The organism is Mesorhizobium sp. WSM4808 (assembly GCF_055811675.1).
In genome coordinates this window covers 1-45815 of sequence record NZ_JBVVQX010000029.1, presented here as the reverse complement: position 1 = coordinate 45815, position 45815 = coordinate 1, and the positions used below count along the sequence as shown (strand labels likewise).

Annotated in this window: 40 protein-coding genes and 2 pseudogenes; 30 read left to right on the top strand and 12 right to left on the bottom strand. The window is 61.8% G+C overall.

Annotated elements, in window-relative coordinates; genetic code table 11:
- Window positions 1–232 precede the first annotated feature (232 nt).
- From secY to rplQ, 6 genes are all read left to right on the top strand, one after another.
- Window positions 233–1573 carry a preprotein translocase subunit SecY gene (gene secY, locus AC0L2U_RS31615; protein ID WP_027038734.1) on the top strand — a complete coding sequence of 447 codons (1341 nt, stop codon included), beginning with the start codon at window positions 233–235 and terminating at the stop codon, window positions 1571–1573.
- Window positions 1570–2166, top strand: a complete 597-nt coding sequence (locus AC0L2U_RS31610; protein ID WP_013531436.1) for an adenylate kinase — start codon at window positions 1570–1572, stop codon at window positions 2164–2166. Before secY ends, AC0L2U_RS31610 begins: the two co-directional genes overlap by 4 nt.
- Before the next feature lie 210 nt (window positions 2167–2376).
- Window positions 2377–2745, top strand: a complete 369-nt coding sequence (rpsM, locus tag AC0L2U_RS31605; protein WP_013531437.1) for a 30S ribosomal protein S13 — start codon at window positions 2377–2379, stop codon at window positions 2743–2745.
- A 161-nt stretch (window positions 2746–2906) separates the two neighbouring features.
- Window positions 2907–3296, top strand: coding sequence for a 30S ribosomal protein S11 (gene rpsK, locus AC0L2U_RS31600; RefSeq protein WP_006205444.1), 390 nt, complete (start codon window positions 2907–2909; stop codon window positions 3294–3296).
- Between the two features lie 102 nt (window positions 3297–3398).
- Window positions 3399–4409, top strand: coding sequence for a DNA-directed RNA polymerase subunit alpha (locus AC0L2U_RS31595; protein ID WP_023812081.1), 1011 nt, complete (start codon window positions 3399–3401; stop codon window positions 4407–4409).
- A gap of 104 nt (window positions 4410–4513) precedes the next feature.
- Window positions 4514–4945 carry a 50S ribosomal protein L17 gene (gene rplQ / locus AC0L2U_RS31590; RefSeq protein ID WP_013531439.1) on the top strand — a complete coding sequence of 144 codons (432 nt, stop codon included), beginning with the start codon at window positions 4514–4516 and terminating at the stop codon, window positions 4943–4945.
- A gap of 22 nt (window positions 4946–4967) precedes the next feature.
- On the opposite strand, the gene AC0L2U_RS31585 is transcribed toward rplQ, so the two are convergent.
- Entirely contained in the window at window positions 4968–5672 is a 705-nt protein-coding gene (locus tag AC0L2U_RS31585; RefSeq protein ID WP_473603269.1) for a hypothetical protein, read from the bottom strand.
- An 84-nt stretch (window positions 5673–5756) separates the two neighbouring features.
- Here AC0L2U_RS31585 and AC0L2U_RS31580 point away from each other — a divergent pair, with 84 nt between their 5' ends.
- From AC0L2U_RS31580 to AC0L2U_RS31545, 8 genes are all read left to right on the top strand, one after another.
- The gene (locus tag AC0L2U_RS31580) at window positions 5757–7244 is read left to right on the top strand and encodes a DegQ family serine endoprotease (protein WP_127396166.1); all 1488 of its coding nucleotides are present in this window, start codon (window positions 5757–5759) and stop codon (window positions 7242–7244) included.
- A gap of 48 nt (window positions 7245–7292) precedes the next feature.
- Entirely contained in the window at window positions 7293–8600 is a 1308-nt protein-coding gene (locus AC0L2U_RS31575) for a replication-associated recombination protein A (protein ID WP_127810389.1), read from the top strand.
- Between the two features lie 171 nt (window positions 8601–8771).
- The gene (locus tag AC0L2U_RS31570; protein WP_473603268.1) at window positions 8772–9602 is read left to right on the top strand and encodes an aspartyl/asparaginyl beta-hydroxylase domain-containing protein; all 831 of its coding nucleotides are present in this window, start codon (window positions 8772–8774) and stop codon (window positions 9600–9602) included.
- A 66-nt stretch (window positions 9603–9668) separates the two neighbouring features.
- Window positions 9669–10043: a fluoride efflux transporter CrcB gene (gene crcB / locus AC0L2U_RS31565; RefSeq protein ID WP_127810390.1), complete on the top strand. Its 375-nt coding sequence runs from the start codon at window positions 9669–9671 to the stop codon at window positions 10041–10043.
- A gap of 62 nt (window positions 10044–10105) precedes the next feature.
- Window positions 10106–11086 (top strand): RluA family pseudouridine synthase, encoded by a 981-nt coding sequence (locus AC0L2U_RS31560; protein WP_127271590.1) that lies wholly within the window; start codon window positions 10106–10108, stop codon window positions 11084–11086.
- A gap of 47 nt (window positions 11087–11133) precedes the next feature.
- Window positions 11134–12006, top strand: coding sequence for a DMT family transporter (locus tag AC0L2U_RS31555; protein WP_164873986.1), 873 nt, complete (start codon window positions 11134–11136; stop codon window positions 12004–12006).
- Between the two features lie 12 nt (window positions 12007–12018).
- The gene (locus tag AC0L2U_RS31550) at window positions 12019–12807 is read left to right on the top strand and encodes an ATP12 family chaperone protein (RefSeq protein WP_292135537.1); all 789 of its coding nucleotides are present in this window, start codon (window positions 12019–12021) and stop codon (window positions 12805–12807) included.
- Between the two features lie 192 nt (window positions 12808–12999).
- Complete coding sequence (locus AC0L2U_RS31545) at window positions 13000–14889, top strand: MFS transporter (protein WP_127396443.1); 1890 nt, start codon at window positions 13000–13002, stop codon at window positions 14887–14889.
- A gap of 96 nt (window positions 14890–14985) precedes the next feature.
- Here AC0L2U_RS31545 and AC0L2U_RS31540 read toward each other — a convergent pair whose 3' ends face one another.
- Window positions 14986–15183 carry a DUF2735 domain-containing protein gene (locus tag AC0L2U_RS31540; protein WP_473603266.1) on the bottom strand — a complete coding sequence of 66 codons (198 nt, stop codon included), beginning with the start codon at window positions 15181–15183 and terminating at the stop codon, window positions 14986–14988.
- A 316-nt stretch (window positions 15184–15499) separates the two neighbouring features.
- Between AC0L2U_RS31540 and AC0L2U_RS31535 the strand changes: the two genes are divergently transcribed.
- Window positions 15500–16540: a glutamine synthetase beta-grasp domain-containing protein gene (locus tag AC0L2U_RS31535; protein WP_127260164.1), complete on the top strand. Its 1041-nt coding sequence runs from the start codon at window positions 15500–15502 to the stop codon at window positions 16538–16540.
- Window positions 16541–17282: 742 nt separating this feature from the next.
- On the opposite strand, the gene glnA is transcribed toward AC0L2U_RS31535, so the two are convergent.
- Window positions 17283–18692 carry a type I glutamate--ammonia ligase gene (gene glnA, locus AC0L2U_RS31530; RefSeq protein ID WP_027038720.1) on the bottom strand — a complete coding sequence of 470 codons (1410 nt, stop codon included), beginning with the start codon at window positions 18690–18692 and terminating at the stop codon, window positions 17283–17285.
- Window positions 18693–18757: 65 nt separating this feature from the next.
- The gene (locus AC0L2U_RS31525) at window positions 18758–19096 is read right to left on the bottom strand and encodes a P-II family nitrogen regulator (RefSeq protein ID WP_006205430.1); all 339 of its coding nucleotides are present in this window, start codon (window positions 19094–19096) and stop codon (window positions 18758–18760) included.
- Between the two features lie 358 nt (window positions 19097–19454).
- On the opposite strand from AC0L2U_RS31525, the gene AC0L2U_RS31520 reads away from it, so the two are divergent.
- Window positions 19455–20999 carry an NAD(P)H-hydrate dehydratase gene (locus AC0L2U_RS31520; protein WP_473603265.1) on the top strand — a complete coding sequence of 515 codons (1545 nt, stop codon included), beginning with the start codon at window positions 19455–19457 and terminating at the stop codon, window positions 20997–20999.
- Window positions 20996–22996, top strand: a complete 2001-nt coding sequence (locus AC0L2U_RS31515; protein ID WP_473603264.1) for a hypothetical protein — start codon at window positions 20996–20998, stop codon at window positions 22994–22996. Before AC0L2U_RS31520 ends, AC0L2U_RS31515 begins: the two co-directional genes overlap by 4 nt.
- A gap of 12 nt (window positions 22997–23008) precedes the next feature.
- Here AC0L2U_RS31515 and AC0L2U_RS31510 read toward each other — a convergent pair whose 3' ends face one another.
- Window positions 23009–24541 carry an acyl-CoA carboxylase subunit beta gene (locus AC0L2U_RS31510; RefSeq protein ID WP_473603263.1) on the bottom strand — a complete coding sequence of 511 codons (1533 nt, stop codon included), beginning with the start codon at window positions 24539–24541 and terminating at the stop codon, window positions 23009–23011.
- Window positions 24542–24949: 408 nt separating this feature from the next.
- Here AC0L2U_RS31510 and AC0L2U_RS31505 point away from each other — a divergent pair, with 408 nt between their 5' ends.
- Window positions 24950–26371 carry a DEAD/DEAH box helicase gene (locus AC0L2U_RS31505; RefSeq protein WP_023812066.1) on the top strand — a complete coding sequence of 474 codons (1422 nt, stop codon included), beginning with the start codon at window positions 24950–24952 and terminating at the stop codon, window positions 26369–26371.
- A gap of 103 nt (window positions 26372–26474) precedes the next feature.
- Here the strand turns inward: AC0L2U_RS31505 and AC0L2U_RS31500 are convergent.
- Both AC0L2U_RS31500 and AC0L2U_RS31495 read right to left on the bottom strand, forming a co-directional pair.
- Window positions 26475–27447, bottom strand: a pseudogene (locus AC0L2U_RS31500) (alpha/beta hydrolase).
- 78 nt (window positions 27448–27525) lie between these two features.
- Window positions 27526–28347 (bottom strand): SDR family oxidoreductase, encoded by an 822-nt coding sequence (locus AC0L2U_RS31495; protein ID WP_023812065.1) that lies wholly within the window; start codon window positions 28345–28347, stop codon window positions 27526–27528.
- Between the two features lie 328 nt (window positions 28348–28675).
- Between AC0L2U_RS31495 and AC0L2U_RS31490 the strand changes: the two genes are divergently transcribed.
- The 6 genes and pseudogenes from AC0L2U_RS31490 to AC0L2U_RS31465 all read left to right on the top strand — a co-directional run bounded on the left by AC0L2U_RS31490 (window position 28676) and on the right by AC0L2U_RS31465 (window position 33217).
- A complete protein-coding gene (locus AC0L2U_RS31490) occupies window positions 28676–29710 on the top strand; it encodes a cysteine synthase A (protein WP_473603262.1) in 1035 nt (344 codons plus the stop codon).
- Window positions 29710–30453, top strand: coding sequence for an alanyl-tRNA editing protein (locus AC0L2U_RS31485; protein WP_127330924.1), 744 nt, complete (start codon window positions 29710–29712; stop codon window positions 30451–30453). Before AC0L2U_RS31490 ends, AC0L2U_RS31485 begins: the two co-directional genes overlap by 1 nt.
- A gap of 39 nt (window positions 30454–30492) precedes the next feature.
- Complete coding sequence (sseA, locus tag AC0L2U_RS31480) at window positions 30493–31359, top strand: 3-mercaptopyruvate sulfurtransferase (RefSeq protein ID WP_473603261.1); 867 nt, start codon at window positions 30493–30495, stop codon at window positions 31357–31359.
- A 5-nt stretch (window positions 31360–31364) separates the two neighbouring features.
- Entirely contained in the window at window positions 31365–31928 is a 564-nt protein-coding gene (locus AC0L2U_RS31475) for a GNAT family N-acetyltransferase (protein WP_127330928.1), read from the top strand.
- Window positions 31929–32039: 111 nt separating this feature from the next.
- Window positions 32040–32594, top strand: a pseudogene (locus AC0L2U_RS31470) (OmpA family protein).
- Between the two features lie 155 nt (window positions 32595–32749).
- Window positions 32750–33217 carry a DUF1203 domain-containing protein gene (locus AC0L2U_RS31465; RefSeq protein WP_127273685.1) on the top strand — a complete coding sequence of 156 codons (468 nt, stop codon included), beginning with the start codon at window positions 32750–32752 and terminating at the stop codon, window positions 33215–33217.
- A 234-nt stretch (window positions 33218–33451) separates the two neighbouring features.
- Here AC0L2U_RS31465 and AC0L2U_RS31460 read toward each other — a convergent pair whose 3' ends face one another.
- Window positions 33452–34759: an outer membrane protein gene (locus AC0L2U_RS31460; RefSeq protein WP_473603260.1), complete on the bottom strand. Its 1308-nt coding sequence runs from the start codon at window positions 34757–34759 to the stop codon at window positions 33452–33454.
- Between the two features lie 204 nt (window positions 34760–34963).
- Window positions 34964–36079: an alanine dehydrogenase gene (ald, locus tag AC0L2U_RS31455; RefSeq protein WP_023812057.1), complete on the bottom strand. Its 1116-nt coding sequence runs from the start codon at window positions 36077–36079 to the stop codon at window positions 34964–34966.
- A gap of 155 nt (window positions 36080–36234) precedes the next feature.
- Between ald and AC0L2U_RS31450 the strand changes: the two genes are divergently transcribed.
- Complete coding sequence (locus AC0L2U_RS31450) at window positions 36235–36708, top strand: Lrp/AsnC family transcriptional regulator (protein ID WP_127269076.1); 474 nt, start codon at window positions 36235–36237, stop codon at window positions 36706–36708.
- On the opposite strand, the gene AC0L2U_RS31445 is transcribed toward AC0L2U_RS31450, so the two are convergent.
- Window positions 36705–37355, bottom strand: a complete 651-nt coding sequence (locus AC0L2U_RS31445; RefSeq protein ID WP_128290022.1) for a 5-formyltetrahydrofolate cyclo-ligase — start codon at window positions 37353–37355, stop codon at window positions 36705–36707. The two genes, AC0L2U_RS31450 and AC0L2U_RS31445, sit on opposite strands and share 4 nt — an antisense overlap.
- Before the next feature lie 163 nt (window positions 37356–37518).
- On the opposite strand from AC0L2U_RS31445, the gene AC0L2U_RS31440 reads away from it, so the two are divergent.
- Window positions 37519–38784: an NAD(P)/FAD-dependent oxidoreductase gene (locus AC0L2U_RS31440; RefSeq protein ID WP_292696543.1), complete on the top strand. Its 1266-nt coding sequence runs from the start codon at window positions 37519–37521 to the stop codon at window positions 38782–38784.
- A 146-nt stretch (window positions 38785–38930) separates the two neighbouring features.
- A complete protein-coding gene (locus tag AC0L2U_RS31435) occupies window positions 38931–40907 on the top strand; it encodes a bifunctional 2',3'-cyclic-nucleotide 2'-phosphodiesterase/3'-nucleotidase (RefSeq protein WP_473603259.1) in 1977 nt (658 codons plus the stop codon).
- Window positions 40908–40939: 32 nt separating this feature from the next.
- Here the strand turns inward: AC0L2U_RS31435 and AC0L2U_RS31430 are convergent, their stop codons facing one another.
- Both AC0L2U_RS31430 and AC0L2U_RS31425 read right to left on the bottom strand, forming a co-directional pair.
- On the bottom strand, window positions 40940–41938 hold the full coding sequence (locus tag AC0L2U_RS31430) for a glycerophosphodiester phosphodiesterase family protein (protein WP_292661838.1): 999 nt from the start codon (window positions 41936–41938) through the stop codon (window positions 40940–40942).
- 121 nt (window positions 41939–42059) lie between these two features.
- Window positions 42060–43316: a class I SAM-dependent methyltransferase gene (locus AC0L2U_RS31425; protein ID WP_473603271.1), complete on the bottom strand. Its 1257-nt coding sequence runs from the start codon at window positions 43314–43316 to the stop codon at window positions 42060–42062.
- A gap of 558 nt (window positions 43317–43874) precedes the next feature.
- Between AC0L2U_RS31425 and AC0L2U_RS31420 the strand changes: the two genes are divergently transcribed.
- From AC0L2U_RS31420 to kdsA, 3 genes are all read left to right on the top strand, one after another.
- Window positions 43875–44165 (top strand): Dabb family protein, encoded by a 291-nt coding sequence (locus tag AC0L2U_RS31420; RefSeq protein WP_127323248.1) that lies wholly within the window; start codon window positions 43875–43877, stop codon window positions 44163–44165.
- Between the two features lie 112 nt (window positions 44166–44277).
- Window positions 44278–45168, top strand: a complete 891-nt coding sequence (locus AC0L2U_RS31415) for a VOC family protein (RefSeq protein WP_127810408.1) — start codon at window positions 44278–44280, stop codon at window positions 45166–45168.
- Window positions 45165–45815 (top strand): 3-deoxy-8-phosphooctulonate synthase (gene kdsA, locus AC0L2U_RS31410; protein WP_473603258.1); only part of this gene is annotated, 651 nt, incomplete at its 3' end. The genes AC0L2U_RS31415 and kdsA, both read left to right, overlap by 4 nt.

The following is a 45815-nucleotide window of genomic DNA, read 5'->3' as shown; positions in this document are numbered from 1 at the left end:
TTGGTACACGCGGCCGATTAAAACGGCTGCTGCGTTTAAACGTAATTTTCACGCGCTTGCGCCTGTTGGGGTATCCTTTTTTCCACCCTTTTGCTTTTTTTTCTCCACACCGGGGGGGCCGCTACACCGCGCCCGCTTGCATGTTTAGAGCCCGGAGCTTATCTCGTGAGCTTCGGTGAAACGCGCCGCCTGACCTCAGGGCCATCAAGCGTTACCAAGCGGAGAATCAGGCATGGCTTCGGCTGCTGAACAATTAGCCTCGAATCTGAATTTCTCGGCGTTCGCCAAGGCGGAGGATTTGAAGAAGCGCATCTGGTTCACGATCGGCGCGCTGCTCGTCTATCGCCTCGGCACCTACATCCCGCTTCCCGGTATCAATCCCGACGCCTTCGCCCAGGCCTTCTCTTCGCAGAGCAAGGGCGTGCTTGGCATGTTCAACATGTTCGCCGGCGGCGCCGTGCAGCGCATGGCGATCTTTGCGCTCGGCATCATGCCTTACATCTCCGCCTCCATCATCATGCAGCTGATGACTTCGGTCATCCCGTCGCTGGAAGCGCTGAAGAAGGAAGGCGAACAGGGCCGCAAGGTCATCAACCAATACACGCGCTACGGCACGGTGCTGCTTGCGCTGGTTCAGGCCTATGGCATTTCTGTCGGTCTGGAAGGCGGCAACGGCATCGTCAGCGATCCCGGCATGTTCTTCCGCATCTCGACCGTCGTCACGCTGGTCGGCGGCACCATGTTCCTGATGTGGCTGGGCGAGCAGATCACCGCGCGCGGCATCGGCAACGGCATTTCGCTGATCATCTTCTCCGGCATCGTCGCCGGCCTGCCGCACGCCATCTCCGGCACGCTGGAGCTTGGCCGCACCGGCGCGCTGTCGACCGGCCTGATCCTGGCGATCATCGTGCTGGCCGTCGTCGTCATCGCGCTCATCGTGTTCTTCGAGCGCGCCCAGCGCCGCTTGCTGATCCAGTACCCGAAGCGCCAGGTCGGCAACCGCATGTTCCAGGGCGATACCTCGCATCTGCCGCTGAAGCTCAACACGTCGGGTGTCATTCCGCCGATCTTCGCGTCGTCGCTGCTGTTGCTGCCGGCCACCGTCGCGGGCTTCTCGCAGACGGCCAACATGCCGGCCTGGGCCAGCACCATCCTGGCCGCGCTCGGCCATGGCCAGCCGCTCTACATGGCATTCTATGCGGCGATGATCGCGTTCTTCGCCTTCTTCTACACTGCGATTGTCTTCAACCCGAAGGACACCGCCGACCAGCTCAAGAAGCATTCAGGCTTCATCCCGGGTTATCGACCGGGCGAGCGCACCGCCGATTACATCGATTACGTTCTCACCCGCATCACCGTCGTCGGCGCCATCTATCTGGTGCTGGTGTGCCTGTTGCCGGAGTTCCTGATCTCGGCGACTGGCGTACCATTCTACCTTGGTGGCACATCGCTTCTGATCGTGGTCAGTGTCACGCTCGATACGGTTGCGCAGATTCAGGGGCACCTGATTGCGCACCAGTATGAAGGCCTGATCAAGAAGTCGAAGCTGCGCGGGGGGAAGAAAGCCAGATGAGGTTGATATTGCTTGGGCCGCCAGGAGCGGGCAAGGGGACGCAAGCACAAAGACTGGTAGAAAAACACGGCATACCCCAGCTCTCGACGGGCGACATGCTGCGTGCTGCCGTCCAGGCAGGCACCGAAGTCGGCAAGCGCGCCAAGGCGGTGATGGATGCCGGTGAACTGGTGTCCGACGCGATCGTCAACGCGATCGTCGCCGAGCGTATCGATCAGCCCGACTGCGCCAAGGGGTTCATCCTCGACGGCTATCCGCGGACCCTGGTGCAGGCGGATGCGGTCGAGCAGATGCTGTCGGATCGCTCCCAGGGCCTCGACGCCGTCATTGAGCTCGTGGTCGACGACAAGGCCCTGGTTGGCCGGATCGTCAAGCGCGCCGACGAGGCGCAGGCCGCCGGCCTTCCCGTTCGCAAGGACGACAACCCGACCGTGTTCGAAGAGCGCCTGAGGGAATACTACAAGAAGACGTCGCCGCTGATTGGCTACTACTATGCCAAGGGCAAGCTCCGCAGTGTCGACGGCATGGCCGATATCGACGCCGTGACGGAACAGATCGAAGCGGTGCTCAAGGACGCAGTGCGGGGAAATTAACGATTGCACTTGACGGAGGCGGTTCGCTGCGGTATGGCGGCCCGTCTTCCTATCAGGCATGAGCTTTGCTTGTCCGCAAGGGCAAGGCAGCCGCATTGAACTGGAAACTCCCGCATGGGCCGGCCTCCACCGGACGCGGGGCAACTTAAGACAGCGCCGTGCCCGCCTCGTTTTTGAGGATTGGCCGGCCCACATGGAGAAGGGAAGAACATGGCTCGTATAGCCGGCGTCAACATTCCGACCAACAAGCGCGTTGTCATTGCGCTTCAATACATTCACGGCATTGGCAAGCGGTTCGCCCAGGAGATCGTCGACAAGGTCGGCATCCCGGCCGAGCGCCGCGTCAACCAGCTGACCGACGCGGAAGTGCTGCAGATCCGCGAAACCATCGACCGCGATTACCAGGTTGAAGGCGACCTGCGCCGCGAAGTCTCGATGAACATCAAGCGGCTCATGGACCTCGGCTGCTACCGCGGCCTGCGTCACCGCCGCTCGCTGCCGGTCCGCGGCCAGCGCACGCATACCAATGCGCGCACCCGCAAGGGCCCGGCCAAGTCGATCGCCGGCAAGAAGAAGTAATTTTTTAGGGGAATAAGGGAGTAGGGGAGTAAGGCAGTAGGGAATGCCCGCCAGTCGGGTCGCACTTTTCCCTACTCCCTTACTGCCCTATTCCCCTACTCCCTTACGAAGGTGGAGCCGCTGGCATTACGGCGGTGTAGAGATCAACTGAAAGGACTATCATGGCCAAGGAAGCCGCTCGTGTTCGCCGTCGCGAACGCAAGAACATCTCGTCGGGCGTTGCCCACGTCAATTCGACCTTCAACAACACGATGATCACCATCACCGACGCGCAGGGCAATTCGATTGCCTGGTCGTCGGCCGGTGCCCAGGGCTTCAAGGGTTCGCGCAAGTCGACCCCGTTCGCTGCCCAGATGGCTGCCGAGGATGTTGCCAAGAAGGCCCAGGAACACGGCATGCGCATGCTCGAAGTCGAGGTCTGCGGACCCGGCTCCGGTCGTGAATCGGCACTGCGCGCCCTGCAGGCGGCCGGCTTCACCATCACCTCGATCCGTGATGTGACGCCGATCCCGCACAATGGCTGCCGCCCGCGCAAGAAGCGTCGCGTCTAAGCATTTACCGAACGCCGCGCGAGCGCCTTTGGGCGCTCCTCCGCGGCATTCCAGGTCGCCCGCCACGATTGGATGGTGGCGGGTCAACGGAAGGAAAGCATCATGATCCAGAAAAATTGGCAGGAACTGATCAAGCCGAACAAGATCGAGTTCTCGTCGAAGAAGAAGACGCTGACCACGCTGGTCGCCGAGCCTCTCGAGCGTGGCTTTGGCCTGACGCTGGGCAACGCGCTGCGCCGCGTGCTTCTGTCTTCGCTGCGCGGTGCGGCTGTTACCGCCGTGCAGATCGACGGCGTTCTGCATGAATTCTCGTCCATCGCCGGCGTGCGCGAGGACGTGACCGACATCGTCTTGAATATCAAGGAAATCGCCATCCGCATGGAAGGCGATGGTCCCAAGCGCATGGTCGTTCGCAAGCAGGGACCGGGTGCTGTTCTTGCCGGCGACATCCAGACGGTTGGCGACGTCGAGATCCTCAACCCCGACCACGTCATCTGCACGCTGGACGAAGGCGCTGAAATCCGCATGGAATTCACCGTCGACACCGGCAAGGGTTACGTGCCGGCCGACCGCAACCGCGCCGAAGACGCGCCGATCGGCTTGATCCCGGTCGACAGCCTTTATTCGCCGGTCAAGAAGGTCTCCTACAAGGTCGAGAACACCCGCGAGGGCCAGGTTCTCGACTATGACAAGCTGACCATGACGATCGACACCGACGGTTCGATCACCGGCGAGGACGCGGTGGCTTTCGCCGCCCGCATCCTGCAGGACCAGCTCGGCCTGTTCGTCAACTTCGACGAGCCGCAGAAGGAAGTCGCCGCCGAGGCCGTCACCGAGCTCGCCTTCAACCCGGCGCTGCTCAAGAAGGTCGACGAACTCGAGCTTTCGGTGCGTTCGGCCAACTGCCTGAAGAACGACAACATCGTCTATATCGGCGACCTGATCCAGAAGACCGAAGCCGAGATGCTGCGCACCCCGAACTTCGGCCGCAAGTCGCTGAACGAGATCAAGGAAGTCCTGGCGGCGATGGGCCTGCACCTCGGCATGGAAGTGCCGGACTGGCCGCCGGAAAACATCGAAGACCTCGCTAAGCGTTACGAAGACCAATATTGAGCATGAATTCCAAGGATGGGCGGCGTGGGCCGCTCGATCCGACGGTCATGCGGAAAACCATCAGAGGCCACGGCCTCTTGAACAACTGAAGAAGGAAAAGAGCCATGCGCCACGGTTTCAAAGGCCGTCGCTTCGCACGAAGCATTAGCCATCGCAAGTCGATGTTCGCCAACCTCGCCGTGTCGCTGCTCGAGCACGAGCAGATCGTCACGACCTTGCCGAAGGCGAAGGACCTGCGTCCGATCGTCGAGAAGCTGGTGACGCTCGGCAAGCGCGGCGACCTGCATGCCCGCCGCCAGGTCATTGCCCAGATCGGCAATGAAGGCGTCGTCAAGCGTCTGTTCGACACCATCGCGCCGCGCTACGCCAACCGCAATGGCGGCTATCTGCGCATCATGAAGGCGGGCTTCCGTCACGGTGACAACGCCGCCATGGCCGTCATCGAGTTCGTCGATCGCGACGTTTCGGCCAAAGGCGCCGGCGACCGCGCTCGCATCGAAGCCGAAAGCGCTGACGCGGACGCCGCAGCCGCATAAGGCTCGGTTTTCCCAAATGAGTTCAAAGGGGCCTGCGGGCCCCTTTTTTGTTTGCCGATGTTTGCTGTCCATCGGCCAGCGCCAGGTACTGGCTTCCGCTCAACAGCTTCCAATCGAATGCACCCGGTACCTCTTCAGTCTTCGGGTAAGGATATGAATAGATACTGTCGAGGACGGCTCGAGAATCGATTTTCGCCAGCGCTTGCGACGGGGAGGAGGCCTTCAAATAGGTTTCGGCATCTTGGTTGCCGATGAAGTCGGCAGCCACATGAAAATTTATCTGAATCGGTCCGGCGCAGATGTTCATCCCGATGTCATGGCCGGATGCCGCGTAGAAAACCTTGGCCTGATCTGGAGTCCAAAGGCCGGCACCCAGGAACTCTGATGGCTTTGTCTTTCCGCTGAACCCGTCCAGGGAGAGTGCAAAGCGAGTGGTGAGAGCCTCCAAATCGCCTTTGAGGTAACTGGCCTGCTCAATTTGAAACCAGTTCATCTGGCGAGGCGGCGTGATATCAAAGGAAATTTCGAGCTTTCCGAACGTCCAGTAGTCTGGATCGACATGCTCAGGCATGCCGAGCACTTCGACAATCTCGGCCATTGTCATGTCGGGGGAGATCGGCCCCAAGCTACCGGTCTTCAAAAAGTCACGGAAAGACAGGAGTTGTTTTTTCATCAGGGCCACGAGGTTTTCGGTTTCAAGGTCAGCTGTAGCTGTTTTGCTGCCCAAAATAGTCGGATTTCAGCGGCTTAGCCTTTCATTTTGCACAATCGTCGGGACAATGCCCCCGAACTTGCCTTGGAGGATTCGCGAATGCGCGCCAGAAGACTGCCCCTTGTTCTGCTTTTCGCCATCATGGCGTTTGCGGCCGCACCGGTGGTCAGGCAGGCATTGGCCGAGGAGACGAAGACCGATCCCGGCCTGTCCGATGTGCTGACCGACCTGCTGCATGGCGTGGAAGGCGAAAACGCCACGGCTGGTCCCGACAAGCGCGTACCCTTCGGCCGCGAGGAGGTGCAATTGTCGTTTGCGCCGCTGGTCAAGCAGACAGCCCCGGCCGTGGTCAACGTCTATGCCTCGCAGACGGCCAAGGTCACGTCGCCTTTCGACGGCGATCCGTTCTTCGAGGAATTCTTCGGTCGCTCGCAGCCGCGTGCACAGTCTTCGCTCGGCTCCGGCGTGCTGGTCGATCCGACCGGCGTCGTGGTCACCAATTACCACGTCATCAAGGATGCCGACCGGGTCAAGGTGGCGACCGCTGATGGGCGTGAGTTCGACAGCAAGGTGCTGCTCAAGGACGAGACACTCGACCTCGCCGTGCTCAAGATCACCTCGGACAAGCCGTTTCCGGTTATCGCCATCGGCGATTCCGACGCGCTTGAGGTCGGCGACCTGTTGCTGGCCATCGGCAACCCCTTCGGCGTCGGCCAGACCACCACCAGCGGCATCGTCTCGGCACTGGCCCGCAGCCATATCGGCGTCTCCGATTCCAGCTTCTTCATCCAGACCGACGCCGCCATCAATCCTGGCAATTCCGGCGGCGCGCTGATCAACATGGGCGGCCAGCTGGTCGGCATCAACACCGCCATCTACAGCCGCAGCGGCGGTTCGATCGGCATCGGCTTCGCCATTCCCTCGAATATGGTCCGCGCTTTTGCCGACGCGGCCAAGGCCGGGCTCGACTTCTTCGAGCGGCCCTATATCGGCGCCGAGTTCGAAGCGGTGACGCCGCAGATCGCCGAATCGCTCGGCATGGAAAAGCCGACCGGTGCGCTGGTCTCGTCGGTCGAGGCGACAGGACCCGCCGGCAAGGCAGGACTCAAGCCCGGCGACGTGGTGCTGCAGCTCAACGGCAAGCCGGTCGAGAGCATCGAAGCGTTGGACTACCGGATGGCGACGCTGTCGATCGGCACCACCGCGAATTTCGCGGTTTTGACCAAGGGCCAGCAGGCGGCGATGGATATCGCGCTGGAACGCGCTCCGGAAGGCATGAAGGCTGCCGAGGTGACGCTGCATGGCCGCAGCCCGTTCTCGGGCGCCAAGGTCGCGGAGCTGTCGCCCCGGCTCGCGCAGCGGCTTGGCCTGCGCACGGACATCAAGGGCGTCACCGTGGTCGACATCAACCGCGATTCACCGGCCGCCGATTTCGGCTTCCAGCCGGGCGACATCGTGCGCGAGGTGAACGGCACCACCATCGATACCGCGGCGACCCTGGAGTTGGCGTCCAGGACGGATACGCGCTGGTGGCGCTTTACCGTCGAGCGTGGCGGGCAGATAATGCGTCAGGTGTTGCGTTATTAGGGCTGGGTTCCGTGCATTCGGGCTCATGCTCCAACGAAAAAGAAGTGCATGGCCGATCTGTTCAGCGTCGATGAACCGGAAAAGACCCCGCCTGGGCGGCCGCTGGCCGACAGGCTGCGGCCGAGAAACCTTGGCGAGGTCGTCGGCCAGGAGCATCTGACCGGCCCTGACGGCGCGCTGACCCGGTTGATCGGTTCCGGCTCGCTCGGCTCGATGATCTTCTGGGGGCCGCCCGGCACCGGCAAGACCACCGTGGCGCGCCTGCTTGCCGGCGAAACCAGCCTGGCCTTCGAGCAGATATCGGCTGTCTTTTCCGGCGTCGCCGACCTGAAAAAGGTGTTCGAAGCGGCCAAATTGCGCCGCACCAATGGCCGCCAGACCTTGCTGTTCGTCGACGAGATCCATCGCTTCAACCGTGCCCAGCAAGACAGCTTTCTCCCGGTCATGGAGGACGGGACAGTCGTGCTGGTTGGCGCCACGACCGAAAACCCGTCCTTCGAACTGAATGCCGCTTTGTTGTCACGCGCGCGCGTTCTGGTCTTCCATTCGCTTGGCGAGGAGAGCATCTCCAAGCTGATGGTGCGGGCGGAGGAGACCGAGGGCAGGGCGCTGCCGCTCGACGACGAGGCGCGGACCATGCTCATCCGCATGAGCGATGGCGACGGCCGGGCCTCGCTGACGCTCGCGGAAGAAGTCTGGCGGGCAGCCAAACCCGGCGAGGTCTTCGATCCCCAGGGACTGCAGCGCATCGTCCAGCGCCGCGCGCCGATCTACGACAAGGGCCAGGACGGCCATTACAATCTGATCTCGGCGCTGCACAAATCGGTACGCGGTTCAGACCCTGACGCGGCTCTCTACTATCTCGCACGCATGTTCGATGCCGGCGAGGATCCGCTCTATCTAGGCCGCCGGCTGGTGCGCATGGCGATGGAAGACATCGGCCTTGCCGACCCGCAGGCGCTTGTCGTCGCCAATGCCGCCAAGGATGCCTATGATTATCTTGGCTCGCCCGAGGGCGAGTTGGCGTTTGCCGAGGCCACCGTCTATCTCGCCACCGCGCCCAAATCCAACGCCGTCTACAATGCTTTCAAGGCTGCCACGCGGGCCGCGAAGGAACACGGCTCGCTGCTGCCGCCCAAGCACATCCTCAACGCACCGACAAAGCTGATGAAAGAGGAGGATTACGGCGCCGGCTATCGTTACGACCATGACGAGCCGGATGCCTTTTCGGGGCAGGATTATTTTCCCGAGAAGATGGGCCGCCAGACCTTCTATGATCCGCCCGAGCGCGGCTTCGAGCGCGACATCAGGAAGCGGCTCGACTATTGGGCGAAGCTGCGCAAGGAGCGGGAGTAGCAGGCTTGCGTGAGGCCGTTGACCAGATCCACCAGGCAGCCAGCCGGCCACGATAGCAGGGCCGTTGTGTGGTAACCCAAAAAACCTTATCAAGGCGCACGACCGGGCGGTGGTCGTTGCCGTGATTTGGGCACTTCATTCGCAACAGGATCGCGCTCCGCGCGTGGAAAAATGACAAAAACCCTTCGCAAGTCCCTTCGCAAATTCGCCATTGCCATCCCGCTTCTCGCCCTTGGCTTCTATTTCATTCCCATCCTGACGACGATCTTCATCATCTGCGGCCTGATCGACGTGCTGCGCAACGACCGCAAGGATCTGTCGCTGCTCTCAGGCTATTTTCTCGGCAACGGCCTGTTCACCTGGCTGCTTTCGCCGTTCAATCTGCTGGTCGACCTCTTGTGCTACAGAAATCCAGGTGTCTGGAAGCTGGAGCAGTTTCCCGCCGACTATCAGCGCGAGGTCAACGAGGTCCTGGACATCTTCAAGGCGCGCAAGGATGAGATCATTGCCGATATCGACGCCAATTTCGGCGCCGGCCGGCGCGGCATGTATGTCTACCAGTGGTACGGCAAGCACAGGATCGACAACGTCGCCGAGTTCAACAAGGATTTCAAATACATCAAGACCATAGCCGTTTCCGTCTTCAGCAAGCGCGAATCGACCTCCTGGCATTTCGGCCCGCTGCGGCTCAGCCTGCGCATTCTCTACAATCTGATCCCGGTTAAGTCGGAGATTTTCGTCGAGTGCGGCAACGTCAAGAATTATTGGTACGACAATCCGCTGTTCATCTTCGACGACACGCTGCTGCATCGCTCGGTCAACGAGTATGACGGACGCCGCTACTGCGTGTTCATGGACATCATCCGGCCGTCTCCGGTTCCCAGACTGATCGCGGGCATGCTCTCAATCGTCTCGGTCAGCGTCGAGCGCATCAATTCCATGTTCTACAAGAACTGGAAGATGATCGGTTCGACCAAGCCGAAGAATGCCGAGACGACCTGAGCAGGCAATCGCTCAATGCAGCTGGCGGCATCGGCTGAATTTGAATAGCCCGGGGAAGTACCGAAGATGTTCAATCTGCTTCTCGTCGTCGTCGGTGGCGGCATCGGCGCCGGAATTCGTCACCTTGCCAACATCGGCGCGCTGCGTTTTGTCGGCCCCAGCTATCCCTGGGGCACGATGGCCATCAACATCATTGGCTCCTTCGCCATGGGGCTGTTCATCGCCTCCATGATGCGCCGTGGCGGATCGAACGAGGTCAGGCTGTTCGTTGCTACCGGCATTCTCGGCGGCTTCACCACCTTCTCCGCCTTTTCGCTCGATTTCGCGACGCTGTGGGAGCGGGGAGCCACGCTGCCTGCGCTGGGTTATGCCCTTGCCAGCGTCATTGGCGCCATTATCGCCCTGTTTCTGGGACTTTGGCTCGCAAGAAGCCTGCCTTAGTGCTATTGCCGCGCCAAGAACAGGCCGAGCTTCGCTCGGGAAACGGATAAGCGACAAAAAACATGGCAGGCGTTGAACAGATCACGGTGGAGGCCGGCGAGGCGGGCATGCGGCTCGACCGCTGGTTCAAGACCCATTTCCCGGGCCTTGGTTTCGGCCATTTGCAGAAGCTTCTGCGCTCCGGCCAGATCCGTGTCGATGGCGGTCGGGTCAAGGCCGACACCCGTGTCGAGCCCGGCCAGATGGTTCGCGTCCCACCGCTCGAGGTCGACAAGAAGGGCGAGAGTGCGCTGACCGGCCACTCGATCCGCAACCAGGGTGATGCCGATGTCCTGTCGAAAATGCTGATCCATGAAGATCCCAAGGTTTTCGTCTTCAACAAGCCGGCGGGCCTTGCGGTGCAGGGCGGCTCGGGCGTCACCCGCAATGTCGACGACATGCTGGAGGCCTGGCGCAGCCAGAAGGGCGAGAAGCCCAGACTGGTTCACAGGCTCGACCGCGACACTTCGGGTGTTCTGGTCGTCGCCCGCACCCGGCTGGCCGCCATGAAGCTCTCGGAAGCGTTTCGCGCCCGCGAGACCAAGAAGACCTATTGGGCGCTGGTCAAGGGCGTGCCGCCCAAGCGCGAGGACAAGATCTCAACCTGGCTGATCAAGGAGCCGACGCCGGACGGTGACCGCGTGCGGGTCGCTGCGCATGGCGAAAAGGGCGCCGATCACGCCGTCTCCTACTACCGCATCATCGAGCAGGCTGCGCAGACGATGACCTGGCTTGAAATGGAGCCCTATACGGGCCGCACCCACCAGCTTCGTGTCCACGCCGCCTACATCGGCTGCCCGATCCTGGGCGATCCGAAATATTTCGAGGCCGACACCAACTGGGACTTTCCAGGGGGCATTCAAAACCGCCTGCATCTGCACGCCCGCCGCATCATCATTCCGCATCCCGACAAGGGCGTCATCGATGTCACCGCGCCAATGCCGCCGCACATGCGCCAGAGCTGGAACCTGATCGGCTTCGACGACGCCAGCGCGGAGGACTGATCGTGAGCGGCGCCAGTGACGCGCTCGACCGGCGCGACACGGTCGACATGGCCGCCGCCGCCATCATGGTCGGGCTGACCTTTTCCTGGGGGTTGAATTACGTCGCCGCCAAGATCTCCTACGCTGGCTATGACCCGGTCTTCCTGTCGATCGCGCGCTCGATCATCGGCGGCCTATGTGTCTTTGCCTGGTGCCGGTGGCGCGGCATCGCGCTTTTCACGCGCGACGGGACCTTGCTCGCCGGCATCGTGGTTGGCGCGCTTTTCGGCATCGAGTTCCTTTGCCTTTATGTCGGCCTGGAGCATACGACCGTTGCCCGCAACACGCTGCTGGTCAACACGATGCCGTTCTGGATGCTGCTCGGCGGCCATTTCCTGCTCGGTGAGCAGATCACATTGAGGAAATTCCTTGGCCTGCTGCTGGCCTTTGCCGGCCTTGTCGCGGTGTTTTCCGACAAGCTTGGCGGCGGCGGAGACATGCTGTTCGGCGATCTGCTGAGCCTTGGCTCCGGATTCTTTTGGGCTTTGACCAACATCCTCATCAAGCGCTCGAAGCTGGTCGAGGCGAGCGCCGAGAAGCTTCTGCTTTACCAGCTCGCCGGGGCAGCGATCGTCGGGGTCTTGGTGCTGCCTCTCGCCGGCCCGCCCGTTCGCGACCCAACCGTGCTGCCGACCTTGGCGCTGCTCTTCCAGGCTGTCTACATCGTCGCCTTCACCTATGTGCTGTGGTTCTGGCTGTTGCGGCGCTATCCGGCGTCAGGCCTGTCCAGTTTCACTTTCCTGTCGCCGGTTTTCGGCGTGCTGTGCGGCGCCATGTTCTTGAATGAGCCGCTGACCATGCGCATTTTCCTGGCACTTGGCCTGATTGCCGCCGGCCTGATCATCGTCAACCGGCCGGTGCGCAAGCTGACGCCGGTGTAAGAGAGACCTTCTATGCGTGATATCCTGAACGACCTTGAAGCCGGCAAATATCTTTCCGACCCGGATCCTGTGCGCCGCGCCCAGATCCAGATGAAGACGCCTCTGCCGAAACGCTTCTACAAGACCGTCTCGGTCGCGCCGGTGGAGGAGGGGTTTGCCGTGTATCTCGACGGCAAGCCGGTGCGCACGCCCGGCAAGGCGCTGCTGGCGGTGCCTACCGAAGCGGCAGCCGCGCTCGTCGCCGACGAGTTCGCCGCCCAAAGCGAGACCATCAATCCGGTGACGATGCCGGTGATGCGCCTCGTCAACACCGCCATCGACGGCGTCGCCAGCGACCCGCAGGCGGTGCTGGAGGACATTCTGCGCTTTGCCTCGTCCGATCTGCTCTGTTACCGCGCCGACGCGCCGCAAGGGCTGGTGGAGCGGCAAAACCAGCATTGGGATCCGGTGATCGACTGGGCGAGGGCACTCGGAGCCCGCTTCAATCTGGCCGAGGGCATCATCCATGTCGAGCAGCCGCGTGAGACCATCGCGGTGCTGGGCAGCCATCTTGCCCAGCGAACGGAGCCGCTGCGGCTCGCCGCCATCCATGTGATGACGTCGCTCACAGGTTCGGCGCTGCTGGCGCTGGCTGTCGATTTCGGTGAACTCGATGCCGATTCTGCCTGGGCCGCTGCCCATGTCGACGAGGACTGGCAGATCGAGCATTGGGGGCAGGATGCGGAGGCCGTAGCCCGCCGCGCGGCTCGCAAGCACGACATGATGGCTGCTGTCGGCCTGCTGCAAGCGCTCAAGGGCTAAGGGGTTTTCCCAGCTCGCCCGGTTTCATCCCGCAGTGCACCTAATACCAAAGTCATAATCCCAAAGACGCGCTGCCTTTGGCGGGCGCTTTCTGTCATTTTTCTCGAATGGCTGTCGTTGAGTCCGTGCTCGGAGGAGAGCGCGGACGGTGTCGCGCAGCATCGAGAACGGGTCTCACGGGAGGATAACGAAATGGCAATAACATCGACCGCCGGCGGAGCAAGCCGCGGCATGACGCGGGAGGAGAAGAAAGTCATCTTCGCTTCCTCGCTCGGCACCGTTTTCGAATGGTATGATTTCTATCTCTACGGCTCGCTGGCAGTGTTCATTGGTTCGACCTTTTTCAGTCCAGCCATCCCGGAAGCGACCCGCAATATCTTCGCGCTGCTGGCTTTCGCCGCAGGCTTCCTGGTGCGCCCGTTCGGCGCATTGCTGTTCGGCCGCATCGGCGATCTTGTCGGCCGTAAATATACCTTCCTCGTCACCATGACGATCATGGGCCTGTCGACCTTCCTGGTCGGCTTGCTGCCTGGCTATGCGACCTTGGGCATCGCAGCTCCGGTGATCCTGATCATCCTGCGCATGCTGCAGGGCCTGGCACTGGGTGGCGAATATGGCGGCGCGGCCACTTACGTCGCCGAACATGCGCCGGACAACCGGCGCGGCTACTACACCTCGTGGATCCAGACCACGGCGACGCTCGGCCTGTTCCTGTCGCTGGTTGTGATCCTGATCGTACAGGCTTCATTGAGTAAGGAAAACTATGCTGCCTGGGGTTGGCGTATTCCGTTCATCGTGTCTTTCCTGCTGCTCGGCATCTCGATCTGGATTCGGCTTTCGCTTTCCGAATCTCCGACCTTCCAGCGCATGAAGGATGAGGGCAAGGGCTCCAAGGCGCCGCTGACGGAAGCCTTCGGCCAATGGAAGAACGCCAAGATCGCACTGCTGGCGCTGCTCGGCCTCACCGCCGGTCAGGCCGTGGTCTGGTACAATGGCCAGTTTTACGCGCTGTTCTTCCTGACCAACGTGCTCAAGGTCGACGCGCAGTCGGTCAACATCATGATCGCGATCGCCCTGGCGGTCGGCTCGATCTTCTTCGTCGTCTTCGGCTGGCTCTCCGACAAGATCGGCCGCAAGCCGATCATCATGGCGGGCCTTGCCTTAGCGATTGTATGCACCTTCCCGCTGTTCAAGGCACTGACCTGGGCTGCCAATCCGGCGCTTGCCACAGCCCAGCAGAACACGCGGGCGACGGTGACGGCGGCACCTGGAGATTGCAAGTTCCAGTTCAATCCGGTGGGTACCGCGAAGTTCACGACATCCTGCGATATCGCGACCTCGTTCCTGACCAAGAACTCGGTTCCCTATGACGTCGTGTCGACGGCCGCCGCCGGCACACCCGCATCTGTCAAGATCGGCAACGAGACGGTCGAGTCCTATGACGCCATCGCCGCCGGCGATCAGGCCAAGACCAAGGAAGCCGCCTTCATCAAGGCCGTCAACATGTCGCTGCAGGACGGCGGCTATCCACTGAAGCGCGCGGCAGCCAAGGTTGCGGACCAGAAGCTCGATGCGTTTGTTGCCGCCAACCCGGAACTGAAGCTGGACGCCGCTGCCATCCGTGCCGGTGAGAAGGCGACGGTGCCGATCGACCAGGCAGTCAAGGACAAGCTGCTGACCACCGACGAGGCGGCGGGCGCACCCGAAGTCACCGTCTACAACATTCCGGGTGGTGGCGCGTTCGCGATGTTCGCCGATCCTGCAGCAGTGAACTGGCCAATGACGATCGGCATCCTGTTCATCCTGGTGCTGTTCGTGACCATGGTCTATGGGCCGATCGCGGCGATCCTGGTCGAGATGTTCCCGACCCGCATTCGCTACACCGGCATGTCGTTGCCCTATCACATCGGCAATGGCTGGTTCGGCGGCCTGCTGCCGGCAACCGTGTTCGCGCTCAGCGCCTACAAGGGCGACATCTACTATGGCCTTTGGTATCCGGTGGTGATCGCGGCGATAACGCTGGTCATCGGCATGATCTTCGTCAAGGATACGCTCGGCACCGATCTGCACGCCAAGGAGTAGGCAGGCCCGGTGTTCAAAAGAAAGCCCGGCGCGAGCAATCGCGCCGGGCTTTCTCTTTTCAGGTCAATTCGTTGGCGAGGGCTGCTGCCCTTTGTGTCAGCTCTTGCGGCCCCGGGTCTCATCCTCGATGGCTGCCTCATGGTACCAGCCGTCGCCGAAGTCTGCGCGGGCACCACGCAGCGAGGCAAGCTCTGCCGCAAACTTAGCCTTGCCGCTCAAATTTGAGGCAGTGGCGCGCGCTGCCGCCGGGAACATCAAAATCTCGGCCGACGGTCGTGTGGAAATGATTTCCATTGCCGGGTTCCTTTCTTCTGCCGAACCTTTTCGATTCAACTTGATCCGAAGATAAGGTCTGCAATCAAGTTAGGCAATATGCCTATGAAAAGATCAGCAATTGCATACTATTTGTGCAAAGAACGACTGTGATTGATCGGAACGCATCGCTTAGGCGGATCACCGATTTCGAGTGGGTACCGGGTCAATTTTGCCGCACCCTTCACACCAAGAATGGCACACGAATTGCATTTTAAGAATGCGGCAGGCCGGCTGCTGACGGCAGACGCATGTCGACGCCGTTCAGTGTTCGGTGATCAAGCAACGAGAGGCTAGAATGACGAAATACAAGCTCGAGTATATCTGGCTCGATGGATATACCCCGGTCCCCAACCTTCGCGGCAAGACGCAGATCAAGGAATTCGCCGAATTCCCTGATCTCGAGCAGTTGCCGCTGTGGGGCTTCGATGGTTCCTCGACCCAGCAGGCCGAAGGGCACAGCTCTGATTGCGTGCTGAAGCCGGTTGCGGTCTATCCGGATCCCGCCCGCACCAACGGCGTGCTGGTCATGTGCGAAGTCATGATGCCCGATGGCGTCACGCCGCATGCCTCCAACAAGCGCGCCACCATCCTCGATGACGAGGGCGCCTGGTTCGGCTTCGAGCAGGAATATTTCTTCTACAAGGACGGCCGGCCGCTCGGCTTCCCCGAGAGCGGCTATCCCGCACCCCAGGGTCCGTACTACACCGGCGTCGGCTATTCCAATGTCGGCTCCGTCGCGCGCCAGATCGTCGAGGAGCATCTCGACCTCTGCCTCGCCGCCGGCATCAACCACGAAGGCATCAACGCCGAAGTGGCCAAGGGCCAGTGGGAATTCCAGATTTTCGGCAAGGGCTCCAAGAAAGCCGCCGACCAGATGTGGATGGCCCGCTATTTGATGCAGCGCCTGACCGAGAAGTACGGCATCGACATTGAATACCATTGCAAGCCGCTCGGCGACACCGACTGGAACGGCTCGGGCATGCACGCCAATTTCTCGACCGCCTATATGCGCGAAGTCGGCGGCAAGGCCTATTTCGAAGCGCTGATGGCTGCCTTCGACAAGAACCTGATGGATCACATCGCCGTCTACGGCCCGGACAACGACAAGCGTTTGACCGGCAAGCACGAGACCGCGCCGTGGAACCGGTTCAGCTATGGCATTGCCGACCGTGGCGCCTCGATCCGCGTGCCGCATTCCTTCATCAAGAGCGACTACAAGGGTTATCTGGAAGACCGCCGTCCGAACTCGCAGGGCGACCCCTACCAGATCGCCTCGCAGATCCTGAAGACGATCGCCTCGGTTCCGGCAAGCGCTCAGGTTTCGGCCGCCGCGTAAGCGTTTCGGGCTGCATGACAAGATGACCCCGGCGTTTCGCGCCGGGGTTCTTTTTTGGCCGTTACCCGGCTGACGGCATTCCTGGTAAAACATACCCAGAAAAAGTCAGGGAATTCACGCGGTCGCAAATCGCCCGGAAGTTCTGGCCGCAGCCATGTGAGCCTCCGGCGATCACTCCCTATAAAGCCCGGAAAAGCGCCTTTTCCAGCCCTTATCTGGGGCAATGGACCTTCCATAAGCATCTGTTCATACAGCAGAATCGGTCATTCGCGGCCCGGCTTGCAGCGTTGACAGATCACGCTACGGCATGCGTATTCGCAGGCCTTGGGGTTACGTCACGCAATGCTGTTCGGACGGGCGGGGTTTTCTGAACGGCGGCATTGGCGTGGGCGCCGGACGAGCGGTCACTGTAGCCTGAGACAGTGCTCCGCTCGCTCCTGGCTCCAACGTTGGCGACCGACCGGCCGCCTTGATCTTCACTGGACATCGCCGAGTAGTGATTGAAGTCACCGGACCGACGCTCAAGCCGGCCGCTCCTATGGACCAGTAGGTCCAAGAATCCGGCCATCGTATGATCGTCGAAGACGAAAGGCGGATCCGGCTGTCCATGCGCGGCTGCCGCGCAGGCGAGACATGCCGATCGGCTGGCAATTCCTATTGGAGCGCAGCAAAAAGCCCTTGAAAGAGGGAAGTCTTTCAAGGGCTTGGTTATTATGGAGTATCTTAGTCTGAGATTGAAGCCTCAGACGGAGTAGTACATGTCGTATTCGACCGGATGCGGGGTCATTTCGAAGCGCATCACTTCGGCCATTTTCAACTCGATGTAGCTGTCGATCTGGTCGTCGTCGAAGACGCCGCCAGCCTTCAGGAAGCCGCGGTCCTTGTCGAGGCTTTGCAGGGCTTCGCGCAGCGAGCCGCAGACGGTCGGGATCTTCTTCAGTTCCTTCGGCGGCAGGTCGTAGAGATCCTTGTCCATCGGCTGGCCGGGATGGATCTTGTTCTTGATACCGTCGAGGCCGGCCATCAGCAGCGCGGAGAAGGCGAGGTAGGGGTTCGCGCCCGGATCGGGGAAGCGGACCTCGACGCGCTTGGCCTTCGGCGACGAGCCGAACGGGATACGGCAGGACGCCGAGCGGTTGCGCGCCGAATAGGCGAGCAGAACCGGCGCTTCGTAACCCGGCACCAGGCGCTTGTAGGAATTGGTCAGCGGGTTGGTGAAGGCGTTGATCGCCTTGGCATGCTTGATGACGCCGCCGATGAAGAACAGGCAGCTTTCCGACAGACCGGCATATTCATTGCCGGCGAAGGTCGGCTTGCCGTTCTTCCAGATCGACATGTGGACGTGCATGCCCGAGCCGTTGTCGCCGAAGATCGGCTTCGGCATGAAGGTCGCCGTCTTGCCGTAGGCATTGGCGACCTGGTGCACGACATATTTGTAGATCAGCATCTTGTCGGCGTTACGTACCAGTGCGTCGAACTTGATGCCGAGTTCGTGCTGGGCCGCCGCCACCTCATGGTGGTGCTTTTCGACCCGCACGCCCATCTCGGCGAGCACGGTCAGCATTTCCGAGCGCATGTCCTGCGCGCTGTCGATCGGCGGCACCGGGAAGTAGCCGCCCTTGACGCGCGGACGGTGGCCGAGATTGCCGGTCTCGTAGTCGGTGTCGTCGTTCGACGGCAGTTCCGTGGAGTCGAGCTTGAAACCGGTGTTGTAGGGATCGGCCTTGTACTTCACGTCGTCGAAGACGAAAAATTCGGCTTCCGGGCCGACATAGATGGTGTCGCCGATGCCTTCGGCCTTCATGTAAGCCTCGGCCTTCTTGGCCGTGCCACGCGGATCGCGGTTGTAGGATTCACCCGAAACCGGATCGAGGATGTCGCACAGGATGACCATGGTCGACTGGGCGAAGAACGGATCCATGTGGACCGTTTCCGGGTCGGGCATCAGCACCATATCGGACTCGTTGATGGCCTTCCAGCCGGCAATCGACGAGCCGTCGAACATCACGCCATCGGCGAACATGTCTTCCTCGACCTCGATGACATCCATCGTCACGTGTTGCAGCTTGCCCTTCGGGTCTGTGAAGCGCAGGTCGACGAATTTCACGTCGTTGTCCTTGATCTGCTTCATGATGTCTTTGGCTGTCGTCATGTCGTGTATCCCTGTGTGATGACTTTTTTTGTTGATGACGTTTTCAGGAGGATGGGGCGGTCAGGTCAGACCGCGTCCATGCCCGTTTCGCCGGTGCGTATCCGCACGACTTCCTCGATGTTGGAGACGAAGATCTTGCCGTCACCGATGCGGCCCGTCTGGGCCGCCTTGCGGATGGCCTCGATCGCGCCTTCGACCGCGTCGTCGCCGAGCACGACCTCGATCTTCACCTTGGGCAGGAAATCGACGACATATTCGGCGCCGCGATAGAGTTCCGTATGGCCCTTCTGACGACCGAAGCCTTTTGCTTCGGTGACAGTGATGCCTTGCAGTCCGGCTTCCTGAAGCGCTTCCTTCACTTCGTCCAGCTTGAATGGCTTGATGATCGCTTCGATCTTTTTCATGTAAAAAGTGGCCTCCACTGCCAAAAAAACGGGTTGTGACCCCCCGCTTGCGCCTCCATCAAGCACGAACTGTGCCAATTCAGCGGATTCTAAGCGGTCTCATAAGATTTCAAAGCCGCGCCGCACCGGGATGCAAATTCGCGTCATTCGCTGCACCGGAAGCGGCATGGGCTGCCAAAGCCTACACAGCGCCAGCACCCGCGTCCGCACAAAAATCAGGCATATCGCCTATCCCGCAGGCAATTTTCTGCCCGCGATGCCTTGGTGCCGACGTTATGGCTGCAGATCTCGGCAACTCCCCCTTGTTTGCTTAGGATCGAAATTGGACAATGCTTGATAGCATGCGGATCGGCAATCCATGAGCAACGAACTTCTTTCCCCGGCCGAAATGAGCGAGGCTGATCGGCTGACGATCGCGGCCGGTCCGGCCGATGGAATCAGCCTGATGCGGCGCGCGGGCGAAGCAGTCGCGACCGAGGTGCTCAAGCGCTATCCCTCGGCAAAGCACATCCATGTGCTCTGCGGGCCCGGCAACAATGGCGGCGATGGCTATGTCGTCGCACGCCTCCTGGCCGGCAGCGGCGTCGGCACAACGATCTGGTCATCCGGAGCGCCGAGGCCGGAAAGCGATGCGGCGCTCGCCGCCGCGGAGTCCCTGGTCAAGTCCCGGCCGCTGTCTGATTTCGACGCCGAGTTCGGCTCGATCGTGATCGACGCGCTCTATGGGGCAGGGCTGTCCAAGCCGCTGTCCGGCGATGCCGCGAAAGCTGTCGATACCGTGACAGCCTTGCGCCTGCCTGTGGTCGCGATCGACCTGCCGTCGGGCGTCTCGGGAGCCAGCGGCGAAATATTGAGCAGGGCGTTTCGCGCCGAGGTTACCGTCACCTTCGCGCGGAAAAAGCCCGGCCACTTGCTGCTGCCGGGGCGCGGGCAATGCGGTGAGATCGTGCTCGCCGATATTGGCGTCGGCGACGGCATCATCGCCCAACTCGCCGTCTCGACCTTCGAAAATGTGCCGGACCTGTGGTTGCGGGAACTTCCGGTGCCGGCGGTGGACGCGCATAAATACAAGCGCGGTCATGTCGGCGTCTTTTCCGGCGGTCCCAGTGCTTCCGGCGCGGCGCGGCTGTCGGCGATGGCCGCCGCGAGAAGCGGGGCAGGGGCGGTCACCGTGCTGTCGCCTGGCAATGCCATGCAGGTGAACGCGATACACCTCACCTCGATCATGCTGCGAGAGGCGGGGTCACTCGAGGAGGTGCAGGAATTTCTAACGGCGCGCCATCCCGAGGCGCTGGTGTTTGGACCGGGACTCGGGCCAAAGCCCAAGGTCGGCGATTTCGCCCTGCAACTGATCAAGACCTTGGCGGAGGGTGCACGCGCATCGCAAACTGCAAACCACGGAGGAGCGATCGTGCTTGATGCTGACGCCATTACATCTATGGCCCATCAGCCGCAGGCGCTGTTCGAAGCCGCCCGTCACCTGAACGCGCCAGCGTTGGTGATCACGCCGCACGAGGGTGAATTCGGCCGCTTGTTCCCAGATATCGCCGGGGACAAAACCATGTCGAAATTGGACAAGGCGCGAGCGGCTGCCGCGCGGGCCAACGCAACGATCGTCTACAAGGGCGCCGACACGGTCATAGCTGCGCCTGATGGCAAGGCAGCCATCAATTCCAATGGTGCGCCGTGGCTGGCCACAGCCGGGTCAGGCGACGTGCTGTCGGGCATCATCGCCGGTCTGCTCGCACAAGGCATGCCGCCCTTCGAGGGCACCTGCGCGGCGGTGTGGCTACACGCTGAAGCCGGCAGCCGGTTCGGACCCGGCCTGATCGCCGAGGATCTGCCGCTGGCGCTGCTGCCGGTGTTGCGTGAACTCTTCGACGCGCGCACGGCCGCTCCATGAGCCGTCCCTTTGCTCTTTTGCTTGCCACTTTCTTTATCGCCTTCGTGGCGTCGACGGCGCGTGCCGAAGGTCCTGTGACGATCGTCGACAATCCGGCGGTGCTCGCCGCGCTCGATGCCAGGGGTTTCGGCTTCGCCGACGTGTTCGGGGTCGACGGCGACAACGATCTGAAGACGCTCTACGACGAGGCGCCGGCCTATCACGCCATCGTCGAAACGGTTGCCTCTGATGTTGCGGCATTGCGCGCCGAGATGAAAGCCGGTGGCCGGCCGCTCTACGAGGTCACCGACGGCAATGTCGGCCGCATCATGGACATGCGCTGGCTGAAGACCGATGCCGCGCGCTTCCGGCTGGTCGGCGTCGTCAACCGGCTCGACCGTCGCGACTTCACCGCGCTGCAGGGCGACAAGAGCTGCGGCGAGGTGCGCTTCATCTACCGCCTGGCCTACAGCTTTCGCAAAAACGGCAAGCTGCTGGCGTCGCGTCTACCGTTCAATTTCAATGCCGTCTACAGCGCCGCACCCGATGCCGATGGCGGCTGCGTCGGCGTTGCCGGACGCTGGACGCCGCAGCTTGACGAGAGCGTCGATGCCGGCTGGCTGACCGGCGGGCCGCTGGAGAAGGCAGGGCTGACCCTCAAGCAGCTGGAGCTTAACGCACAGGTGGTGCGCTTTCCCTCCGGCCAGGAAACCGAGTTCGGCGGCCAGGCCGCCTATCTCATGCGGATATTCGGCATCGATGGCGCCGATGTCAGCGACAAGCCGCTGGAGAACACGCCCGACACCGCACGGCTCTCGCAGGACGCGGCGCTGAAAGCACGGCTCGCCGCCTATGTCGGCGCCAACCTGCCGGCGGTCGACGAAGGCGTCTATGAAATCCCCGACGAGTTCCTGGCCAGGAAGATCATCTCGTGGTCGACCTTCGGCAGTGCGCGGCAGGCCAATCATCCGTTTACGCAACAATTCCAACCCAAGGAATTCGCATCGCTCGATTATTCCACGCTGAAATTGGTGCGCACGCCGGAAGCGCTGGTCGAGCGGCTGGACAATGGCGCCTGCCAGGGTTGTCATCAGGCCGGCTCAACCGCCGGCTTCCATTTCATCGGCCTCGACGACAAGACGACATCGCCGTTGAACCGCATCGAGGTCGGCATTTCGCCGTATCTTCATGCCGAGATCCCGCGTCGCCAGGCGTGGCTGCGCGCCACCGCCGAAGGCAAGCCGCCGAACCGCTTCCGGCCGCTCTCCTTTGCGCCGCCGGCGGCCTGGACGGATATCGCGGTCGACTACGCGCCGGCCGAAATGGCTATGCCGTGCCTGATGCCGGAAGATGCGGCTCGCTTCGGTGCCAACTGGCAGTGCGGCAGTGGCACCGTCTGCACGCCGCTGGCCACCGCTTCGGGCGTGCGCACGAAACTGGCGCAGTGCCTGCTGCCCAAGGACAGCGAAAAGATGTTTTCCGGCCACCCCTGCCTGACCGGCTCGATCGCCAGCAACGCGGCGCAGCCTTTCAACGACCGCTACAGCAAATCGGGCCAGTTCGCGGCCTTCGCACCTGACGTTTCGCGCACCGCCTACACCTGCCGTCCGCCGAAGATCGGCGTGCCTGGAGGCATCGCCTATCGCGCCTGCGACGACAAGGACCGTACATTTGCCGCCTTCAAAGCTGGCAAGCCGATACCGAACGAGATCTGCGGGCTGGTTGGCGGCAAGAAATTCGACATCTGCGTGGCCACCAACAATTTCGATCAATGCCTTGGCGGCGCCGTCAATCGCGGCAACCGGCCGGCCTGTTCGGCCGATCATTTCTGCCGCGAGGACTATATGTGCCAGTCGCTGCCGCCAGACACGCCTGGCATCGGCAAGGTCAAAGGCATCGGCTTCTGCTCGCCGACCTATTTCATCTTCCAGATGCGCATCGACAACCACGCGACGCCATGGGGCAACCCTGTCCGCGCCACCATGGGAGCGGGGTTTGGGGCGGCGGAAGAGGAGTGAGCTGCAGCCGCCTCACAGCGGGATGTTGTCGTGCTTCTTCCAGGGGTTCTGCATATCCTTGTTGCGCAGCATGCGCAGTGCGCGGGCAATACGGCGGCGGGTCGAGTGCGGCATGATCACCTCGTCGATATAGCCGCGTTCGGCGGCGACGAAGGGCGACAGGAAGCGGTCCTCGTAAGCCTTTGTATGGGCAGCGATCTTTTCCGCATCACCGATGTCCTTGCGGTAGATGATCTCGACCGCCCCCCTGGCGCCCATCACCGCGATTTGCGCCGTCGGCCAGGCATAGTTCATGTCGCCGCGCAGATGTTTTGAGGCCATCACGTCGTAGGCGCCGCCATAGGCTTTGCGGGTGATGACGGTGATCTTCGGCACGGTGGCCTCGGCATAGGCGAACAGCAGTTTCGCGCCGTGCTTGATCAGCCCGCCATATTCCTGCGCTGTACCAGGCAGGAAGCCGGGGACATCGACGAAGGTGACGATCGGGATCGAAAAACAATCGCAGAAGCGTACGAAACGCGCCGCCTTGCGGCTGGCGTCGGAATCGAGCACGCCGGCCAGCACCATCGGCTGGTTGGCGACGAAGCCGACCGTGCGACCCTCGACGCGGCCGAACCCGGTGACGATGTTTTTCGCAAAATTCTGCTGGATCTCGAAGAAATCGCCTTCGTCGGCGATCTTCAGGATCAGTTCCTTGATGTCGTAGGGCTTGTTGGCGTTGTCGGGACTCAGCCGGTCGAGCGACAAATCATGATCGGTGACCGACTGGTAGCATTCGATCTCGGGAAGCTCCGATGTGTTGGAGGCCGGCAGCAGGTCGACCAGCCGGCGCATCTGCAGCAGCGCCTCGACGTCATTGTCATAGGCGCCGTCGGCGATCGACGATTTCGTCGTGTGCACCGAGGCACCGCCGAGGCTCTCGGCGGTCACCGTCTCGTTGGTCACGGTCTTCACCACATCCGGCCCGGTGACGAACATGTAGGAGGTGTCGCGCACCATGAAGATGAAGTCGGTCATGGCAGGCGAATAGACATCGCCGCCGGCGCAAGGCCCCATGATGACGGAAATCTGTGGAATCACACCGGAGGCGAGCACGTTGCGCTGGAAGATCTCGGCATAGCCGCCGAGTGCTGCGACGCCCTCCTGGATGCGCGCGCCGCCGGCATCGTAGAGACCGATGATCGGCGCCCGGTTGCGCAGCGCCATCTCCTGCACCTTGATGACTTTCTCGGCATGCGCTTCCGACAGCGAGCCGCCGAACACGGTAAAATCCTTGGCGAAGAGATAGACCGGGCGGCCGTTGACCGTGCCCCAGCCAGTGACGACGCCGTCGCCGGCAATCTTCGTCTTCTCCATGCCGAAATCGGTCGAGCGGTGCTCGACATACATGTCGAATTCCTCGAACGAGCCCTCGTCGAGAAACACCTCGATGCGTTCGCGCGCGGTGAGCTTGCCCTTCTTATGCTGGGCATCGATGCGAGCCTGACCGCCACCCATGCGGGCAATCTCGCGGCGGCGCTCGAGTTCCTTGAGAACGTCTTTCATCGATTACCTCCCAAGCCAGTGGCATTTCGTGGTAATCGTGCCGGCAAGCGAGCGCAAGCGCCGCTTGCGCCACGGGTTTTGTTGCGCTGCAGCATGACGCCCCTTGCATTTGGCGGCGAACTCAGCCATATGCAGCCCATAGGCGCTTGGGCCGGGAACGAATCCGGCCTTCTCGACGAATGAGACTGGTTGCGTCTGTTTTCCCTCTTTCCGGTATATCGGCCCTTTTTCCGGTAAATCACAAAGCGGCGAAAAAGCCCCGTGGCATGATGCCTGCGGGCACGACAGCGCAGCCGAGTGGACGAATACGTCCGCCCGCCTTGTCGTTCATCACAGATTTTTCGACGGCAGGTTGCGCCCTGCCGCCATCGATGTTTGCGGCCAGAAGCCGCGTGAAAGAAGATTATTTTGACCAACGAAAACACTTTGCCCGGTAGCACTGCGGAACTCACCGGTTTCGCGGCACTGGGTATTACGGGCGCGCTGCTCAAGGCCACCCACAACGCCGGCTTCGCCGAGCCGAAGCCGATCCAGGCACAGGCGATCCCCCCTCAGATGGAAGGCCGTGACATTTTCGGCATCGCCCAGACCGGCTCCGGCAAGACCGCAGCCTTCGCGCTGCCGATCTTGTCGAAGATCATTGCGCTTGGCACCAAGCGCCGGCCGAAGACGGCGCGTGCGCTGATTCTGGCGCCGACGCGCGAACTCGCCGTGCAGATCGAAGACACGATCAAGATCCTCGCCAAGGGCGCGCATGTCTCGACCGCGCTCGTGCTCGGCGGCGTGTCCCGCTTCAGTCAGGTGAAGAAGGTTGCTCCCGGTGTCGACATCCTGATCGCCACGCCCGGCCGGTTGACCGACCTTGTGCGTGAGGGCGACCTCGTGCTTGCCGACACCAAATGGCTGGTGCTCGACGAAGGCGACCGCATGCTCGACATGGGCTTCATCAACGACGTCAAGCGAATCGCCAAGGCGACGGCGCCCGACCGTCAGACGGTGCTGTTCTCGGCGACCATGCCCAATGAAATCGCCGAACTGGCCAAGGGCCTGCTGAAGAACCCGATCCGCGTTGAAGTCGCGCCGCAAAGCACGGCGGCGGCCGAGATCGTGCAGGGCGTCGTCTTTGCCCGCACCAAGCAGAAGCGCCAGGTTCTGTCGACGATGCTCGCCGACGAGGCGATGAAGTCCGTCATCATCTTCTCGCGCACCAAGCATGGTGCCGACAGGGTGACCAAGGACCTCGAGCGTGACGGCTTCAAGGCCGCCGTCATCCACGGCAACAAGTCGCAGAATGCCCGCCAGAAAGCGCTGAACGATTTCCGCGACGGCTCGGTGCGCATTCTGGTGGCGACCGACATTGCGGCGCGCGGCATCGACGTCCCCGGCATCAGCCATGTCGTGAATTTCGACCTGCCTGATGAAGCCGAGAGCTACGTCCACCGCATCGGACGTACCGGCCGCAACGGCATGGACGGCATCGCGATCACGCTTTGCGATCCTTCCGAGAACAGCAAGCTGCGCCAGGTCGAGCGCATCATCCGCACCAAGCTGCCGATCGTTGCCGACCATCTCGGCAGCCCCGATCCGCTGCGCAATCCGGCTGAAAAGAACGAGCGTTTCGAGCCGGCCAATGATCGCAACGACCGCAATGGTCGTCGCGACGGCAGGCGGCCCGGTGGCGAGAACAAGGGCAACGGCTTTGGCAAGAAGCGCTTCGGCGACAAGCCTGCCTTCGCCGGCGAGCGCAAGCCGGATGGCGCCAAGCCGGCCTTCAAGGGCAACAACAAGCGCCGCTTCGGCGGTAAGCGTCCGGCGGCGCGGGCTGCGTAAGCCAGATCGCGTTGTAATCAGTCAGGCTTAGCCTGGCTGATTGCCGGGACAGACCAAGGAAAGGGCGGCTGAAGCGATGCTTCGGCCGCCCTTTTTCGTCGGCTTACTTCACCACCGCTTCGATCCAGACGGCGATCCTTTGCGCCAGAAACGCCGTGGTCGATGGCGACAGCGCGTCGCCGGCAATGACGTGATTGTCCGGGTCGCCGGTGTCATCGACCGGAACCAGTTCATGCGGCGCGCCCCAGCGCCCGGCAATCTCGCGGGTGCGGTCGGCCCGCACCACTTTGTCCGAATCAGAAAAGATGAACAAAGCAGGGATGGTCGCCTTCTCCACCGGCGCGCCATAGGCAAGCTCGGTCAGCGCCTGCATCGGCAAGGTTGCTTCGATCGGATAGCGGGTGGTCCAGAATTCTTCATTCAGCGCGTTGCGCGGCACGAAGCTGTGTTCCTTGCCGGCGACCAGCCTGGCAATTTGTTTGCCACGGCATGGTCAGGATCTCGGCGCCCGAAGCCTTGACGCCGAAGTTCGGCGAGATGAACGCAATCGCCGCCACCTCGTCCGATGCACCGGGCTGCGTTGCCGCCCAGACCGCCAGCGAGCCGCCGGTCGACGTCGAGATGACGATCACCTTGTCGCCGATCGCCCGGCCGATGGCGAGCGCTTCCTCATAGTCGTTGATCCAGGCGTTGATGCTGCTTTGCGTCATCGCCGCGCCATCCTGCCCGTGACCGGTGAGCCGGGTGTAGAAGAGATTGGCATCAAGCTGTTCCGCCACTTCGTCGGGCAGCGGGCGGACCTCGCCCTTCGATGCGGAAAAGCCGTGGATGTAGACGATCGACAGCGGCGTCCTGGCATGCACCAACGGATCGGCCCAGACGATCTCTTTTTCCAGCCCGTCACGGATTCCGGGGATGGCGGCTTCCGCCTTTGCCACATAGGCCTGCGGATCGTCAGCGATGAGCGAGGGATCGAAACGGATCGTGGTGTCGACGCGAACGCGCGGGCCGAGCACGAAGGCCAGTGCGAGAATGGCGATAAGGCCCAGCACAGCAAGCACGATCCGTCGCCCCATCGCAGACTCCACGCAGCACTTGTCTCAACCATGACCAAGGCGGCCCGAAACGGTGGGCCTGCCAATTTCGCCGGCGTCTTATTCGATCGGGGGTTTGCGGTCGTAATGCAGCGGCCGCGCCTTCCAACTGGTCATCAGGCTGATAAACCCTCTGCACAGCGGTCTCGGCAGCAGGCCGAGCAGTTTCAGGGGCCAGCTGGTCCGGCGCGGGAAATGGACTTCGAAGCCGCCCGACTTGATGCCCCGCGCCATGCGGCGCGATGCGCGGCTGACCGGCATCAGTCCCGGCATGGGCAGCATGTTCTTCTCGGTCAGCGGGGTGTCGATGAAGCCGGGATTGAACACCTGGATACGCACGTTCATCTTGTCGAAATCATACTTCAGCGACTCGGCCAGGATGTTGATGGCCGCCTTGGTGCCGCCATAGGCGGCCGTTGTCGGCCAGCCGAAATAGGATGTCACCGAGCCGACCAGCACGACATGGCCGCGCGCCCGCACACGCATGCGTTCGACCGCGGGCACGAGGCCGTTGATGATGCCGAAATAATTGACCTCGAAGGACCGGCGAAAGTCGTTGACGACAAGATTCTCCCCCGGCGTCGAAATGTAGTTCCCTGCATTGAAGATGGCGAGCACGATGGGACCGAGCTCCTTCTCGATCGCGGCGACGGTTCTTGCCATGCGCGGCTCGTCGGTGACATCGCAGGGAAAGGCCGTGACACTGCCCGGCATCTGCGCGGTCTCGACGACAAGCGTGTCGATCGGATCGTCGTCAAGCGCCGTCACCGCGACGGCATAGCCCTGGGAAGCAAGATCCCTGGCCAGCGCACGGCCGATGCCGCTTGAGCCGCCCGTGATCCAGGCGACGCCGTGCTTCGGGTTAGCCCGGTAGAGTGTCATGCTGCGCCCTGTCGACTTGTTGGTGCTTTGCTCTAGAGCGGTTCACCGTTTCACGGAAACGGCGAACTGCTCTATCTCCTTGTTTCTACGCAATTCTGGACGGAAAACCGTTTCACACTTTTCCTGGAATTGCTCTAGCGGTGAAGAAATCGAATGAAAAGCCGCTTTTCAACGTCAGCCGGAAATGAACAGTGGCGCAAGAGGCCAGCCTCGGGAAGCGCCGACGCAACAACAGCACTGCAAATGCGACTGGACCAGACAAATTCTTGCCTTGAAACCGCAGCTTCGGGTTTCTAGGGTTTCGGCGCACTTACACAAGGAATCCTGAATGCCCCGTTCTGTGATCGACGCGATCGGCAACACGCCTCTGATCCGCCTCAACAAAGCTTCGGAACAAACCGGTTGCGAGATACTGGGCAAGGCCGAATTCATGAATCCCGGCCAGTCAGTCAAGGATCGTGCGGGCCTGTTCATTATCCGCGACGCCGAGAAGCGCGGGCTGCTGAAGCCCGGCGGCGTGATCGTCGAGGGAACGGCGGGCAATACCGGCATCGGGCTGACGCTGGTCGCCAAGGCGCTCGGCTACCGGACCGTCATCGTCATTCCCGATACGCAGAGCCAGGAAAAGAAGGACACGATCAAGCTGCTCGGCGCTGAGCTGATCGAGGTGCCGGCCGTGCCCTACAGGAACCCCAACAATTACGTGAAACTGTCGGGGCGGCTGGCCGAACAACTGGCAAAGACAGAACCGAACGGCACCATCTGGGCCAACCAGTTCGACAATGTCGCCAACCGTGACGGCCATATCCGCACCACCGCGGAGGAGATCTGGAACCAGACCGGCGGCAAGGTCGACGGTTTCGTGTCGGCGGTCGGTTCTGGCGGCACGCTAGCCGGCGTCGCCTCCGGACTGAAAGCCAAAAGCCGGGATGTGAAGATCGCGCTCGCCGATCCGCTGGGGGCCGCGCTCTATTCTTTCTACACCAGCGGCGAGCTGAAGTCCGAAGGCAGCTCGATCACCGAAGGCATCGGGCAGGGGCGCATCACCGCCAATCTCGAAGGGTTCACGCCGGATTTTTCATTCCAGATCCCCGATGAGGATGCGCTGCCGATCGTCTTCGACCTGATCCAGGAAGAGGGCCTTTGCGTCGGCGGCTCGACCGGCATCAACATAGCCGGCGCGATCCGTCTGGCCAGGGAACTAGGCCCCGGCCACACCATCGTGACCATTCTTTGTGACTATGGCACGCGCTATCAATCAAAACTGTTCAACCCGGAATTCCTGCGCGAAAAGCAGCTGCCGGTGCCAGGCTGGATGGAACTGAAGAGCACAATTCCGGTGCCGTTCGAAAAGGTCGCGTGATGGCAAACAGGACGGACGCCCTGTTTCGCGACGATGCCTATCTGCGGACGGCGGACGCAACTGTCGTTGCCGTCAACGATCGCGGCGGTATCATCCTCGACCGGACCATCTTCTACGCCACTTCAGGCGGCCAACCGGGCGATACCGGGTATCTCGAACGTGGCGACGGCAGCCGAATCGCCATTGCCGCCACCCTCACCGGTGAGACCAAGGACGAGATCATACACGTGCCGGCGCCGGAGCAGGCGGTTCCGCAGCCCGGCGAGGCGCTGAGGCTGGCGATCGACTGGGAGCGGCGGCATCTCCTGATGCGCATGCACGCGGCTTGCCATCTGCTCACCGTCGTCTGCCCGTTCCCGATCACCGGTGCCTCGGTTTCCGAGGACGACAGCCGTGTCGACTTCGACGCTCCGGATGCCGGCTTCACCAAGGAGGACGTCACCGCCGGGCTGATGGACTTGGTGCGGGCCGATCATCCGATCTTTGTCAGGCTGATCAGTGACGAAGACCTGGCCGCCAATCCCGGCCTGGTGAAATCCAAGAACGTCCGGCCGCCGGTGGGCACAGGCAAGATCCGCCTGGTGTGTATCGGCGACAACGCATCGGTGGACAGCCAGCCCTGCGGCGGCACCCATGTGAAAAGCACCGCCGAAGTCGGCGAAATCCACATCGGCAAGATCGAGAAGAAGGGCCGCGAGAACCGGCGCTTCCGCATCCGCTTTGGGCCGATGCCGGCAAACTGAACAGGACAGTGATCGCCAAAAAGCGAGCAGGAGAACAAAATGGCCGAGGACAGCCCCTTCACCGTCGACGCAGACTGGCTGCAGCAACGTCTCGGCGAGCCGGGCCTGACGATCATCGACGCATCCTGGTATCTCCCGGCGCAGAAGCGCGATGCGCGCGGCGAGTATGAGTCGGCCCACATCCCGGGCGCACGATTTCTCGATCAGGATGCCGTTTCGGACCCGGATTCGCCCCTGCCGCATACCTTGCCGTCGCCGCAGCATTTTGCCCAGTATGTCGGCGCCATGGGCGTTTCGGCCGATGACACAATCGTCGTCTACGACGGCCCGGGTTTCTTCTCCGCACCTCGGGCGTGGTGGATGTTCCGGGTGATGGGCGTCTTTCAGACCTATATTCTGGATGGCGGCTTCGATGGCTGGAAAGCGGCCGGCAGGCCGGTGACGGCTGAGCCGACGAAGATCGCGCCAAGCGTGTTTCATGCCGATTTCGACGCCGGGCGCGTCGCCAGCCTCGCCGACATGCGCGGGATCGTCGACACCAAGGCGAGCCAGATCGCCGACGCCCGTGGACCGGGCCGCTTCACCGGCACTGAACCTGAGCCGCGCGCGGGTATCCGCTCCGGCCATATGCCCGGCGCGCGCAATCTGCCCTATTCGGCGCTGTCGGAAAATGGCGAGCTGCTGTCGAAGGACCGCCTGCGCAAGGCGATCGAGGAGGCCGGCATCGATCTGTCGAAACCTGTCGTCACTTCATGCGGCTCCGGCATTACCGCGGCGGTGATGACGCTGGCGCTGGAAACGCTTGGCCATACAAACAACAGGCTTTACGACGGCTCCTGGACGGAGTGGGGCGGGCTTTCCGACACGCCTGTCGTGACCGGCCCCGTTGTGATCGGCAAGGAATGAAGACGATGGAAAACGGCGCGCTGGAAGACATCGAAGTCACGGTGACGTTCCTCGAGATGCATGTGCCTCCGGCCTATTCACCGGCCGTGCCGTATAACCGTCAGGTCGCGCTGCTGAAGACCAAGGACATTCCGCTGCATTTTTACCGCTATCTGATGGACCGGGTGGGGCGCAAATGGCACTGGGTCAATGTGCTGAGGCTGGATGACGACGAGCTTTCCGCCGGCATCCATCGTGAGGATCGCGACATCAGGGTCCTTTACCTCGACGGCGCGCCCGCCGGCTTCTTCGATCTCAAGCCGCATCTGCCGGAAGAAGTCGAGCTCGCCTATTTCGGCATGATGGAACATGCCACCGGGCAAGGCATCGGCCGCTGGTTCCTGGGCTCCGCGATCGCCGCCGCATGGTCGCATGGGCCGAAGCGGGTGACGGTGCAGACCTGCACGCTCGATCATCCGGCGGCTCTGCCGCTCTACCAGAAGCTCGGCTTTGCACCGGTGGCGCAAAAGAGGGAAATCGTCCATCCGCTGCCTTTCACCGAGCGCGCGGCTAGCGTCATGCGGCCCTAGCCGGAAGCTGACACCAGCTCTAATCTGAACCCGCCGTTCATCGGCCCTTCAGGCTGTTTTTGGCATGTTGCCGGCACCATCAATGCGGCCAAAGCCGAAGGAGACGAAGACATGCTGACCCGCCGTACACTTGCCGCCGCGCTGATCGCGGCAATTGCCATGCCAAGCCTGGCCGCAGCCCAGGCGACAACGCCTTCGGCCGCGACGATCGAGCGGAAGCTCGAGGCGGCTCCGCGTGTGAAATTGCGGCCGAAAGCGCGCCACCATCCGCGAATTCAAGCGGCGCCCGGATTTGCGCCGCATGGCCCGCTCGATCGATATCCAGTCGATCAACTTCGCCTTCGGTTCGGCGGCTATTGCCAACTCGCAATACGACAAGATCGAGACCATTGCCGACGCGCTGCGGCCATCCTGCGCCGCGATCGCGGCGCCCGCGTGCTGATCGAGGGCCACACCGACGCCGTCGGCTCCTTCCAGTCGAATCAGGCTCTGTCCGAACAGCGCGCCGCTTCGCTCAAGCGCACATTGGTGCGCGAATTCGGCGTGCCGGGTCATGCTCTCGAGACAGTCGGCTATGGCGAAGAGTTTTTGCTGGTGCAGACGCAGAACGAAAACTGGCAGAATCGCCGGGTGACACTGCGCCGCTTCGACGATTTCATCCGTTGAGCCGCAGCTCTGAATTTTAGTTAGCCGGCGCCTTCGACGGGACTTGATGAGAGCCGGTCGCCGACGGGCGACCGGCTCTTCGATATCTGGCAGGAATCGGGTGGCGGCGAGAGTTCAAAGGGATAATTTCCGGTAGACCACACCGGAGATTTTCCATGACCATCCAGTTCAAAGCTTTGCCGACCGAAGGTGTCAGGACGCTGCAGCGCGGCGGGATCGATGCTTATGGTCAAATGCCCGAGCGAAAGATCTCCGACGGTGACGGCATGCCTTGCCGGCATTGCTTGAAGAACATCGCCGCCGGCGATGCCTATCTTGTTCTGGCGTACCGGCCATTCCCGCAGCTTCAGCCCTATGCTGAAACGGGGCCGATCTTCCTGCATGGCGAGGAATGCGACCGCGCTGCCGAGAGCGAGGCGCTGCCCGAGATTCTCGAAAGCCCCGACTACATCGTGCGCGGCTATGGCAGGGATGATCGCATCGTCTATGGCAGCGGCGGCGTCATCCCGACCACGGCAATTGCTGCACGGGCCGAGACGCTGTTCGAACGCGACGAGATCGCCTACGTCCATGTCCGTTCGGCGCGCAACAATTGCTACCAGTGCCGCATCGAGCGCGCTTGAGGCTGAGACTAGCCGCTGGAAACAGTTGTCGTACTGCCGTCGCATATGCGCGATAGAAAGCCATTGTCGATCGATTTGCCGACCGCGGATGAACCGGCGGTAAATCTCGACATCGAGGAAGCGGGGCTTTGGCTCCGCTTTTTTGTTGCCTGCGTTTGGCGCGGAAAGATTCGAGCAATAAAAAAAGCCCGCCGGCATGGCCGACGGGCTGCAACTGTTTGGCTGGAGGGCCTTTTAGTTGAACTTGTACTTCGCGCCGAGACGCACGGTGTGGAAAGAGGAAGTCGAGGTAAGGGTGTCGTCGGGTGCGCCGAATTCCGAAGAAAAGTCCTTCTCCGCGAACTGCGAATAGCGATATTCGAGGCCAACGGTGACATTGCTGGACAGAGCCGTTTCAAGGCCGCCACCAACCGAGAAACCGCTGGAACCCCAGTCGAGAATGTCGCCGATCGGGTCGGAAGCGTTCAGATCGAAATGCTGCCAGCTGTAGCCGGCAAGCGCATAGGCAAGGGTCGATTCGTTCATCTTCATGCCGACGCGGCCCAACACATCGAACCCATAGTCTGTATCGACGTTGATCGATCCGCCGCCGAGCTCCAGTTCGGAAGTCATGCCGGAGTAGCGTGCATCGACCATGACGCCTGCGACCCAGCTGCCGAAGTCATGATCGTAGCCGACGTTCAGTTCACCAAAGGCACCTTCGCCACCGAGACCATTGAATTCTAGGCCGCCGAGCGGCGGAACGTTGATTTGGTGCACGGACGCACCGGCGCCACCAGCGCCGCCGATATAAAATCCGGTCCAGTTGTAGGCTGGCGTCTCGAAGGCAGCGCCGCCGCCGTTCTGTGCACCGAAACGGTAACTGGCCGCGATCTGGAAAGTATGGCGCGAGGTGTCAAGATTCAGGAGACCGTCCGGAACCCCGACGATGCCAGCCTCGGAAAGAAGATCGTCCTTGGTCCCGAAGCCCGTATAGCGATACTCAGTCTTGATCGTCCAATTGCTGTTGATGGCCGTTTCGATGCCACCTCCGACAAAATACCCGCTCTGATCCCAATCAAAGTCGAAGCCGGCGTTCGTATCGAGCTTGTACTTCTGCCAGGAATAGCCACCCAGCACGTAGCCCAGAGTGTTCGGCGTCAAGAGGTAGCCGAGACGCAGGCCAGCGTCGAAACCGTAGGTTTCCTTGATAGAAGCGTCGAACCCCGTAATGTCCAGCGTGGTCTTGATGTTGCCCACGTGAGCGTCCAGCAGACCTCCGATGAGGAACCGGGGCGAGACCATATAGTCATAGCCGACCGTCAGCTCACCATAGACGCCTTCGCCACCAATGCCGTTCAGCGAGACTGGAATAAAATCGCTGCCGAGCTCGTGTACGTTGGCACCGGCACCGACGCCAAAACCAACGTACAGACCGCTCCAGTTAAAGCCGGCAGCTTCTTCTACCGGCTGCACGACGTCTGCTGCATGAGCAGCAGACATCAAAGCCACAGCAGAAACAGCACCAAGAAGAAAAGATTTCGCGGATGTGCGAATGAACATATGCCCGTACCCCAATGAGTAAACCCAGAATGTCTCTAGCAGGGAGTCGGCCGGTACGGGAATGACAAATATGCAACAATGATGAGCAAAGTGCCGTTGCGTCACATCTTTCGACGCCATGCTTTGCCTGAAAAACAGGCTCGCAAGAAAAAACCCGCCGGCATGGAACCGGCAGGCTGGATTGAAAGGAGCTGTTCTCGCGAATCAGGCGGCGAGAACGGCTTTCGGCTCGACCAGTTCGTAGCCGAGCGCCTCGGCGACTGCCCGGTTGGTGATCTTGCCCTTGTGGACATTGAGGCCGTTGCGCAGGTGATGATCGTCGACCAGCGCCTTGAGGCCCTTGTCGGCAAGCTGCAGGCCATAGTGCAGCGTCGCGTTGTTGAGCGCGTGGGCCGAAGTGACCGGCACGGCACCAGGCATGTTGGCGACGCAATAGTGGATGACGCCGTCGACCTCATAGGTCGGCTCGGCATGAGTGGTGGCGTGCGAGGTCTCGAAGCAGCCGCCCTGGTCGATGGCGACGTCGACCAGCACCGAGCCTTTCTTCATGCCCGACAGCATTTCGCGCGAAACCAGTTTTGGCGCCGCGGCACCCGGGATCAGCACCGCGCCGACGACGATGTCGGCTGAAAAACACTCTTCTTCCAGCGCCTCGACAGTCGAGTAACGGGTGTGGACGCGGCCGGCGAAGAGGTCGTCGAGCTGGCGCAGGCGCGGGATCGAGCGGTCGATGATGGTGACGTCGGCGCCAAGGCCGGCCGCCATCCTGGCCGCGTGCAGGCCGACGACGCCACCGCCGAGCACGGTGACCTTGCCGGGCAGCACGCCGGGCACGCCGCCGAGTAGCACGCCGCGACCGCCATTGGCCTTCTGCAGCGCCGTGGCGCCGGCCTGGATCGACAGGCGTCCGGCAACTTCCGACATCGGCGCCAGCAACGGCAGGCCGCCACGGTCGTCGGTCACGGTCTCGTAGGCGATTGCCGTCACGCCGGACGCAAGCAGGCCCTTGGTCTGCTCCGGATCCGGAGCAAGGTGAAGGTAGGTGTACAGGATCTGGCCTTCGCGAAGCTGCGCCCATTCGCTGGGCTGCGGCTCCTTGACCTTGACGATCATGTCCGACCTGGCGAACACCTCGGCGGCCGTCTTGGCAATCGTGGCGCCGGCGGCGCGATAGGCGTTGTCATCGGCGCCGATGCCGGCACCGGCCCCGGTCTCAACCAGCACTTCGTGGCCATGGGCGACATATTCGCGGACCGAGCCGGGGGTGAGGCCGACGCGGTATTCGTGGTTCTTGATTTCCTTGGGGCAGCCGACGCGCATTTTCTTCTCCTGATCCGGCCCTTTGGGCTCGTTCCCTGTATGGATGGAGTGAACCACGAATCGTTGCGCAGGTGTTTGCGAATGCGCTTGCGCTAACCGGCAGGTTTCGATAATCGTTGCGCGAAATAGCTGGATATTCGCAGGATTCACGAAAAATGCGGCTCGACAGGATTGATATCGCCATTCTCGAGGCTTTGCAGAAGGATGGCAGGATACCCAATGCGGCACTGGCCGAGAAGGTCGGCCTGTCGCAGTCGGCCTGTTCGCGCCGGCTCGACAATCTGGAGAAATCCGGAACCATCCGCGGCTATCATGCCCGGCTTTCCAATGCAGCACTCGGCCACCAGATGACGGCGATCGTGCACATATCGCTGTCGGGACAGTTCGAGAAGACGCTTTCGGATTTCGAGGCGGCGATCAAACGCTGCCCGAACGTGCTGTCCTGTCACCTGATGTCGGGCGAGTACGACTACATCCTGCGGATCGCGGCGAAGGATCTCGTCGACTATGAGCGCATCCACAAGGAATGGCTGTCGGCGATGCCGCATGTGACCAAAATCAATTCGTCCTTTGCGCTACGCGAAATCGTCGACAGGACCGCCATGGGCATGAAGCCGGAAATGGCCTAGGCCTCCGTTACCACCCGATCCATCGGGATATCGTGCGGCTGCGGGTAGATGGTCGCGATGCGTTGCAGCTCGTAGCCGACGCCGATGACCAGCGGCTTGAACGGCATCGCTGCCAGCGTGCGGTCGAAGAAGCCGCCGCCATAACCCAGGCGGTAGTTCTGGGGATCGATGCCGACGATCGGCGAGATGACGATGTCCGGCAGCACCGGATCGCCCTCGGCCGGGATCGGGATGTTCCAGACACCTTTCTCCAGCCGGTCGCCCGCTTTGTAGGCGCGGAAGATCAGCGGGTGCCCCTTGTCGATGACGATGGGCAGGGCGGTGCGGCCGCCGCGTTCGTTTATGGACGCCATCCAAGGCCGCAAATCCGGCTCGCCGCGAAACGGCCAGTAAAGACTGACCATGCGCCCGGCGATCTCGCCGATGATCGCGTCGAGGCCATCGGCGATGCGTTGCGACATTACCGTTCGGGCGTCAGCGGAAACCGCCAGCCGGGCAGCGATCAGGCGCTCGCGCTCGGCCTTGCGCCAGCGCCTGACGTCGGTCCAGTCGCTCGAAGGCGCACGGAATTCCAGATCGAGCTCGTGCATGAAACAGGGCGGCGAAGAATACTGCGCCGGAGCATCGTCGTCACGATCGTTGGCCATGCCTCACCTCATCGCGTGTTCGATGACGCTATACCTCGCGATACGATACAACATGTGCATTCACGACATGCAACGACGAGTCTTGGTCACTGCCTATCTGTTGTTGCATTGCACAAAAATACCTACATCCAGGACAGCCAATCTTGCCATCGGGGTGAACGAAATGAATGAAGCCAGGCATCATGTCGTCGTTGTCGGCGCGGGTTTCGGCGGTCTCGAGTTCACCCGTGCACTTGCTGGCGCTCCCGTGCGCATCACCATGATCGACAAGCGCAACCATCACCTCTTCCAGCCGCTGCTCTATCAGGTGGCGACGACGGCGCTGGCCACCTCCGAGGTTGCCTGGCCGATCCGCCACCTCCTGCGCAAGCGCAAGGATGTGACGACGCTCCTCGCCAATGTCACCGGTGTCGACCGCGCCGGCAAGCGCGTGCTGCTCGATGACGGCAGCGCGGTCGCCTACGACACGCTGGTGCTCGCCACCGGTGCCCGCCACGCCTATTTCGGCCACGACGAATGGGAGCCTTTCGCCCCGGGCCTGAAGACGCTGGAGGACGCCACCAGCATTCGGAGGCGAATTCTCCTGGCCTTCGAGCAGGCCGAGCGGGAGACCGATCCGGCCAAACGCCGGGCGTTGCTGACCATTGCGATCGTCGGCGGCGGGCCGACCGGCGTCGAGCTTGCCGGCACCATCATCGAGCTGGCGCATGACACGCTGCGCGGCGAATTCCGCAACATCGACACGCGGCAGACGCGTGTGGTGCTGATCGAGGCCGGGGACCGCATCCTGGCCAATTTCGCACCGAAACTTTCCGACTATGCCAGCAAAGCGCTCGAGCGGCTCGGCGTGACGGTCGAGCTCGGCCGGGCCGTCACGCGCTGCGACGTCGAAGGTGTTGCATTTGGCGATAAGCAACTGGCAGCCCGAACGATCCTGTGGGCAGCCGGCGTTGCCGCGTCGCCGGCCGCTGAATGGCTGGGAGCGAAGGCGGACCGCGCGGGCAGGGTGCTGGTCGAGCCCGATCTGACTGTATCTGGCAGCCCGGAGATTTTCGTCATCGGCGACGCCGCCCTTGTGCTGCGGCCCGATGGAAGGCCGGTGCCCGGCGTCGCGCCTTCCGCCAAGCAGGAGGGCCGACATGTTGCGGCCACCATCAGGGCCAGGCTCGGCGGCGACACGACCGCGCGTCCTTTCCATTACAGGCATGCCGGCGATCTCGCCACGATCGGCAAGCGCGCCGCGGTGATCGATTTCGGCTGGCTCAAGCTGACTGGCTGGGCGGCCTGGTGGCTGTGGGGAGTGGCGCACATCTATTTCCTGATCGGTTTTCGCAATCGGCTTGCGGTTTCGCTGAGCTGGCTATGGATCTACGCGACAGGCCAGCGCAGCGCGCGGCTGATCACCCAAGGCGACGACGACAAGGGCTGATTTCCTCGCCCCGATCGTTCATCCGCACGTCATCCGTTGCTGATCGAGTGGCGGCTTCATGCGCGCGACTTGTTGAATGGACTTAGGCAGGTTTCAGAGCGAAGTTCGCTTCGGGGCAGGGCTTGTCAGTTGTCGAAGGAGAAAACATGTCGCAACTGCTCCATCCCATATCCCGCCGCGATCTCCTTGCGAGCGCCGCCGCAGGGGCACTGATCATGCTGCATCCGTTCTCCGCCCGCGCTCAAGGCAACCAGGCCCATCTCCGGATCATGGAGACCACCGACATCCATGTGAACGTGCTGCCTTACGATTACTACGCCGACAAAACGAACGACACGCTGGGCCTGTCGCGCACGGCGTCTCTCATCGATGCTGTGCGCAAGGAAGCCGTGAATTCGATGCTGATCGACAATGGCGACCTGCTGCAGGGCAATCCGATGGGCGACTACATCGCCTATGAGAAGGGGCTGAAGGACGGCGACCTGCATCCGATCATGAAAGGCATGAACCTGCTTGGCTACGAGTGCTCGACGCTGGGCAACCACGAATTCAACTACGGCCTGTCGTTCCTGGATAAGGTGCTGGCCGGCGCCAATTTTCCTTTCGTCTGCGCCAATTTGATCCGCGGCACCGAGCTTGCCGCGAACCCGCGCGACGACAAGCTCTATCTCAAGCCCTATGTCATCCTCGACAAGAAGATCAAGGACGGTTCGGGCGCCGAGCAGCCGATCAGGGTCGGCATCATCGGCTTCGTGCCGCCGCAGATCATGGTCTGGGATCTCAAGAACCTCGAGGGCAACGTCAAGACGCGCGACATCGTCGAGGCGGCCAAGGCCTGGGTGCCGCAGATGAAGGAGGAGGGCGCCGACATCGTCCTTGCGCTCTCGCATTCCGGCATCGACGTGAAGCAGGGCGACATGATGGAGAACGCCTCGTTTTTCGTCGCCGGCGTCGACGGCATCGATGCGGTGTTCACCGGCCACCAGCATCTGGTGTTCCCCGGCAAGAAGGATTTCCAGTCGCTCGACGGTGTCGACACGCAAAAGGGCACGCTGCAGGGCAAACCCGCCGTCATGGGCGGTTTCTGGGGCTCGCATATGGGGCTGATCGACCTGATGCTGGAGCGTGACGGGTCGAAATGGAAGGTCGTTTCAGCCACCTCCGAAGCGCGGCCGATCTTCGAACGCCTCGACAACAAGAACAAGCCGACTGTCCCGGACGACAAGCGCATCATCGCGGCCCTCGAACAGGACCACCAGGCGACGCTGGCCTATGTGCGGCGTCCCGTCGGCAAGACCTCCGCGCCGCTTTATTCCTATTTCGCGCTGGTCGCCGACGATCCGTCGGTGCAGGTCGTCAGCCAGGCGCAGACCTGGTACCTCAGGGATATCCTCAAGAACACGCAATGGAAGGATGTGCCGCTGCTGTCGGCGGCCGCGCCGTTCAAGGCCGGCGGGCGCAACGGCGCCGACTACTATACCGACGTGCCGGCGGGCGACATCGCCATCAAGAACGTTGCCGACCTCTATCTCTATCCCAACACCGTGCGTGCCGTCGAAATCACCGGTGCGCAGGTTAAGGAATGGCTGGAAATGTCGGCCGGCACCTTCAACCGAATCGAGCCTGATAAGGCCGACCAGGCCCTCATCAACACTGATTTTCCGTCCTACAATTTCGACGTCATCGACGGCGTCACCTACAAGATCGATCTGTCGCAGCCGTCGAAATACGATGCCAAGGGCGGGCTGGCCAACGCTGGCGCCAATCGCATCGTCGACCTGAGTTTCGATGGAAAACCAATTGATCCTAAACAGAAATTCGTCATCGCGACCAACAATTACCGGGCTGGCGGCGGCGGCAATTTCCCCGACATCAATGCCTCGAAGATCATCTACGAGGCGCCGGACACCAATCGCGATGTCATCGTCCGCTATATCGTCAGCGAGGGCACGATCAACCCGTCGGCGGACGACAACTGGTCGTTCGCACCGCTGCCTGGAGCCAGCGCCGTCTTCGAAACCGGCCCCAGGGCCAAGGATTTCATTGCGCAGGTGAAATCGCTGAAGATCGAACCGGCGGGCGAGGCCGAGGCGGGCTTCGCGAAATACCGCATCCTGCTTTGAAGGGTAGCTTCGAGGCGGCTCGATCCAAGCCCCTACGGCGTGGATTGATTCAAGCCGAAACGTTCCTTGATGTCAGGCATGACGAGATCCAGCGCATCCGTGGAAATGCCGCCGGAATAGCCATCTGGCAGTTGCTCGATCAGTTCGGGGTCGTCGAGCCCTTGCGAAAAGTCGCCGCCGGAATAAGGGCCGAGCAGATAGACGCGGCTGTCGACGCCTTGCATGCGATCGAGAAACCGGTTCGGCCACCCCCACATCCATTTCGCGATGTTGACGGGGATGAGCAAGGTGCCTTTGCGGCAGGCATCCGGAACGTAGCCGGTCCAGCCAATTGCGGCATAGCGCAGGATGCATTGCGTCAGCGATGCGCGGCTTAGCGTATGCATGTCCGGCAGCGCAGCCTTGACCGCGGCAATCGGCTTGTCGCCGCCATAGACCGAGAGATAATTGCGCTCGGCTGGTGCCAGCGTGGCAAGCCATGCGGCCAGCTTTTCGCCTTCGCCCGGATCGTTGCTCTTGACGTTGATGTTGAAGCGGCGGGCCGGGAAGTGCGCCAGAACCTCATCCAGGGATGGCATCATGCCGATACCCTTGCCGCGGAATGGAAAGGTCTTGCCACCATCCGCCGTATAGCCATAGCCGACATCGAGGGTCTTCAACTCGGCCATGGAATGGCTGCGCGTTTCTCCCTTGCCTTCCGTGCGGCAATCCAGCGTCCAGTCATGGAAGACGGCGAACTTGCCGTCCGTCGTCGGATGAACATCCAGTTCGAGCGCGTCGGCGCCCAGCGCAAAGGCGGCCTCCATCGAGGGAATTGTGTTTTCGAGGTAGCCATGGCGCGGCGGCAACATGTGACTGGCGGTACAAGTCTGTCCTGTCATGCCTGCGCGCAAATAATCCTGGGCAAGGCCGCGATGGGCAAGAATCTCCGGCTTGCCGGCGGGGCGACTCGATAACAGCGAGGTGTTGTTGAGCCAGATGCCCACCGCAGCGACAACAATGACGCCGAAGAAGATCGTCCGTCTGCGCATCAGGTGATTTCCGATTCGTCCGTCCTGCGCGGCATTCTGCTTCGCGATCGGACTTTTTGACGGCGACGACGCGGCTATGTCGCGATCATGCTCGACATAGACCGTTCAAGAGCGTGTCGGCTTACGCCCTGTAGACCACCTGGCGCACGTCGATGTAGCTGGCGCGGAAGCCAGCCTCGCAATAGTGCAGGTAGAACTCCCAGAGCTTCTTGAACCGGTCGTCGAAGCCGAGCGGGACGATCTTTTCCCATGACGCCCAGAATCGGTGGCGCCACTCGGCAAGCGTGCGCGCGTAGTCGTCCGGAAACACGCGCTCGCGCAGATGGGCAAGGCCATGATCCTTGCCGAGCGCCTTCAGAATCGACGGCGTCGGCAGCATGCCGCCCGGGAAGACGTAGCGCTGGATGAAATCCGGCCTTGCGCGATAGGTGTCGTAGGCGGCTTCGTTGATGGTGATGATCTGCAGGCCGGCGGTGCCGCCAGGCCTCAGACAGGCCTTCATCTTGCCGAAAAACACCGGCCAGTATTTCTCGCCGACCGCCTCGAACATCTCGATCGAGGCGATGCGGTCATAGGTGCCGGTTTCGTCGCGATAATCCTGCAGCTTGATGTCGACCTTGTCGGCAAGGCCAGCCTTGGCGATGCGAGCCGTGGCAAAATCGTGCTGCTCGCGGCTGATCGTCAGCCCGGTCACGCGGCAGCCGATCTCGCGCGCCGCGAATTCGGCGAAGCCACCCCAACCGCAGCCGATCTCCAGCACATGGTCCTTCGGACCGATCCCTGTATCCTTCGCCAGAGCGCGATATTTGGCGGCCTGGGCGCCTTCCAGGTCGTTGGCACCGGTCGTGTAGAGCGCCGAAGAATAGGTCATGCTCGGATCGAGCCATTCCTTGTAGAAGGCGTTGCCGAGGTCGTAATGCGCCGAGATATTGCGTTTCGAACCGGTGCGCGTGTTCTGGTTGAACCAGTGGCGTATGCGCTGGACGGTGTTGATCAGCCAGCTGGTGCCGCCCGCGATACGCTCGCCAATGACCGAATTGACCACGAACAGCTCCAGGAAGCTGGTCACATCAGGGCTTTCCCAATCGCCGTCCATATAGGATTCGGCAACGCCGATCGTGCCGCCGGAAAAGGCGCGGCCGGGCAAGCGCCAATTCTTCAGCACCAGTTCGGCATCCGGGCCAGGTCCCTTGCCGCCGACGAGCACGGCGCGGCCGTCCGGCAGCCTCACCCTGAGCGAACCGCGCGGCAGGTTCATTGCCGCCGACAGCACCATGCGCGCTTTCGCTGGAAGGCCTTTGACGATCTCGGCGAAGTTGAATTCATCGAGCCTGACCGCGTCGCTCAATGCTACGCTAAAATGTTCCTTTTGCGCCATCTCATGCCCCTGGATTTCCGCGGTGCCGGCGCAAATTGCCGGACCACGGTTCTCTTGGATCATTCGCCAGCTTCGAACGCCGCCGCAGCCGGTTCGTCGGCGAGCGGGCTCAAATGAAGTGCGCGCCCCCTACCAGAGCTTCAGCGCTTCCCGGTGAATCCGTGCGACAATCTTCCACGTCATGCGGGGAAACTTCAAGGGGCAGGCTGCAAGCGGGGCTGTGCCAAGCAGATTGCTCGCGCCGGCGGGCATCGATGCCTTTGCACAGCCAAGGCGCAGCGCGTCAAAAAAACGCCTATGGCCGCAGAATTCCGTGTGCGATAGATTTAGCCATGCGTTATGTAATCGTCATTGCCGCCATCGCGTTTTTCCTGATCTGGGATGGCATGTACAATCAGGGCCGCTATCTCGATACCGCTGTGAGAGAGCTTAGGCATGTTGTGCGATATGTTACCAGCAAAGCTTAACTCCAGTGGCAGCAGCCGCGACATCCTTGTCGATTGACGCCAACGTCCTGCCGTCACAAAAGACCCCGGCACTTTGATCGAGGAGGCGGGGTTGATCCGGCATATCGTTTTCTTCAGCGCGCGGCGAAAAGAGGATGTCGAGGCTGTGCGCACCGGCTTGCTGGCGCTCGGCGACATTCCTCATTCCAGCCTGTTCGAGGTCACGCTCAACACCAAGGTGGATCCGCTGTCGGATGAGGTCGATGTGGTTGTCTATGCGGAGTTCGTCGATGACGCCGCGCTGGCCGCCTACAAGGCGCACCCGCTCTACGCGCAGACCACCAGCAAGGTCAAACCGATGCGTGAACTGCGCTATTCCGCCGATGTCGTCGCGGGGAGCTGATCGAACCTTGCTCCAGGGGCGCCTTTCGACGTCCGGTGAATTGACGGGCGAACTGGCCGGTATTGCGATCAAGTCTTGAACGGCTTTGCGGAATGATGCACATCGCGCCTGCATGACCAAAACCGCAGCCGCAGGCACCCATCCGCTCGATCATCTGGTGCTGCCGACGCACAGCCTCGATGTGGCGCGAGCCCGGCTCACCGCGCTTGGCTTCGTCGTTGCCCCGACCGGAATCCATCCGTTCGGAACGGAAAACTGCTGTGTTTTCCTGGCCGACGGCACCTATCTCGAACCTTTGGCGGTCGGCGACGAGCAGGTGGCGGCAAAGGCTATCGCAGACGGCAATGTCTTCGTCGCGCGTGATCGCGCCTATCGCGACAGCAACGGCGACGAGGGATTTTCCGCCATTGTTCTAGGCACGGGCAATGCCGATGCCGACCATGCACGCTATGTCGATGCCGGCATCTCGGCGGGAGACATGCTGGGTTTTTCGCGCGCCTTCACCGACCCTGCCGGCAAAAGCGACATCGCGTCGTTCAAGCTCGCCTTTGCGGCCGGAGCCGAAGCCACGGACGCCTTTCTGTTTGCCTGCGAGCGGGTCAACGCGCCTGATGTGGATCGCACGGCTTTGCAGGCCCACGCCAACGGCGCGACCGGAATTGTCGAGATCTTGGCGGTCAGCGATGCGCCCGGAAAGCAGCATGGGCTGATTTCCGTGGCGGTGGATGATCCGGCCGCCGACGGGCAGGGCGGCATTTTTCCCTTGCCGAATGCGGATTTGAGCGTGCTTGACCGCGCGGCTTTCACCGCGCGCTTCGGCCTGCCGGCCGGCGCGCCGACAGATCTACGCTTCGCAGCGGTGGTCTTTTCGGTCCGGAACGCCGATGTGACATCGAGGCTGCTTGCAGCCAATTCCGTCCTACACAATATAGCGGGCAATGATATCGTCGTGCGGCGTGCACCCGGACAGGGCGCGGCCTTTATCTTCCGGGAGATCCCATGAGCAAGCCGCAAGCGTCCAATTCGATGGCGCCCAATTCGTCTGTAGCCGTCGGCAATGTCGTCTTCGACAACAGGGCGGCTTTGTCCCTGATCGCCGGCCCGTGCCAGTTTGAATCGCGCCAGCATGCCTTCGACATGGCCGGCGCACTGAAGGAACTGACCGGCAGGCTCGGCATAGGCCTCGTCTACAAGACCAGCTACGACAAGGCCAACCGCACCTCGCTGTCGGCGACGCGCGGCGCCGGCATGGACGCAGCCCTTCCCGTCTTCGACGAACTGCGCAAGGAATTTTCGCTCCCCGTGCTGACCGATGTCCACACCGAGGAGCAGTGCGCCATCGTCGCGCCGCATGTCGATGTCCTGCAGATTCCGGCTTTCCTGTCGCGCCAGACCGACATGCTGGTCGCCGCGGCGAAAACCGGCAAGGTGATCAATGTGAAGAAGGGGCAGTTCCTCGCCCCCTGGGACATGAAGAACGTCGTCGCCAAGATCACCGGTTCCGGCAATGCCAATGTGCTGACCACCGAGCGCGGCGCCTCCTTCGGCTACAACACGCTGGTCTCCGACATGCGCGCTCTTCCCATCATGGCCGAGATCGGCGCGCCGGTGATCTTCGATGCCACCCATTCGGTGCAGCAACCGGGCGGG

Bases quoted from the DNA above. Each gene is read 5' to 3' on its own strand.
- secY (WP_027038734.1), top strand. From the start codon at position 233: ATGGCTTCGGCTGCTGAACAATTAGCCTCGAATCTGAATTTCTCGGCG.
- AC0L2U_RS31610 (WP_013531436.1), top strand. From the start codon at position 1,570: ATGAGGTTGATATTGCTTGGGCCGCCAGGAGCGGGCAAGGGGACGCAA.
- rpsM (WP_013531437.1), top strand. From the start codon at position 2,377: ATGGCTCGTATAGCCGGCGTCAACATTCCGACCAACAAGCGCGTTGTC.
- rpsK (WP_006205444.1), top strand. From the start codon at position 2,907: ATGGCCAAGGAAGCCGCTCGTGTTCGCCGTCGCGAACGCAAGAACATC.
- AC0L2U_RS31595 (WP_023812081.1), top strand. From the start codon at position 3,399: ATGATCCAGAAAAATTGGCAGGAACTGATCAAGCCGAACAAGATCGAG.
- rplQ (WP_013531439.1), top strand. From the start codon at position 4,514: ATGCGCCACGGTTTCAAAGGCCGTCGCTTCGCACGAAGCATTAGCCAT.
- AC0L2U_RS31580 (WP_127396166.1), top strand. From the start codon at position 5,757: ATGCGCGCCAGAAGACTGCCCCTTGTTCTGCTTTTCGCCATCATGGCG.
- AC0L2U_RS31575 (WP_127810389.1), top strand. From the start codon at position 7,293: ATGGCCGATCTGTTCAGCGTCGATGAACCGGAAAAGACCCCGCCTGGG.
- AC0L2U_RS31570 (WP_473603268.1), top strand. From the start codon at position 8,772: ATGACAAAAACCCTTCGCAAGTCCCTTCGCAAATTCGCCATTGCCATC.
- crcB (WP_127810390.1), top strand. From the start codon at position 9,669: ATGTTCAATCTGCTTCTCGTCGTCGTCGGTGGCGGCATCGGCGCCGGA.
- AC0L2U_RS31560 (WP_127271590.1), top strand. From the start codon at position 10,106: ATGGCAGGCGTTGAACAGATCACGGTGGAGGCCGGCGAGGCGGGCATG.
- AC0L2U_RS31555 (WP_164873986.1), top strand. From the start codon at position 11,134: ATGGCCGCCGCCGCCATCATGGTCGGGCTGACCTTTTCCTGGGGGTTG.
- AC0L2U_RS31550 (WP_292135537.1), top strand. From the start codon at position 12,019: ATGCGTGATATCCTGAACGACCTTGAAGCCGGCAAATATCTTTCCGAC.
- AC0L2U_RS31545 (WP_127396443.1), top strand. From the start codon at position 13,000: ATGGCAATAACATCGACCGCCGGCGGAGCAAGCCGCGGCATGACGCGG.
- AC0L2U_RS31540 (WP_473603266.1), bottom strand. From the start codon at position 15,183: ATGGAAATCATTTCCACACGACCGTCGGCCGAGATTTTGATGTTCCCG.
- AC0L2U_RS31535 (WP_127260164.1), top strand. From the start codon at position 15,500: ATGACGAAATACAAGCTCGAGTATATCTGGCTCGATGGATATACCCCG.
- glnA (WP_027038720.1), bottom strand. From the start codon at position 18,692: ATGACGACAGCCAAAGACATCATGAAGCAGATCAAGGACAACGACGTG.
- AC0L2U_RS31525 (WP_006205430.1), bottom strand. From the start codon at position 19,096: ATGAAAAAGATCGAAGCGATCATCAAGCCATTCAAGCTGGACGAAGTG.
- AC0L2U_RS31520 (WP_473603265.1), top strand. From the start codon at position 19,455: ATGAGCAACGAACTTCTTTCCCCGGCCGAAATGAGCGAGGCTGATCGG.
- AC0L2U_RS31515 (WP_473603264.1), top strand. From the start codon at position 20,996: ATGAGCCGTCCCTTTGCTCTTTTGCTTGCCACTTTCTTTATCGCCTTC.
- AC0L2U_RS31510 (WP_473603263.1), bottom strand. From the start codon at position 24,541: ATGAAAGACGTTCTCAAGGAACTCGAGCGCCGCCGCGAGATTGCCCGC.
- AC0L2U_RS31495 (WP_023812065.1), bottom strand. From the start codon at position 28,347: ATGACACTCTACCGGGCTAACCCGAAGCACGGCGTCGCCTGGATCACG.
- AC0L2U_RS31490 (WP_473603262.1), top strand. From the start codon at position 28,676: ATGCCCCGTTCTGTGATCGACGCGATCGGCAACACGCCTCTGATCCGC.
- AC0L2U_RS31485 (WP_127330924.1), top strand. From the start codon at position 29,710: ATGGCAAACAGGACGGACGCCCTGTTTCGCGACGATGCCTATCTGCGG.
- sseA (WP_473603261.1), top strand. From the start codon at position 30,493: ATGGCCGAGGACAGCCCCTTCACCGTCGACGCAGACTGGCTGCAGCAA.
- AC0L2U_RS31475 (WP_127330928.1), top strand. From the start codon at position 31,365: ATGGAAAACGGCGCGCTGGAAGACATCGAAGTCACGGTGACGTTCCTC.
- AC0L2U_RS31465 (WP_127273685.1), top strand. From the start codon at position 32,750: ATGACCATCCAGTTCAAAGCTTTGCCGACCGAAGGTGTCAGGACGCTG.
- AC0L2U_RS31460 (WP_473603260.1), bottom strand. From the start codon at position 34,759: ATGTTCATTCGCACATCCGCGAAATCTTTTCTTCTTGGTGCTGTTTCT.
- ald (WP_023812057.1), bottom strand. From the start codon at position 36,079: ATGCGCGTCGGCTGCCCCAAGGAAATCAAGAACCACGAATACCGCGTC.
- AC0L2U_RS31450 (WP_127269076.1), top strand. From the start codon at position 36,235: ATGCGGCTCGACAGGATTGATATCGCCATTCTCGAGGCTTTGCAGAAG.
- AC0L2U_RS31445 (WP_128290022.1), bottom strand. From the start codon at position 37,355: ATGGCCAACGATCGTGACGACGATGCTCCGGCGCAGTATTCTTCGCCG.
- AC0L2U_RS31440 (WP_292696543.1), top strand. From the start codon at position 37,519: ATGAATGAAGCCAGGCATCATGTCGTCGTTGTCGGCGCGGGTTTCGGC.
- AC0L2U_RS31435 (WP_473603259.1), top strand. From the start codon at position 38,931: ATGTCGCAACTGCTCCATCCCATATCCCGCCGCGATCTCCTTGCGAGC.
- AC0L2U_RS31430 (WP_292661838.1), bottom strand. From the start codon at position 41,938: ATGCGCAGACGGACGATCTTCTTCGGCGTCATTGTTGTCGCTGCGGTG.
- AC0L2U_RS31425 (WP_473603271.1), bottom strand. From the start codon at position 43,316: ATGGCGCAAAAGGAACATTTTAGCGTAGCATTGAGCGACGCGGTCAGG.
- AC0L2U_RS31415 (WP_127810408.1), top strand. From the start codon at position 44,278: ATGACCAAAACCGCAGCCGCAGGCACCCATCCGCTCGATCATCTGGTG.